Genomic DNA, 57,671 nt, shown 5'->3' with positions numbered 1-57,671 from the left:
CGGCTCTCGGGACCACCGATATTTCACGCTCGTTCCCACGCTCCAGCGCCTGCCTGTGCGTGCCGCACGCAGACAGGTGGGAACGCCGTCTTGTCCGCTCCCGCGGACTCAGCGCCTTTGTGCTGATCGGCGTTGGCGTTAGCCTACCGAGGCGCTTAATCGACGCTGGAGCGTCGGGATTTGCTCTCACGCTGGAGCGTGGGGAGCCAGCCGAATATCAATGGGTTAGGGGACGTTCTCAATTGAGCCAACTCATCACGAAAATCAGGTCCGTAGGTCGGGTCAGGCCAGGGATGGCCGCCACCCGACGGAGGTGGCTGGCAGACGGTGGATGGCGCCAGCTTATCCGCCCTACGCGAGCTCGTAACGGGTTGTTATCCTTAGATAATTTGTTAATTGAGAACACCCCCTAGTTTTTAGACAGCCTCTAAGCGGAAGCCGAATCCTTGGTGCGTAGGTTTTTCAATCCCTTCACCAACAGCCGGCGAATCTCGACCTCGTCACGGCTGGTCAAGAGGGCACGATTTTCAAGCGGGGTCAGGCCGTTACCCGGTGCCTGAGCATCGTTGCCGGTGATGGCGTCGCGCAGTGACCCGACGGCATCACGCAGTGCCTGGTAACGGTCTTCAATGACAAGGTGCGGGTAGGAGGCATAGTGGTCGATGAGTTGCTTGAGTTCCCGTCTGCCTGCGGCAGCCGCTTGCTTCAGTTGGAACTCCAATGTGAGGGGGTCGTCCGCTTGGTCTTGGTCCAAGAGGGCATCGGCGAGCTGTCCCGCGGCGCCACCGAAGGCCCCGATGATGAATACGGGTATCGGCGGTCGGTTGTTCGGCGGCGCCCGTGAGATCAGGAACTCCTCGAACAGGCCGGGCATGAAGGACATATAGCCGCTGGACCTGCCGCCCAGCAAGATGCGCGCCTGCATGGGCGGCGCGAATTCGCCTTCCAGCGTGGGATGACCACCGTAGGTGGAGAGTTCCCGCATACGGGTCAGACACCAGGAGGCGACCAGCGCCCCCGGCGGATCCGTTTGTTGATCCTGAGCGCGATCGTCCGGAATCTTGGGGAAGCCGGCATCCCTGGGTCTTACCCGCATAAAGTGGCAGTCGTTGACCATCTGTGCTTCGTTATGCTTGGCGAGTTTCGAATAGTAGGGCCAGGCCATGTAGTTGTAGATCCGCCGCGGCGGTTCGGGTGCTTTCCCCGATGGTGGTCGATGCTCGCTGAGGGCGATATCGAATAGTCGCCAGGTAAAGCCTTCGGGGCGTAAATCGCCGCCGTAGACGAGACCGATCTCGTCGTCGAGCCGCAGCACGGCACGGGCGATGGATATCATTTGCTCGGCCAGGTGTTCCTTGCCGAGGCCGAGCCGTTCCAGATCCGGGCTCTCGGAGATGGAGATACCGACGAGGAATTGTTGGCTGGGTTTGGTCATGGTATTTGCAGCTCGGCTTCGTCGAAGGTGGTAATGCGGACCGGATCGGCGCCGGTGGAGATCAAACGGCCGATCCGTTCGCGGTCGTCATGAGATATCCCCGGCGGTGGGATCAGGAGTTCGGTCAGCGCGCTCCCGGTCGCGGCAACGGATTTTGCGATCTCGATTGCCGAGTAGACATCCGGCAAACAATTTATAGCGTGCCGGCCGAGATCGGGGTTGGCGTCTTCGGTCTGGAGCAGCGCGAGTCCGCGTAGCTCGTTATAGCGCAACAGCAGGATCTCGCGCAGGAGGAAGTCGATAATCCGTCCTACCCGGTCCGGATCCCAGGCGATAAGGGGTACCTGGCCGGCCTCGCTCAGCATCCGGGTCTCGCTACCGGCCAGGGTCGCCACGATTACCAGCGGCTTGACCCGCCAGCAGCGGGCACCGGCGCCACCTGTGCCGAGTTGGCGTGGCTGGCGGGCGAGTCGGATCTCACGTTGACACCAGGGGCGGCTCGGATAGGTATCGGAGAAGACGACCACCATGGCCTGGGTCTCGGCCCCATGACCTTCAACGGCGGCCTGGTTCAGGAGATGTTCGAAGGCGTAGCCGATGGGTAGATCGCTTTCGTCGTAGAAGGCCTGCAGCTGGCCCCGGTTGAGGATGGCGCTGCGTAATGCCTCGGCCTCCCGCACACCGTCCGCCTTGGCGTGACTGATAAAGACCTTGATTGGGGGCGGCAATGCCGGTTCCTGGTTGTGATTCTTCGGCAGTGCCCCCGGCTCCGACAATGCGGACAGCTCACGTGCGACGACCTGGGTGAGCAGCGAGATCAGGCGTTCGCGCCGCACCCGCGAACGCTGCTCCCAGCCCCAGTGGTCCGGATCCAGGGTCCGGTCCAGGCGCAGATAATTCAGTCGGCTGACCGCAAAGGGCAGCTGATAGGCACTCGCTGCGAGGGCCACAGGTACCAACAGTCCCCCGACACGGTTAATCCCATTGGCCAGATCGGTCAGATAAGCACGGCATGCCGGGTCCACTACCAGGTGCTCGTCCACCAGTGGGACGGCGATGTGAAAGCCAGGCGGCGTTGGGTCAGAACTCCCCCTGGAAACACTGCCGTCGGTGGCGGTAGCTGGCTCCAGCGGCAGACAGCGATAGTGCACCGGCAGGCCGCGACCGACCTCGCCGGGATCGTCCGGATCGCCGCGGAACCAGCGGAAAACGGTGGCCGCCAGGTCCTTGCCCTCGGCACGCTCACGGTGCCAAAGGAGGGTGATGCGGACCGGCTCAGACATCCCCTTTCTCGATGCAGGCATCAATGAGGGCGCTGGTTTCCGCCAGCCATTGTTGCTTGAGCTCAGGAGGCTCGAGCGCCGTCACATCGGGTAGCTTGAACTGCTCGGTCAGCTCCTTGGCCGCGCTGCGGCAAAAGCGGCGCACCACCCGCCAATCCTCGAGCATCTTCTGCAGCTGGGGATACCCCTGCTGGCGCTCGAACGGCGAGGCCTGGGGAAGACGCTCACACTCCCGGCTCCACCAGTGGCGGTAGCTCGCCTGCCATTGCTCCAGAAAGGGGCGAATCACCACCTCCAACAAGGCGGCGATAAAGAACCCGAGATGGTTCTGCGTGCTTTCTGATTTGATCCGTCCGACCGGATAGCGACGCATCAATCCGCGCGCCTCGCGGAAGAAGGCGTAGAGGGAGTCCAGACTCTGGTCGTAAAGCTCGCCGGTGAATACCAGCTCACCGCGGGCGTCTTCCTTGCCCATCAGTGCGACCCGGGAGACCAGCTCGCAGTAAAGCTCCCAGGCGCATTGGCGGTCTTCCTCGCTGATTTCGGTGCTGATGGAGGCGATGCCGAGATTGAGCGTGAAGTTACCTTTGCTAAAGACGGGCATCGGGTTCTCCTGTCATTTCAGCGCAGCGTCCAGTTTTTTATTGATGTCTTTCTCGATGGTGCCTGCCAGCAACGAGAGGGACAGGCCGAGCTCGATGTCCAGCTCGAGGGAATCGACCCCGACCTCAAGGCTACCGGAGGCACCGGTGCGCTTGAATATGAGCCGGTTGCCGTCCCACTCGTAATCGATCTGCAGCTCCTCCTTGAGCGACCGGGCGAACGCCTCCACCTGGACCCGGGCCTTCTCGGTTCCGAGCTTGTGGGTTCTCTGGATGCGGATGTTTGCCATGTGGGGCCTTTATCTTAAAGTGCGATGCGTCCGACTCCGGGTGCCTCGGCGAGGAAATGGGGCGAGGAAATGGACACCTTGATCCTGCCGGGTGTCGGTCCGGATCTGGACTCCGCAAGACCTGAGCATGCCGGCAGTGGCTCAGTTTGAAAAATTTATGCTTGGCCGCTCACTTTCCGGCCCATTTAACGCCAGGACACAATGGCGCCAAGACGCAAAGTTTTTTTGTTCTTTCTTTGCGTCTTGGCGTCCTTGCGTCATTGCGTTTTTTCGCAATTTCCATTTTTTCGCGAACTGAGCCACTACCAGCATGCCCTATAGTTTGAATCCTAAAGATTTGAACCGCAAAATGACATCCTTGTGTCTGCGGATTACGCAGATTTTTGAGATTGTTCCTGTTTTTCATTTGCGGAAATCTGCGTAATCTGCGGATTTTAAAGATGTGGATATTGAGTAGGCCGCACATCCTTCACGTCTTTGCGGCTCACATTCGATTACCATTTAGCTTTATGTTTTGGTCTTAAGTTGGAGGAATTCATGCAAGACATCAATCCTATCGTAGCGAGGATCGGCGATCTTACGGGGCGCGTCCGGTCCCTTAGGGGGTATCTTTGACTATGCGGAGAAGCGGGAGCGCCTGACCGAGGTCCTGCGTGAGCTCGAGGCGCCGGATCTGTGGCAGGACCCCGAGCGCGCGCAGGCTATGGGCAAGGAGCGGGCCGATCTGGAGGCCGTGGTAGTCGGCCTCGACGAGCTGGATGCGGCCCTATCCGATGCCTCCGCTATCCTGGCCATGGCCGCGGAGGAGACGGACACGGAAACGGTCGACGCGGTGGTGGCCGATGTAGCGGATTATGAGCGGCGCATCGCCGAACTGGAATTCCGCCGCATGTTTTCCGGCGAGATGGATGCCAAGAACGCCTTTCTGGACGTCCAGTCCGGCTCCGGTGGAACCGAAGCCCAGGACTGGGCCGAGATGTTGTTGCGCATGTATCTGCGGTGGGGGGAACGGCGCGGCTTCAAGACCGAGCTGATCGAGGTCTCTCCGGGTGAGGTCGCGGGCATCAAGAGCGCGACCGTCAAATTCGACGGCGACTATGCCTTCGGCTGGCTGCGCACCGAGATCGGCGTGCATCGGCTGGTGCGCAAATCCCCCTTCGATTCGGGAAACCGGCGCCACACCTCCTTCGCCGCCGTGTTTGTGGCCCCGGAGGTGGACGACGACGTGGGGGTGGAGATCAACCCGGCGGATCTACGCATCGATGTCTACCGCGCCAGCGGGGCCGGTGGCCAGCATGTCAACCGCACCGAATCGGCGGTACGGATCACCCATCATCCCACTGGGATCGTGGTGCAATGCCAGAATGAACGCAGCCAGCACAAGAACAAGGCCACGGCCATGAAGCAGCTCAAGGCCAAGCTCTACGAGCTGGAGATCCAAAAACGCCGGGCCAACCAGCAAGCGGTGGAAGACACCAAATCCGACATCGGTTGGGGCAGCCAGATCCGTTCCTATGTGCTCGACCAGTCCCGGATCAAGGACCTGCGTACCAACTTGGAGATCGGCAACACCCAAGCGGTGTTGGACGGCAATCTGGATCCCTTTATCGAGGCCAGTCTCAAAGGGGGGCTTTAACCCGCATGTTTTGCCCGCATCTGCCTGTCGGCAAGTGGGAACGGGTATCCGTGACCCCTCTCGTCGCGCGGGGATGCGCGATACCGCCAGGCATATGCCTTGATATATCACGCTCTCTAACATAGACTTTTGGTCTCTATCCAATCCACACGGGAGAGCCGGCGTAGGTCGGGTAAGGTCAGGGACGACCGCCACCCGACATGACGACTATCCACGGGGGAGAGCCAACCATGAATCAGGTCGCCAAACTGTTCACCAACGGGCGCAGCCAGGCGGTGCGCCTACCTGCCGCCTACCGGTTCGAAACCAAAGAGGTGTTCATCCGTCAAGACCCGGCGACCGGCGACGTGATCCTGTCGCGCAAGCCATCGACCTGGGACGATTTTTTTGCCGTGCTTAAGGGTGCCGAGGTGCCGGACGATTTCCTGGATGCAGACGAGCGCCGGCAGGGATTCCAAGCGCGTGATCCCGTTGCGGGATGGACGGAATGAGCCGGTACATGCTCGACACCAACACGGTGAGTCATCTACTCAGGCAACATCCGATGGTGGCAAAGCGGGTGGAAACGGCACCAATGGCAGCCCTCTGCGTGTCTGCGATCACCGCCGGCGAACTCTGGTTCGGCCTGGCAAAGCGGCCGGGTGCGAAGCGGCTCGGCCTTGTTGTAAGGGAGTTTCTACGGCGCGTCGATGCGCTGCCCTGGGACAATACCATCGCGCAACACTATGGGACGGTGCGTGCCGCTATGGAACGTCAGGGCAGGATACTGGCGCCGCTCGACCTGCTGATCGCCGCCCACGCGCTTGGAGTCGGTGCGGTGCTGGTGACCAACGACCAGGCCTTCGGACAAACCCCCGACCTGATGATTGAGGACTGGACAAGGTGACTGTTCTCCGGCTCCCGCGCTCCAGGCTGCCGGATCCGAACAATTCTGAATTCGTTCTCATCCATCCAAGGTCCCATGCCCAACGACATCCCCTTTAATCTTGCCGACGAAGATCTGGAAGACGCCTTTCCCCCGAGCTACCTGGAGCGCGGCACCCGTTACTGGCGCAATGGCAGGGTACTGACTGCCGACTACAACGCCGCCCAGGGCCTGGTGAGCGGGCGCGTGCGGGGTTCCGGGGGACGGGTCTATCAGTGCGTCGTGCACCTCCAGCAGGAAGACGCCGGTGAGCTCACGGTGGTCGGGCAGTGCTCCTGCCCGGTGGGGTACAACTGCAAGCATGTGGTGGCGACGTTGCTGTCGCTGGGCGATCGGTCGGCGCAACGTCAGGAGTCGGATGCATCCCCCGAACTACCGCCGGAGGTGCGCAATTGGCTCAGCCAGGTGGAACAGGCAGCCGCAGCCGGTGCCGCCCGTGAGGATCCGCAGCGGCTGCTTTATCTGCTCCGCTGCGAGGAACGGTTTGGTCTCCAGCGTATCCTGGTGCAGGCCGTCAAGGTGCGACGCCTGGTGGCCGGGGGCTATGGTAAGCCCCAGGACTACAACATCTCGGCTCAGTCCCGGGCCGGCTTCACCACGCCGGAGGATCATCGCATCATGCTGCTGATCGAGGCCGGACGGGACCGGGTCGTCATGCAGCCGGACACGGCGCTGAAAGGGGAGACGAGCGCCGATGTCCTGCGCGCCATTGCGCTCACCGGGCGCGGCCATTGGCAGGCTGTGGACGGCCCGGTTCTCAAGCTCGCCGCCCCCTTGACGGGCAAGCTCCTGTGGCGCCTGGAAGAAGATACCCGTCTGCACCTGAGGTTGGAGGCCGATCGTCCGGGGCTCGCGCTGCTCCCGGCGCTGCCGCCCTGGTATCTGGACCCCGCGACGGGCGAGTGCGGTCCCCTGGAGACCGGACTCGGTGCGCGCGAGGCCAGCCTGCTGGCGATGGCCCCGGCGCTGACGCCCCAGTCCGTGGAGGCCCTGGATGAGGCAGCGCCGGCGCCGTTACGGAGCCTCGCCCTACCCCTGCCATCGCGCACCGAGCGCCGCCGGGTTGCAGCCGAATCTCCCATCCCCTGTCTGCACCTACAGAGCCGGGATCTGAACGCGGACCACGCAGGCCGTTATTGGGGCGTCGAGCTGGAGCCCAGCTGGTCCCACAGCGCCATTCTGACCTTCGGGTACGGCCCGTTCGGGGCCGTGGATCCCCGGGATCGGAAGGAGACACTCGAACGGGTCGAGCAGGGCGTACTGCTGGAGAGCGGGCGTGATCTGGCGGGCGAGTCCGCGGCGATCCAAACCCTGGAAGGGTTGGGACTCATCCGCAGCCTGGGCGATGAGGAGGATACCGGGCTGTGCTTCGAGCTGCCCGACGACAAAGCCTGGCTGGGCTTCATGGGGCGCGATGTGCCGCGCCTGGTGGAGCAGGGCTGGCAGATCCAGGCGGAGGACGGCTTCCACTTTCGGATCGCCCACCTGGGGGACGACTGGCGGATCGAGATCGCCGAGTTCGAGGGGCAGCTTTGGTTCGACCTCGGGTTGGGTGTGGAGGTGGATGGTGAGCGCCTGGATCTGCTGCCGCTCCTGGTGGATCTGATTCAACGTTACCAGGCCGACTTCTCGCTCCCCGCGCTGGCCCGGATGCAGGACGAGGAGACGCTCCAGGTGCGGCTCGACGATGGCCGTCTGATCCTGATGCCGGCGGGGCGACTGCGGTCCATCCTGTCTACCCTGATCGAGCTCTACGACCCCCAGCGGCCCCTGACGGGCGATGGGCGGTTGCGCCTGTCCGGCCTGCAGGCGACCCAGCTGGCGGAGCTCGAGGCGGCGGACCCGCGGCTGATCTTCCGGGGCGGTGAGGCGGCCCGGGAATGGGGGCAGCGGCTCAGGGGATTCCAGGGCCTTACGGAGCTGGCCCCGCCGACGGGACTTACAACCGAGTTACGGCCCTATCAACGCCGAGGTCTGGATTGGCTCCAGTTCCTGCGGGAGTACGACCTGGGCGGTATCCTCGCCGACGATATGGGCTTGGGCAAGACGGTACAGGCCCTGGCGCATCTCTTGGTCGAACAGGAAGGTGGCCGCGCCGACCGCCCCAGCCTGGTGGTGGCGCCCACCAGCCTGATGTTCAACTGGCAGCGAGAGGCCGAGCGGTTTGCCCCCTCCCTTAAGGTGCTGCTGCTCCATGGCCCGGAGCGCCGGCGCCGTTTCACGGCCATCCCGGACCACGACCTGGTGCTGACCACCTATCCACTGCTGTTCCGCGACCACGAGGCATTGGGCGCCCATGCCTATCATCTCCTCATCCTGGACGAGGCCCAGGCAATCAAAAACCCCCGCAGCAAGGCCGCCCAAGCGGCCGGCTCCCTGGAGGCCCGGTACCGCTTGTGTCTCACCGGCACCCCCCTGGAGAATCACCTGGGGGAGCTCTGGTCCCTGTTTGATTTTCTGTTGCCCGAGTTGCTCGGTGACGAACGCCGCTTCCGGCGGCTGTTCCGCACCCCCATCGAGCGCTATGGTGACGCGCACCGCCAGGAACAGCTGCGCCGGCGGGTGACCCCCTTCCTCCTGCGTCGCACCAAGGAGGCAGTGGCCACGGAGCTGCCTGCAAAGACGGAGATCCTGCGCCAGGTGCCCCTGGCGAACGATCAGCGCGACCTCTACGAGACCCTGCGGCTGGCCATGGACGAACGGGTGCGCCGAGAAGTGGCAAGCAAGGGCCTGGCCCGGAGCGGCATCATTATCCTCGACGCCCTGCTCAAGTTGCGCCAGGTATGCTGCGACCCGCGGCTGGTGGCGCTCGCAAGCGCCCGCAAAATCAAAGGCTCCGCCAAGCTGGAGCTACTCATGACCTTGCTGCCGGAGCTGCGCGACGAGGGGCGTCGCGTACTCCTGTTCTCCCAATTCACCAGCATGCTGGCCCTGATCGAGGACGAACTGATGCGCAGTGGCCTGCGCGAGAACCAGGACTTCGTAAAGCTCACCGGCCGCACCCGCAACCGGGCCCTGCCGGTGGATCGCTTCCAGGCCGGGGAGGTCCCCCTGTTTCTCATCAGCCTCAAGGCCGGTGGCAGCGGGCTCAACCTCACGGCGGCGGATACGGTGATCCACTATGATCCCTGGTGGAATCCGGCCGCCGAGCGCCAGGCCACCGACCGCGCCCACCGCATCGGCCAAGACAAGCCGGTGTTCGTCTACAAGCTGCTTACCGAGGGTACGGTGGAGCAGCGGGTGGCGGAGCTGCAGGCGCGCAAGCAGGCGTTGGCGGATGCCATGCTGGCGGGGGGCGGTGCCGCGGCGGGGTCTTTGACCGCCGAGGATCTTGAGCTCCTGTTCGCTCCGATCGCCAAGGAGTAATCTTAGTGGTTAGTGGTTAGTGGTTAGTGGTTAGTGGTTAGTGGTGAGAGGATGTATGAGGGATGAGGTGGTGCAGTATGATTTCGGTTGTCGAATGATTATCTTTCGCGCCCTTGGCTGGCAGGATATACCACTAATGGAGTTGTTCCCGCTGATTTCAAATAGTTTTACAAAGGGAACAACTCTAATCACTAATCACTGCCGACATTTCCCTTGTTTGAGCCGAGCCGACCTACTACACTGCATGCAGTGAATGCACGTTGGGAGTTTGATCGATGGCAATGTTAACGGTGCGAAATCTCGATGATGATCTAAAGGGCCGACTGCGCCTGCGGGCAGGGGGTCACGGACACTCGATGGAAGAGGAAGTTCGGCAGATCCTGCGCGAGGCGCTGGTGGTCGAACGCGAGCAAGACGGGTTGGGCAGCCGTGTTCATACGCGCATACTCGCGCTGACCGGCGGTGGCGAGCTTACACTTCCAGCGCGCTCCGCTCCGCGTCCGGCACCTGATTTCGGAGCAGATGGTCAGTGATCCTGCTCGATACGAACGTGGTCTCCGAGTGGATGAAGGTGGTTCCTGAGCCTGAGGTCATCGCGTGGCTCGACTGCCAGCGCCCGAGCCACCTCCATATATCGGCTGTCACAAAGGCCGAGATCGAGACAGGTATCCTGTTGCTGCCGGATGGTCGGCGACGCGAGGCGTTGCGTTTAGCCGCGCAGGTCGTTTTCTCCGCGCTCCACGGACGTTGTTTGGCGTTCGATTGCGCGGTTGCCCCACACTACGCAAGTATCCTGATCCGCTCCAAGCGCCTGGGACGACCCGTAGCGGTCGAGGATGCCCAGATCGCGGCTATCGCTTACGCCAACAACCTTGAGCTGGCAACCCGCAACAGAAAAGATTTCGACTTTTTGGACGATCTGGATCTGGTTGATCCCTGGAAGGGACCCTGAGGCCTGCGTAGGGCGGATAAGCTTGCGCCATCCGCCGTATGCCAGTTACCTCTTTTTTATCCGCAGATAACGCAGATTTCCGCAGATGAAGAAAGAAATAATCTGTGAAAATCTGCGTAATCTGCGGATTCAAAAAGCGAACACGACTTCGGCTCCTGTACCGAGGTGGTGGGCACAGCCCACCCTACGGGAGGTCAGCCATCCGGCGGGTGACGGCGCGCCCACCGCCGCGGCAATCGCGGCCGCTTGGCGCACGCGCCTGACCCGCCCTACGGGCTCTACGAGGAGGCGCTGGCGGTGTACCTACCCCCTGGTGGTGGGGCGTAGAACGTATTTCTCGTTCCCACGCGCTGCGTGGGAACGTGGAAGCTCCGCGCCGCGGAGAAAAGGCGGGATGCGCTGCGCTTTCCCGCCCTACGCGGGCTGATGGAGATATTCATGAATTTGAAAAAGAAGCAATAGTTGCGGTATATAAGGCGTTTCGACGTACTTAAACACGGCGACTCGCCGTCTACTACCTGTTAGGCGTTCTATAGAGGCTCCGCAATGGAAGTCAAATTAAGCAAGCAACAAAAAGTCACCGTAAACAGTGCGGAAGACATTTATCTGATCATGCGCCAAATTCTCCGTAGAGAAAATAAAATCGGTCAAGGTCAGGAACACTTCTGGATGGTGGGTTTGAATCAAGCCAACAAGATCCTCTATATCGAATTGGTCGCTCTGGGGTCTTCCAACATGGCAAACATCAACCCCAGAGAAGCCTTCCGCATGGCGATTTACAAGCTCGCCGTTCAGGTTATTATGGTCCATAACCACCCCGGTGGAAATGTGACGCCTTCAATCGAAGATCAGGATCTCACCGATCATTTTATCCAGGCAGGCAAATTCCTTAAGGTCGAAGTGATCGATCATCTCATCATCAGCGACGAAACCTATCATAGCTTTGTCGATTCGGGGATCTTCAAGAAACTTCAGGCAAGCGAACGCTGGATTCTGCCTTATAAACTCAAGGAGAGATATAGGAATGAAGGCAAAACGGAAGGTAAAGAAGAAGGATTAAAAGAAGGGATTCAATTTGCGGAAAAGAAAGTTATTGAAATAGCAAAGGCAATGAAGCAAGAAGAAATCAGTATAAAGATCATTGCCAAAACTTCAGGACTTTCAATCGAAGAGATTAAAAAACTATAAGGCCGAGAGAGAAAAGGGGTCAGGCTCAATTAATGGGTCGTTTTTCACGGCTCATTCGCCTAACATTTGGCTGCAGGCGACCCAATGCCGCGGTCCGGCTCCTCAGCAACCTTCAAGCTCAGTGCCACGCGGCATTGGGCGCCTGAGCCCAAGCGTTAGCGGCAAATGTGCAACGAACCAAAATATGGTAAAAACACAGAATCAGAGTCATGTCACAACTAGATATCGTCAAAGAAACAATCGCTTATCTGAAGTTCTGGCTGGGGGTCTTGGTCGTTTCAGATATCTCTCTTATTGGTTGGCTCTTGACAAAATGCTGGGACGAAATCTGACCTGAAAACAGGAGGTGCTATACTTGCGAACTATCATACATTACCGTTGCGGTACTTTTCGTGCACAAGAAAATCAAGCATTTAATATCAACCCTTGAGGACTTATAAATGGATATTCTGTCAACGATTGTCTTGGTTGTTGTTGTAAGTGTTTTCGCTTTCATCGCATATGATGCAGCTCATGGCAAATAGCCGCTAACAAATCGCTCCAGCGGACATCCGAAACTGCGCGACATTTGTGCATTTCGCTACGCTCAATTATTGCACAAAGCCGTTTCGTCTCGGCTATCGCTGAGCTTGGTCGTTAGCCAATTACAGAGAAGAAGAGGTGGTTGAAATATTGACTATTGATTTTTCAGATGAACTGCAAAGGAAGATTACTAACTTTGCAATTCAAGTAGGACAAACTCCAGAACAAGCTGTTTTGGAAATTATTGAAGAACGTATGGATCACCAAAGTGCCTATAATGAAACAGCGTACTTGATGAAATCTGAAAAGAATAAAGAAAGGCTGGATCAAGCGATCAGGGATATTAGGGATGGTATCTTTGAAGAAAAAGAATTAAAAAATGGTTAGTTGGCACCAAAAAGCGTGGGATGATTATTGGGAACGTGGAAGCTCTGCGCCGCGGAGAAAAGGCGGGATGCGCTGCGCTTTCCCGCCCTACGCGGGCTCGGTACCCTTCCCTGCCTCAAGCCAATGCCATTAAGTTAAGTCTTGTAGGTCGGGTTAGGCGCGCCTTTCGATGGTGGGGGATGCAAACACCTTCGAACGCGCCCTAGCCCGACATTCGATGGTGCGCACCGGCTTGCTCGGTAGCAGCACATAACAAGGCCGTCGACTCGGACGCGTTTTTTGTTCGCTGCGCTCACTGCAAATGCGCCGGTTACGGCTGGTGTTAGGCAATCTGCTCTCCGACAACGCCCTCAAAACCCTGGCGGACCGGCTCCTGCTCGAACAGGGGCGGCTGGATCCGTTGGAGCTGTTGCTGGCGGCCGACCTCTTGGCCTACGAGGACTACGAGGCCTGGCGGATGGGGCACGAGCCCACCATCCAGGGCCTCCTCCGTGCCGCGCCGACGGATGTCGCCGAGCTGTTGGAAGCGGTCGGGGCCTACGTCGCGGAACAGGGGCTCGCGGCGATACCCTTGGAGCACCGCGGTTGGGCCGGTGTCGGTATGCCGTTGCGCATCGGCGACCAGGCCCGTCTGGTCCGTGCCTGTGCCCTGGTCTTCGCCCCACCCCCGGACCGGCCCCAACCGGACCTGTTTCAGGACGGCACCGTACCCTTGTTGGAGCAGGAGATCCAACGGGCCCTGGCCGAGCGCCGTATCGATCAGGCCCGGGAGCAGGTCACACGGCTGGTACGGCAAGACCCGCACCATCGCCGCCTGCGCGGCTTCCTGCGCTTGATCCAGGTCATCGACGACCCGGATACCATGGTCCCTGGCGATCGCCTCCGGGAACTGCTGGCCATCGAGCCACTGGCGCGGGAGCTCCTGGGGCATCGGGATCGGGACTTTCTTGCCCCCCTGTGGTCGGATCTCGCGGAGTCCCTCGGCGGACGGGTCTTCGAGCCCGGCGCCCCGAAGCTCCATGCCAGCTTCGCCTGGGCCCGGGCCGGGCGTTGGGATGCGGTTTGTGAGGCGGTGGAGGCAGAGCGCGATTGGCGCGGCGAGCCGTCGCTTCTGCTGGCCCACGCCGAGGCCTGTTGGCACCGGCGCAACCTAGAGGCCAACCTGGGGGCCGCGCGGGCGGACTGGATGTGGCTGTGCTGGGAGCATCCCCTTAAGGCCGAGCAGACCTTCGCCTCGTCCCGGTTCCCCGGTCGCCGTCTCGCCGAGCTTTGGGACGGATTCGGCGACCTGGACCCGCCATTGGATACCGAGGACTTCCCAGCCTGGTTGCTGCTGCAGGAACCCGTTACGGCGGTCTCCTTGGCACCGGATTCGATACCGTCCGACGAACGCGGTACCGCCTATCGGCTGCTATACCGCCTGGTTACCGGCGACGATGACATCGGACTGCGGCGTGAGCTTTCGGAAATCCATCCCCAGCTGCTGCGTCTGTTTCTGGCGCAGCGGCCCTGATGGAAGGACCCTGCTACACGCCGCCTAGCTGCGGGTCCGGCCAAGTGCCCCGTCCGTCATCTGAATTCAGCGCCAAACGGCGGTTTGCATCGAGTTGAAGTGATGGTCATAGGTCCAGACCGGGAGTCTTAATCTGGATGCCAAGGTGGCCAATGTGGCATCGAACAGCGAGATGGACTGGTCGGGAAACCGGCTGACCAGCACTGTAGCGTTGCGGTAATCCTGGGAGGTCGGATTCAGCCCGTAGGATGCGGTGAGCGCGGGAGATCTTTCAGGATGGCACTGCCAGGTAGCGCGAACCGCATCAAGTAGGTGCTTCGCCTCAGACTGGCGAGGCGTGAACCCCTCTCCCTCGGAGGGTGTCGCAAAAGCCTGTCCGTGGGCTGTTGAGGAGCGGGAACGGAATTACGTGATTTCCCGTTTCCTTCATTTTCAATCACTTGCAGCGTCCGGAAATGGTGGTCCATCCCTAAATTGCGTCGAGCGTCACCTTTTACGACACCCTCGGGACGGGGCAGGCAGGCAGCGAACCACATCTTCGGACGGCAACGTACCCAACTTGCTGGGCACGGGCCATCCATTGATGCGGTTCGCGCGGGGAGAACATGCACCGGCCAGCAAGCTAAGAACCACCGCGCTCACCGCATCCTACGGACTGGTCATCGACATCGACCGCAGCGTACAGTGGCCCCATATCGGCGAGAACGGCCCGTGTCACTTGGAAGCAAGATAGCGGTCGTGTGAAATGCTCACGTTTTTTTGACCGCTACTGTGTTTAGCCGGGCGGATGCGAAGTACGGAGGATGCCCGGAGATAGCCGCGCTCACCCGGGTACTCCCCGCCAGCCTCTTGAACGCCCACCGTGGGCTGCATCGGCATCTCCCGCTCCTCGGCGAATCGCTCAAGGGTCTGCTCAGGGTTATCCGAAAAGGTAATGGTTGCTTGTTTCATGCGGCTAGGATCCTTGAGGGACCTGAATCTTTACAAATGAGTCAAGTTTGTGCACGGCACAAAAATCTCACGCCTTGTCGGTCGGTTGAGATCGGGATCGAAGTCGGGATCGCAATCGGAATTCCGACTTCGATCCCGATCCCGATTTCGATATAAAACCCCTCTCCCCCTGGGAGACCCGTCTGCGTGCGGGACGCACAGGTAGGGGGGTTGGGGTGAGGGGCAAAAGGGAGCAGGTCCGCACAGGGGACCCTATCTGCTCGGAAGATCCCTCCCTTCGGTTCGGGACAAGCTTGGCAGGGGGATTGCAAACTATTTGATGGTATCCTTGCCCGCAGATCGAAATTTCATAAACCAAATTGAGGTAAAACCGACCGATGAGCGTTGCAACCGGCACGAAGAAACATGTCTTTGCATTCACCGAGGGGGATGGAAAGAACAAGAAGCTCCTGGGTGGCAAGGGGTCGAATCTGTGTGAGATGACCCAGATCGGGTTGAACGTACCTCCAGGATTTGTGATTTCCACCGTGGCCTGTCTCGAGTATCTGGACTCCCCGTCACGGGAGCTGCCGGCGGGCATCATGGACGAGGTCCGGGCCCACATGCGCAAGCTCGAGACCCAGACCGGCAAGGGCTTCGGCGATGCCAAGAACCCCTTGCTGGTCTCGGTGCGCTCGGGCTCCGCCTTGTCCATGCCGGGCATGATGGACACCATCCTCAACCTGGGCCTCAACGCCACGACCCTGGAGGGCGTGATCGCCCAGACAGGTGATCGCCGTTTCGGCTACGACGCCTATCGGCGCTTTATCCAGCTCTTCGGCAAGGTGGCGCAAGGCGTGCCGGACGAACGCTTCGATCAGCAATTAGAGGCGGTCAAGCAGCAGGTCGGGGTCACGGAAGACGTCGCGCTCAGCGCCGACGACCTCCAGGAGATCAGTGAGCGCTTCCTCCAGGTGGTGGCAGAGACCACCGGCAGGCCCTTCCCCGCAGACCCCTTCGCGCAGCTCGAGCTCGCGATCAAGGCGGTATTCAACTCCTGGATGGGCAAACGGGCCGTAGATTACCGGAAGCAGTTCAATATCACCCCGGACATGGCCAACGGCACGGCGGTGAACATCCAGACCATGGTGTTCGGGAATCGCGGGGAAAACAGCGCCACCGGCGTGGCCTTTACCCGCAATCCGGGGACCGGCGAAAACAAGCTCTTCGGCGAGTATCTGGTCAATGCCCAGGGCGAGGACGTGGTGGCGGGTATCCGCACCCCCAAACCCATCGACCGGATGACGGCCGAGATGCCACAGCTGGCCACAGAGCTCGCCGAGCTGCGCGACAAGCTGGAGACCCATTATCATGAAGTCCAGGACTTCGAGTTTACCATCGAGCGCGGTCGCTTGTTCTGCCTACAAACCCGCAATGGCAAGATGAACGCCACCGCCATGGTGCATACCTCGGTGGAGATGGAACGTGAGGGGCTGATCGACAAGCAAGAGGCCCTGTTGCGTATCCAGCCCGAGTCGCTGGAGCAGATGCTGTTTCCCCGCCTCGACCCCGAGGTGCGTGCCGAGCCGGTGGCCCAGGGCCTACCGGCCTCGCCCGGGGCTGCCTCCGGCATCGCCGTGTTCGACGCGGACCGCGCCGAGCAGATGGGCAAGGAACTGGGCCACAAGGTGATCCTGGTGCGGGAGGAGACCAAGCCCGAGGACATCCACGGCTTCTTCGCCGCCCAGGGTATCCTCACCTCCCGCGGCGGCAAGACCTCCCACGCGGCGGTGGTAGCCCGGGGCATGGGCAAGCCCTGTGTGGCCGGCGCCGAGGGCATCAGTGTCGATGTGGAACGCCGCGAGGCCCAGGTGGGGGCATCCAGCTTCTGCGAGGGAGACGTCATCACTATCGACGGCAGCACGGGCAAGGTCTATCTCGGCGAGATCCCCACCGTGGAGCCGGACTTTACCCAGGAGCTCGACCAAATCCTGGAGTGGGCGGACGAGGTGGCCCGACTCCAGGTGTGGGCCAACGCGGACCTTCCCGACGACGCCCGTCGGGCCGTCAGGTACGGTGCCGTGGGCATCGGGTTGGCCCGCACCGAGCGCATGTTCAACGCCGTGGACCGCTTGCCCATCGTCATCGAGATGATCATGGCCGAGACCCCGGAGGAGCGCCAAGCGGCCCTGGACCGGCTGTTACCCCTACAACGGGCCGACTTCAAGGAGCTGTTCCAGGTCATGGCCCCGAACCCCGTCACTATTCGCCTGTTAGACCCGCCGATCCACGAGTTCCTGCCGGACGAGCGCCAGCTGGAGCGTGACCTGGAGGCCCTGCGCAGCTTGAGCGAGACCATGCGCGGTGTGACGGTCCTCGAGGGTGCCATCGGCCTCATCCAGGCCCCCGACAAACACCGCGCCGAGATCAATAGGGTACGCCGGGTGGTGGACCCGATCCTGGTGGAGGCGGCCATCGCCAAAAAGGAGGCCATGCTGCACAAGGTGCGTGTCCTCTACGAGACCAATCCCATGCTCGGTCACCGCGGCGTGCGGCTGGGTATCAGCTTTCCGGAGATCTACAGGATGCAGATCCGGGCCATCCTGGAGGCGGCCGCCGACTGCGCCAAGGCGGGTATCCGGATTCAACCCCGGATCAAGGTCCCTCAGGTATGCACCCAGGAAGAGCTGCTGTGGGTCAAGGACTATGTGGACGAGATCCACGAAGAGATCAAGCAACGTGACGGGCGTCCGGTAGATTTCCAGTTCGGCACCATGATCGAGGTCGTGCGCGCCTGTATGGAGGCCGGTTCCCTGGCCGAGGTGGCGGAATTTTTCTCCTTTGGCACCAACGACCTCACCCAGGCCGCCTTCTCCTTCTCGCGGGAAGACGCCGAGAACAAATTCCTGCCCCTGTACAGCCAGTCGGGAATCCTACAGAACAACCCCTTCGAGGTGCTGGATATCAAGGGCGTGGGTAAGCTCATGGAGCTTGCTGTGGAGTGGGGCAAGGAGATCCGCCCCGACATGCACGTAGGCATCTGCGGCGAACACGGCGGCCATCCGGATTCCATTGGCTTCTGCCACCGGATCGGCCTGGATTACGTGAGCTGCTCGGCGCCCCGGGTGCCGGTAGCCAGACTGGCCGCGGCCCATGCGGCGCTGCTTGCCGGCTGAGCGCACCCGCCGGTGGATCGGTAAACGGAAACAAAACGCCGATCCACCTTTCCCGACCGATAGGCCCGTAGCGCCTTGGTGCTACGGACCTGTTTGCGAGCGGTAAGCGTAGGGTGGGCTGTGCCCACCAATAGGCTGTACGGACCAATTGCGCTTTCGTATTTTTCGTGGTGAGCCCGTAGGTTGGGTCAGGCCAGGGCGACGGAGGTGGCTGGCAGACGGCGGATGGCGCAAGCTTATCCGCCCTACGCGAGCTCGGCGCCGCGGGTGCCGGTAGCCAGACTGGCCGCGGCCCATGCGGCGCTTCTCGCCGATTAAAGATAGCCCGTAGGATGTGGTGAGCGCCAGGGATGGCGCGAACCGGATCTTTGGGGGCGGGCGTGCCCAATATTCGATGTTTCGTGTCAAGCATGCCGCTTAACTTACGGAGGAGGAGTCAATGTTGACTCACGTACAGATTGCGCGCATGTCATCCACAGATAAGATCGCAGATGCAATGCAACGATCGCTGCCACATGTGCCCGCTCAGGCTCGGGCCATCGTCGAGGCCATGCTTAGGCCGGAAACCCTTGCGATCATAGCTGGTACGCTGGTTGTGTGGGCCGGCTCCCACTTCTTTGGCTTCGGTCGGATTGTCGATGTCATCCTTCTGGGAACCGGCGTATTCATACTCGGTTTCGCTGTGTTCGAAGGCGCAAGCGAGTTCTACGACTTTGTGACTGGCGCGATTAACGCACGCTCCGAGGCCGATTTAGAGCAAGCCGGTCGCCATTTCGCTCGTGCGGTGACCCTGCTCGGGATCTCTACAGTCCAATCGCTCCTGTTGCGCGGACAAGGACGAGCTGTGTCATCGCGCGCGGGCGCCCAAAAATTGATCCACCTCCGAAGGTTGGTACCCCACCTCCTGCCGGGAATGCTCTTCGGATCTCACGGCCACCGCGGATTCCCGGTGGCGGCTCGGGCGGAACGACCGAGTATGGCGTGATTATGATCGCTCGCAACCAATCCCTGACCGAACAACGTCTTGCATTGTTCCACGAACTTGTCCACCGCTACTTCTCTCCGCGCACCGGTCCCCTCCGCCAGATCCGCGCAAGACTCAGGATGTCCGCCTATTCGCGCTCGGCATTTTTGCGCTACCTGGAGGAGGCCCTGGCCGAGGGCTATGCTCAGCTACGCGTCCATGGCCTCGCTCGGGCGCTCGGCATGTACCGATTCCCGGTGCAAAGTGGCTACGTGACTGTCTCCCAGTTAGGCTTTGAAGGTAGCGCAATCGGCACGATCACACTTGGCGGAGTCCTGTTTCGGGTGTCGATCTCTCAGAGACCCATCCCCCAGTCACAACCACCCACCGAGTAGGTAGCTTCCTGCCTGCCGGCAAATAGACGGGAAAGCCCCCGAAAGGAGCTATGAATCATTGATATCCAAGAGGTTCTGCTCATGATCGACAGTGACATTGCAATCGAGATTGCCCGTAAGCATGCCGCCGAGAAGGGCTGGGCATTCCCCGAGCCGGTAGAGATCGTGCCTTTTCACGGTTGGTTCGGTGGTTTAAAGCGCTTCGAGATAGAGACCAACGCAGGCCAGCTAGGCACAAAATCATATTTCGTAATCGACGCCGCGACTGGCGAGATCGTCTCCGCGGGTTATATCCCACGCTGACCGATCCGTGCCGTAAATCTCGGGTAGATAGAGTTAGTAGGCTGGGTTAGGCGCGTGCTGCGATGTCGGTATGGGCCCGACAAGGTCGAACGCGCCCTAACCCGGCATACTTCGGCCGTTTGTGCCGGGTTTCGTTCCTCAACCCAGCCTACGGGCTGATATTGAGCAAACCGGGTTTTCTCGGAAGAGTTGTCCGCAAATCAACGCCAATGGCCGCAAATAAACGGAAGTGGACCAAGAACCCATAGCGAACCGATTGCGGCCGATTTGCGTTCATTCGCGGCAAAAAATTTCCAATCGCAGAACTCAACCGATGTTATCGGTAGTTCGGTACTGCTGTACTAGGGATGGTACGCCGTCTACTTCCGGAGATCTCCGTGACTAAGAGCATGACCGCCTTCGCCCGTGCATCCGCGACCGGGGATGAAGGCGAGCTGACCTGGGAGCTACGCTCCGTCAATCATCGTTATTTGGAAGCCTCCGTGCGCCTCCCGGAGGGGCTGCGGACACTGGAGCCCGCGGTGCGTGAGCGCCTCGCCTCAGGTCTCGGGCGGGGGAAGCTGGACTGTACGCTCCGCCATGTACCGGGTCCAAGTACGGGCTGTAACCTGCATATCAACCGGCATTACCTGGCGCAGCTGCTGGCCGTCGGGGGCGAAGTGGCGGAGCTCATCGGGCACCGGGCGCAACCCGCCCCGTTCGATCTCCTGCGCTGGCCCGGCGTGCTGCAAGAGCAGCCGCCTGATTGGGAGCCGGTTATCCAGCGGTCCCTGGACCTATTGGACCAGGCCCTGGCCTCCCTGGTCGCGACCCGTGAGCGGGAAGGGGCACGGCTGGTCGGTCTTATTCAGGAACGCTGTGACAGGCTCGCCGCCTGTGTGACCCGGATCCGGAAACGCATGCCCCAAGTCATGGCGGAGGTGCGGGAGCGCATCCACGACCGGCTGCAGGAGGTGCGCGCCGAGCTCGATCCGAACCGCTTGGAGCAGGAGCTTGCGCTGCTTGCTCAACGCTTGGATGTGGACGAGGAGCTGGATCGTCTGGCGGCACATATCGATGAGGGCCGATCGGTGTTGAACGGAAGCGGACCCGTTGGTCGCCGCCTGGACTTCCTGATGCAGGAACTCAACCGGGAGGCCAACACCCTGGCTTCGAAATCCTCCGACCTCGAGGTCACCCGCATGGCCGTGGAGATGAAGGTCCTGATCGAGCAGATGCGCGAGCAGGTTCAGAATATAGAGTGAACAAGGGAATTTTGTTTATCCTATCCGCCGCCTCGGGGGCGGGGAAGACAAGTCTTGTCCAGGCGTTGCTCGAGCGCGAATCGAGTCTGCATGTGGCGATATCTTTCACCACCCGGGCCCCCAGGTCCGGCGAGCAGGACGGCGTCCATTATCACTTCGTCGCGCCGGAGCGGTTCCGGCGCATGGTCGCCGCGGGCGAGTTTCTGGAGCATGCGCAGGTCTTTGGCAATTACTATGGGACGGCGGAATCCACCGTGCGCTCGCAGCTGGAGCAAGGACGGGACCTCCTGCTGGAGATCGACTGGCAGGGGGCCAGGCAGGTTCGCATGCGCTTTCCGCAGGCCGTCTCCGTCTTCATCCTGCCGCCCTCGGCGCGGGTGTTGGAGCAGCGTTTGCGTAACCGTGGCTTGGACAGTGACCAAGTTATCGCGAACCGGATGGCCGCGGCGCGCTCGGAGATGTCGCACTACGCGGAGTACGCCTATCTGGTGGTGAACGATCGCTTCGACACCGCGCTGAACGACTTGGCCTGTCTGGTCAGAGCCGAGCGGCTGCGGTGCTCCCACCAGGCGCCGCGACTCGGATCCCTGCTGGCTGGGCTTGCGGAGTAGAACTTAGAGAAGTGCAATCCTGAATGATTCGGCGTTGTCTGGAAGGTTTGACGTGTTGCGTTCGACGCCCCAAGGCTCGCTGATCGTCTGCCAGATCAGTGCCGGCGTCTTAACGCAACTACACCCACATTACCCCCTACGCGGCTTGTCCGCGCGGACCTCGCTTTGTGTGTAGGTTGCGTTAGCCGCGCGGGAAAGCGTTTCGGGGGGCACGGCGTCGAGCGCGGCGTAACGCAACACGACACCTTCTCGGGTAGCACCAAATAATTCCGGACAGCTGTTTGGGGGAAGGGTATATTGCGCTGGTCGGCGCAGGCGCGAGTCGTCGCCGGTACGAGTTTTTGATAGCCTAGTACGGTGGGGATTTGAACGATCACCCGGCATTGCGTGAAGCACACGCCACTGCCGTCCTCGAACCCCCAATTTCCGATCGGAGCACCATCAGATGGCACGCATTACGGTAGAGGATTGTCTCGAGCACGTGGACAATCGATTCGAACTCGTCCTGCTGGCGACAAAACGCGCCCGGCAATTGACCCGCGGCGTCGAGCCTCTGCTGCCCTGGGAGAACGACAGGCCCACGGTCATGGCCCTGCGTGAGATCGCCGCAGGTGCGTTGAGCGCCGAGTCCATCGCCGCCACGGAACCACAGGAAGAAGACACCATCAAATCCGTAGAGCGGGCGCTTGCCGAGGAGCTGACCGCGGATGGGTACAGAGGGGGGTTCGGGTAGGCGCCACAAGTGCCGTTTACGCCGAGAGAAGTCTTTACATCCCGGTCGGTGCCGGTGCTGGGTGTTGCCGTGCGGGATCGTCTTAGATCGGTCCTGACTTCTCTACGGTCGGTTACGTTCCCAGGCAAGACTGCCGTGACGGTGGATAAGCCCCGCTTTCTGATCAGCGATCTGTGCTCTTTTCTCGGTTCCTATCTTTCCGCGGAGCAGATCCGGGAGGTCTACCGCGCCTATCTGTTCGGTGCCGAGGCCCACGAGGGGCAGTGGCGTAAGTCCGGCGAGCCCTACATCCATCACCCCATCGCAGTCGCCCGCCTCTTGGCGGAGATGCGCATGGACTACAAGTGCATCATGGCCGCCCTGCTCCACGACGTGATCGAGGACACGGCCACGGCGAGGGATCAGCTCGCCGCGGTCTTCGATGAGGAGATCGCGGATCTGGTCGACGGCGTCAGCAAGCTCACCCAGATTGATTTCAGGTCGCGGGAGGAGGCCCAGGCGGCCAACTTTCGCAAGATGATGCTGGCCATGACCAAGGACATCCGGGTCATCCTCATCAAGCTCACGGACCGCCTGCACAACATGCGCACCTTGGGGGTTATGGTGCCCGCGACCTGCCGCCGGGTGTCCCGGGAGACCCTGGAAATCTACGCCCCCATCGCCAACCGTCTGGGACTCTACGGCATCCGCGTGGAGCTCGATGATTTGAGCTTTGCTCACTATTGGCCCTGGCGCCACCGCGTCCTGGAGCGGGCCGTGAGCCGTGCGCGCGGTGCCCGCACCGAGCTGATGAAAAACGTGGAAACGGCGCTGCGGGAACGGCTGGAACAGGAAGGTATCACGGGCACCGTGGCCGGCCGCTGTAAGCACATCTACAGCATCTACCGTAAGATGCGGGACAAAAATCGCTCCTTCTCCGAGGTAGCGGATGTCTTCGCCTTTCGGGTGGTCGTCGATAAGGTGGATACCTGTTATCGGGTATTGGGTTTGGTACACAACCTATACAAACCGGTGCCGGGAAGGTTCAAAGACTATATCGCCATCCCCAAGTCAAACGGCTACCAGTCCCTGCATACGGTGTTGATGGGACCCCAGGGGCTGCCGATCGAGGTCCAAATCCGCACTGAGGACATGCAGCATATCGCCGACAGCGGTATCGCCGCTCATTGGATGTACAAGTCGGACCACGACGACGGTGGCAATCCCCAGACCTTGGCGGCGGACTGGCTGCAGAACCTGCTGGAAATGCAACGTGGGTACGGGGATTCGGTGGAGTTTCTCGAACACGTCAAGATCGACCTGTTTCCGGATGAGGTCTATGTCTTCACGCCCCGCGGGCGCATCCTGGTGTTGCCGAAGGGGGCCACGGTGGTGGACTTTGCCTACGCCATCCATTCCGATGTGGGCAACACCTGCGTAGCGGCGCGCATCGAGCGGCACCTGGTGCCCTTACGCACCGTGCTGCACAACGGCCAGACGGTAGAGATCATCAATTCCCCCGAGGCGGCGCCGAACCCGGCCTGGCTCAAGTTCGTGGTTACCGGCAAGGCACGCGCGAATGTGCGCGCCTACCTCAAGAACCTGCAGCGTCAAGAGGCCGAGGCGCTGGGGCAACGCCTGCTCGACGGAGAGCTGAAGGGCTTTGGCCTGGACTGGCAACACCTACCTCAGGAGCGTTTGCAAGCCTATCTGAGCGCTTCCAACTTGACTTCCGCCGCCCAGCTGCTCGTCGATATCGGGCTCGGCAACCGGATGCCGGCCCTGGTGGCACGCCGGCTTGCCGCGGACGGCGGCGATGAGCTTGCCGAGAAGGTGCAACCAGGGCAGGAAGCCGGGCGGCCACATCGGTTTCCCATCAAGGGCACGGAGGGGATCATGGTCAATTTCCCCCGTTGCTGCCGGCCCATTCCGGGTGACGGTATCGTAGGGCTGTTCAGTCCCGGCAAGGGAATCGTGGTCCATCGCCAGGAGTGCGGCAACCTGGGGGATTTCCAAAGCCAGGGGGACAAGTGGCTGGATGTGGAATGGGCGGCCGAGCCCGGCGTCGACTTCTCCACCGGGATCCGGATCGAAGTGAACAACCGCCGCGGCACCTTGGCCACGGTTGCCGCCGCCATCGCCGAGCTGGGCTCTAACATCGAGAACGTCCAGTCCTCCGAAAAAGACGGTATGAGTGCCGCCCTGGATTTCCTGATCACAGTGCATGACCGACAGCATTTGGCTCAGATTATCCGCCGTCTGCGGGCGATTCCACCGGTCATGCGGATCTTTCGAATCCCGCGCTAGTACGTAGTTTCACCCTATTTTACGTTCTCTGACCCGTAGGGTGGGCTGCGCCCACCAGTTAAGCGCGGGAGCGGTGGGCACAGCCTACCCTACAGGCTATATGCAAAATATGCAGAAATGGGGTACTAGGGTTGCAATCCTGGCATTGGGTCGCAACCTTGCATGGTCTAAAGCCAATCGGCAAAAGGTACCGCCAATGAGTGAGATGACCCCTGATGAACGCCTGTTGCTGACGCGTCGGACCATGGAGCTGCTTGAAGGCTGGGGCCTGGGGGCACAGGACATCCTCAGAATCCTCTGCCTGCCGGAGACAGTCAAGGCGCGTGCGGTATCCCGCTTCAGGGAGGACGTACCCTTCCCGGACGACCCGGAGGTCAATCGGCGTGTGGCCTACCTGATGCGTATCGAGGAGGCACTGCACACCTACTTTCCCCGCAATCCCGAGATGCGGTCCATGTGGGTCAAGCGCGGTCACAGGCAGTTCGGAAAACGGACTCCCATCGCCGTCATGGTCGAAGGCGGTGAGCGTGGCCTGATCTCCGTTCTCTCCCACCTCGACTGCACCTTCGCATGGGACCAAACCGGCTCCAAGAGCGAGTACAGTCAAAATCAAGGCAGCACTTGAGAACCCTACCAAGGTTGTAATCCTTGTCATTCCGGCAGGGAGTGCCGGAATCCAGTGTCATGGACGGCAACAACAGTGGTGCTCCGAACCATTCTCAGGGCGACCACAGTCTGTAATCACCGGCAGGAGAGGAGCGGTTTGACCCTGTCAGACCGCGCCCATATACTTACAGGCTTGCGCCAATCCTCGGTAGCTCAGTCGGTAGAGCGGGTGACTGTTAATCACTAGGTCAGAGGTTCGAGTCCTCTCCGGGGAGCCAAACAACCAGCCGCCGATTCCGGCGGTTCAAGGCCCCTTGGGTCGATCCCTAGGGGCCTTATTGTTATTGTCGTCCCTCGCGAGCTAACCGGGTCCGGATTCGGACTTGTCACCAGGTCCGGTAGGTGCCGACGTCGAATCGGTTGGGGGCGCCTTCGCGGCCGGTTTGGTCCCGGCGTCGTCCAGGATGGTCTCTAGCGGATTGCTCCGGGCCTGCTTGTCCAGGATCTCCTGGAGCTCCTGCGCCTTGATTTCCCGGTCGATCTCTTCCTTCATCGAGCTCAGCATGCGGCGACCGCGCCCGACCCACAACCCTGCGGTGCGTGCGACCTTGGGCAGGCGCTCGGGTCCCACCACCAGCAACAGGATCACGCCGATGAGGGCAAGCTCCCAGAATCCGATGTCGAACATGAACCGATCCTAGCTAGTGGGTTATTCCATCTGACTTTGCTGATTGTCATTGCGACTGAAGGGAGAAATCCTGCGTTAAGGAGAAGAACCAAATAGCTGTTATCGGTACTTCGGGATCGCTGTACCAGGTGCTTCAGAGCTTCTCCCGGTCCTTGTCCGCCATCGCGGCGGAAGTGACCTTGTCGCCCTCGGTGCCGCGCTTGGCGGTCTCCTCCCCGAGCTGCTTCGGTTCGGTATCTTCCCGCTCGTGCTCCGTCATAGCACTGCGAAAACCCTTTACCGCATTGCCCAGATCCGAACCGATGCTCTTCAGTCGCTTGGTGCCGAAGAGCAGCAGCACGATCACCAATATGATCAAGAGTTGCCAGATGCTGATGCCACCCATTCCCATGATCTCGGTCTCCTCCGCCATTACCCCGCAGGGATGGTCGGTAGTCTGTTCTTGCCCCCGAGGCATCGGGCGCCTGCTTAACTTTCAATCATAACTCAAAAAACGATTTCCATGCAGTTGTCGGCTCAGCCCGGCAGGGCTACCGAATAATCATCACTGCCGAAACACAACCTTGAGTAATGGTTCAGAGTCCCGCTGTTGTCGCCATCCTTGGCCCTGGATTCCGGCACTCCCTGCCGGAATGACGAGCTGAGGTCATAGTGATGTTCATGCCGAGCTGCGTTCGAGGGGCTGGCCGCACTGCCTGCACCGATAGAGCTGTCCGGATCTGACTCGGTTATGCCTGATGCTGGTCAGCTGGTGGATGCGGCAGGCGCAGCGGTAGTCATACCGGCGCAGGTGCCGGACCTGTAAGCCGTCTACGCGATAGTGGTGGCAGCGCTCGGGCGTTGCGCCGAAGAGCACCATGATCGCGCGCCATTCGCGCCCATGGGGGGGAACCTGAGGTCCGAACAGGCTGAAGGCCACCAGGTGCGCCGTTTCGTGAGGAATCGTTTGGGAAAGAAACGCCCAGGGATGGCGCTCCAGCAGGCGTGCATTGTAGCGGATCAAGCAGTCGCCTCCGTCCGTGACGCGCACCTGTCCGGCGCTCGTCCCGCGCAGATCGAAGCGAACGCTCGGCGTTGCGAGCTCGGCATCGAAATGTCGCGCCGCCAAATCATGCAGCTTGGTGGTTAGCCGCTTGGCCCGGTGCTGTAGGTGGTCGCTGTCTTTGGATTCTGTGCTTGATGGCATGTGTCGTCCGCCGTTTGCTAAGAGATTGGTCTGACGTAGTGAGGAAAGGGCAAGGGACCGAGGTAGGTTTTGCGCTCCGAACGACATCCTTCTATCCGCAGATTACGCAGGTTACACGGATTTTCACAGAGGCAAGATGAAGTAATCTGTAGGAATCTCGTAATCTGCGGATTAATATTTAAAGTTATGTGCACTCGCCACTCGCCCTGGCCAGCGATGCTCGGCCTTGCTCAGGATCGATCGAACGGGTAGACTTAACCGGATCAGGAAACAGCGGTTTTGAAGTTTGGAGCATGGAACCTGAACGCCACTAAGGCCCCGTGATCGGGGTTTTTTTTGGCTTCCAGCCGGGGCGGGGTAGGCACCTCGTCCGCACGGCGGGAGTCCTTCGCTAGAGTGGGCCTTGTGCCCATTTTTTGTTTGTGGCGAGCGTGGATACGGCACTTGGAAGACGAGTTGACGGGTCTGGTGAGGTCGGTAGTGGAACCGATGGGCTATGAGCTCGTGGGGGCCGAATATTTCCAACGCGGCAAGCGGGGTGCGGTGCTGCGCGTTTATATTGACCACCCGAGCGGCGCTCGAAGGCAGGGTATCACGTTGGACGATTGCGGTAGGGTCAGCCATCAGCTAAGTGGAGTGCTCGACGTCGAGGACCCGATTGCCGGCCACTATGACCTGGAGGTCTCTTCCCCGGGCCTGGATCGGCCGCTGTTCACGGCCGCGCATTTTGAACGCTTTCGGGGCCGGAAGGTACGCATCAAGGCGGCGGTCAAGCTCGATGGTCGGCGCAACTTCGAGGGACGGATCGCCAGTCTGGAGCGGGCGCTGGTGCTGCTCAGGGTCGATGGCGAGATCCGGGAGATTCCCCTGGCAATGATCGAATCCGCGCGCTTGGTGCCTGAATTCTGATTCGGGAATGTGGAATGAGCAAAGAAATCCTGTTGGTGATTGAGGCCGTTTCGAACGAGAAGGACGTGCCCAGAGAGGTCATTTTTGAGGCCATGGAAGCGGCGTTGGCCTCCGCCACCCGCAGAAAGGCCAGTGGCGACATCGATGCCAGGGTTGCTATCGATCGCGAAAGTGGGGACTACGCTACCTTCCGCCGGTGGGAGGTGGTGGAAGACCCGGGAGAGGAGGGTCTGGAGGCGCCGGATCGCCAGCTTGCGCTGACGGCGGCTCGGGAGCGGGATTCGTCCGTCGAGGTCGGTGGTTTTATCGAGGAGCCCATAGACTCGGTGCTCTTCGGGCGCATCGCGGCGCAGACGGCGAAGCAGGTGATCGTGCAGAAGGTCCGGGAGGCCGAGCGCGCCAAGGTGGTCGAGGCTTATCAGGACCGCAAAGGAGAGCTGGTTACGGGGGTCGTCAAGAAGGCCGACCGTGGCACCATCCTGCTTGATCTGGGCGGCAACGCGGAGGCCCTGGTACCACGGGAGCACGTCATTCCCCGCGAGTCGGTGCGCCCCGGCGACCGGCTCCGCGCCTATCTCTTCGAGGTCCGCTCCGAGTCCAAGGGACCGCAGCTCTTCGTGAGCCGCACGGCCCCGGAGCTGATGATCGAGCTGTTCAAGCTGGAGGTCCCGGAGGTCGGTGAAGGTCTGATCGAGATTCTGGCCGCGGCCCGGGATCCGGGCTCCCGGGCCAAGATCGCGGTACGCGCATTGGACTCACGCATCGATCCGGTAGGGGCCTGTGTCGGTATGCGCGGCTCGCGCGTGCAAGCGGTATCCAACGAGCTCAATGGCGAGCGGGTCGACATCATCCTGTGGAACAATAATCCGGCGCAGTTCATTATCAATGCCATGTCCCCGGCGGATGTGGTTTCGATCATCGTCGACGAGGAGGCGCGCAGCATGGATGTAGCAGTAAAGGAAGAGAATCTCTCCCAGGCCATCGGCCGCGGCGGTCAGAACGTGCGCCTTGCCAGCCAGCTGACCGGCTGGGAGCTCAACGTGATGAACGAGGAGGAGGCCGCCGTTAAGAGCGAGCAGGAGGCCGGACGCCTGGTGGAGGACTTCATGGAACAGCTCCAGGTGGATGAAGATATAGCGACCGTGCTGGTAGAGGAAGGTTTCTCGACCATCGATGAGGTGGCCTACGTGCCCATGTCGGAACTGATAGCCATCCGGAGGTTCGACGCGGAAACCGTCACCTTGCTGCGGGATCGGGCCAAGGACGTGCTGCTGACCCGCGCCATTGCCAGCGAGGAGAGCCTGGCCCGGGAGCCGGCGCCGGATCTGTTGCAGCTGGAGGGGATGAATAGGACGCTGGCCCTCAGTCTGGCCCGGAACGGTGTGGTTACCATGGAAGACCTGGCCGAGCAGTCACTAGACGAGCTCATGGAGCTGGTGGGTATCGATGCGGAGCAAGCGGCCATGTTGATCATGAAGGCGCGCGAACCCTGGTTTACCGAGGCGGAGAACGAATAGGGCCGGAGGGTATGCGGATGAGTGAAGTAACTGTCAACCAGCTGGCCAACACGGTAGGAATTCCGGTGGGGCGCCTCCTGGCCCAGCTGCATGAGGCGGGCATCTCGGCCGCCGACGGCGAGGCCAGACTGACCGAGCAGGAGAAGGTCCGACTGCTGGGCTATCTTCGCCGTAGTCACGGCAGGGTCGAGAGCGATGCCGGAACGGCACCCAGCCGGGTTACCCTCAAGCGCAAGTCGGTCAGTGAGTTGCGGCAGCCGACAGTGAGCGGCCGTATCGGTGGTAGTGTTCGGGCCGCTACCGCCCCCCGGGCCAGGACGGTCAGCGTTGAGGTGCGGCGTAAACGCACCTACGTCAAGCGTGGCGTGCCAACGGCGGAGCCGGAAGCGCAGGATCGGATAGCCGTCGAGCAGGCGCCTCGGCCCCCCTCGGTCGGGGAGATGGAGCCTGCGGGTGCTCCGACGGATCGGCGCTCCGAGCTGCAGGCACGACGGGTGGAAGAGGATACGAAGCGCCTGGCGGAGCAGGAGGAGCTCGGGCGTAGGGTTAGGGAAGAGGAGGCCCGCCGCCGGGCGGAAGCGGGGACTCACCGCAAGGCTGAAGATGAGGCACGTCGCAAGATGGCGGAACAGAATGAGGCCGGGCTTGCAGCCGTATCTCACGCAGCGCCTGAAGGATCTGTCGGTGGGGACGCCGAGGTCAAGCAGCCGAAGGGCAAAGCGCGCAAGCTCGGGAAACGCAGCAACGAACCTCCCGAAAAGGAAAAATCCCCCAAGAAGGCCGGGCGCAAAGATGTGCCGCGCGCCCGCGAGTTGCCGCCGGAGGTCGAGTACGAAGAGGCCATCAGCGGAGAGGAGGTACCCGCAGCGCCGGAGCGACGTCCGCGCCGCAGGAAGAAGGTCGTCAAGCCCCAGCTTCAGGACAAGCATGGTTTCCAGCGGCCGACCGCCCCCGCGATACGCGAGGTGGAGATCCCCGAGACGATCTCCGTGGCCGACCTTGCGGCCCGCATGTCGGTAAAGTCCGGCGACGTGATCAAGGTCCTGTTCAAGCAGGGCATGCCGGTCACGATCAACCAAGTGCTGGACAGCGATACCGCCATGATTGTCGTCGAGGAGATGGGTCACAAGGCGGTCAGGGCCGAGGTCAGGGATGTCGAAGACACCATGATGCGACAGGTCGAGGAACAAATCGCGCAGCTGGAGCGGACGACGCGGCCGCCGGTGGTCACGGTCATGGGGCACGTCGATCACGGCAAGACCTCGTTGCTCGATCATATTCGTCGGACGCGTGTCGCCGCCGGCGAGGCTGGCGGCATTACCCAGCATATCGGTGCCTATCACGTCAAGACCAGCCGTGGCATGCTCTCTTTCCTGGACACCCCCGGCCATGCCGCCTTCTCGGCGATGCGTGCCCGGGGGGCCCAGGTCACGGATATCATCGTCCTGGTGGTGGCGGCGGACGACGGCGTTATGCCCCAAACGATCGAGTCCATTCAGCATGCGCGCGCGGCCGGCGTTCCCCTGGTGGTTGCGGTCAACAAGATCGACAAGTCGGAGGCGAATCCGGATCGGGTGATGCAGGAGCTTGCCCAGCGAGAGGTGGTGCCCGAGGAGTGGGGAGGGGAGACCATGGTAGTGAAGGTCTCCGCCAAGAGTGGCAAGGGCATCGACGAGCTGCTCGAGGCCTTGCTGCTGCAGGCGGAGGTGTTGGAGCTGACGGCGCCGGAGACAGGACCCGCCCGGGGTGTGATCGTCGAGTCCCGACTTGACCGGGGGCGGGGACCGGTGGCCACGGTCCTGGTCCGGGCCGGCACCCTGCGCCAGGGCGATCTGATCGTCAGCGGTACCGAGTTCGGCCGCGTGCGGGCCATGTTCGACGAGCAGGGGCGGGGCCTGGAGTCCGCCGGTCCCTCGATCCCGGTGCAGGTGCTGGGGCTCTCCGGCACGCCCAACGCCGGCGACGACCTGGTGGCGGTCACCGACGAGAAGCAGGCCCGTGAGGTAGCGGAGCTGCGGTGGGAGCGGGGACGCCGGTCGAAGCTCGAAGAGCAGCGCGGCGCGAGCCTGGATCAGCTCTTCTCCCAATTCAAAGAGGGGGAGACCCGGACGGTCAACATCGTCATCAAGGCAGACGTGCAGGGCAGCCTGGAGGCCTTGCGGGACAGCCTGCTGAAGCTCTCGACCGACGAGGTCAAGGTCGCCATCGTGACTTCGGGGATCGGGGGGCTGACCGAGTCCGACGCCAACCTGGCCGTGACCTCCAATGCCATTTTGCTCGGATTCAATGTCCGGGCCGATGCCGCCGCCCGCCGAATCGTGGAGGAGAAGGGCCTGGACCTGCGCTATTACAGCGTCATCTACGAGTTGATCGACGACGTGAAGAAGGCCCTATCAGGGCTCTTGAGCCCCGAGGTGACGGAGGAGATCATCGGTCTGGCCGAGGTGCGGGATGTCTTCCGCTCCTTGAAGTTCGGTGCCATTGCCGGCTGCATGGTCGTCGAGGGACTAATCAAGCGCAACAATCCCATCCGTGTGTTGCGGGACAACGTGGTCATTTACGAGGGTGCGCTGGAGTCCTTGCGTCGCTTCAAGGAGGATGTGTCCGAGGTCAAGGCAGGTACCGAGTGTGGTGTCGGGGTGAAGAATTACAATGATGTCCAGGTCGGCGATCAGATCGAGGTGTTCGAGCGCACCGAGCGGGCGCGGGAGCTCTAGTACACCAATTCGAAAGTTGTCTAAACCCTTCTTTTGTTCACCACAGAGGCACAGAGGACACAGAGAAAATTCTTTATTCACCACTTAAGACACAGAAAACATGGAGCCCGTAGGCTGGGTTGAGGGACGAAACCCAGCATTAGGATCAGTTCCCACCCATGAGTCATCCGTGGTGTTGGGTTACGGCGCGTTCGACCTGGCCGGAATACGCCGACATCGCAGCACGTGTCAGGTCCCGTGTAATTATGCACCCTCTGTTTCGCGGTTTTTAGGTCTTCCGCGTTTCTTGACTTAAACTCGTCCGAATTTCAAAGTTCACTTCATTCATAACTCGGTACCCAGTCGCATGAAAGAACACGCCCGTACCGAACGCATCGGGACCGAACTCCAACGTGAGCTCGCCCAGGTCCTGCGCGCGGAGGTGAGGGACCCGCGCCTGAAGCTCATCACCTTGCAGGAGGTGCGGGTGAGCCGCGATTTGGCCCATGCCAAGGTCTACTTTACCTGCTTCCCCAGCGACGAGGAAGGTGGCGAGCAGGAGCGCCTGCTCAACGGCAGACTCGCGGGGTTTTTACGCCGGGCGCTGGCCCGGCGCGCCCGGCTGCGGACCATGCCCCAGCTCCGTTTCATCCACGACCAATCGATCGCCCAGGGCGAGCACCTCTCGCACCTGATCGAAACGGCGGTGGCGACGGAAGATGCCGAATCGGGCAGCAGTGAGCCTGGCGCACACTATTGAACCGCAAAGACGCAATCCGCGGATTACGCAGATTTTCGCCGATGAAAAACGAAATAATCGGTGAAAATCTGCGTAATCTGCGGATAAAAACTGTTCGGCGACTGGGCGACTGGCGGCAGGGAAAGTCGATCCGCCAAGGCTATGTTTTCAGGAAGCCCGTAGGGCGGGAAAGCGCAGCGCATCCCGCCGATACTCAGACGGTGGGATGCGGTCGTCCTGACCTGTCCCGCCCTACGAGCTTCATCGACATCTACGCGGCGCTTGACGATAATGAGCGGGCCAAATACCAACGTGATTATCCCGACGAGGCGCAGACCATGAGCCGATTTGCCGAACGCTTTCACGAAGAGGGTTTGCAGCAAGGCAAGCACCAAGGAGAAGCCTTAGTCTTGGAACGCCAGTTGCGCCTGAAATTCGGCGCCTTACCCGACACGGTACAGCGCCGGATCGAGCAGGCCAGCGAACAGACCCTGCTGGCGTGGTCCGATCGGGTCCTCACCGCCGATCGTCTCGAGGAGGTTTTGCATTGAAGGGAGTCGAAATCGTCGGCCCTCCAGTGGGGTCGGTGCCCTTTACCGACCTGTTTGGTTTTCGAGTCCACTTCAGGGCTTCGGATGCCGTCGGTAGTTTAATGAAAACCCAGATGAAGCCAGCCGCCCCGGTGAGATACGCAGGCTAACATGGGACAGCGACGCAGGCCCGGGCGTAATGTCAGCGGTATCCTGCTGCTCGACAAGCCGCGGGGTGTCACCTCCAACGAGGCCCTGCAGCGGGTCAAGCGGTTCTTCAAGGCCGCTAAGGCGGGCCATACCGGGAGTCTGGATCCCCTGGCGACCGGGTTACTTCCGGTTTGTCTGGGGGGGGCTACCAAGTTTTCTACCTTTCTGCTGGATGCGGACAAGCACTATCGGGTCCGGGTGCGGCTGGGGATCACCACGACCACGGCGGATGCCGAGGGCGAGGTCGTCGCCCAGCTACCTGCCGATGGCGTGGGCGAGCAGGATCTGCAGGCGGTGCTCGCCCGCTTCCGTGGCCCTATCGAGCAGTTGCCACCCATGTACTCCGCAGTCAAACACCAGGGGGAACGGCTCTACAAGCTGGCGCGCCGAGGTATCGAGGTGGAACGTACCCCGCGGTCGGTGAATATTCACCGGATCGAGCTAGGTAGCTTCGAGCCGCCGGAATTCGAGATCGACGTGCACTGCTCCAAGGGGACCTATGTCCGTACCTTGGCGGCGGACTTGGGGGAGGCGCTGGGGTGCGGCGGCCATGTGACGGATCTCCGCCGCACGGGCGTCGGGCCCTACCTGGAGTCCGGGGTCCGCTTCGTCGCCTTGGACGAGGTCGAACGGCTCGCCCTGACGGAAGATCGAGATACCCTGGATGCCCTGCTGTTGCCGCTGGAGAGTGCCCTTCATCATTGGCCGTCGGTAGGCCTCTCGGAAGACGCCGCCTTCTACCTGCGTCAGGGACAGGCGGTGCTGGTGCCCCGGGCGCCGACCCAGGGGCTGGTCAGACTTTACGATCCATCACAGAAGTTCATCGGCGTCGGCTGTATCCTGGACGACGGCAAGGTGCAGCCGAAGCGGTTGTTATAAGGGTCAGATCGAGTGGCAGGATGGGTGCAGTTGCCAGTTACCAGTTACTGGCTATTCTTGAACCGCAAAGGCGCAAAGGCGCAAAGGGTAGGATGTGGTGAGCGCAGCGAACCGCATCGAGCAGGGTACGCTGTCGGTCTCCATACTCCGGCACGGGAACGAGAGAAACTAATTTTTAGTCCGCAGATTACACAGATTTTCACAGATAAAGAATGAAATAATCTGCGGAACTCTGTGCAATCTGTGGATAAAAGATGTCGTTTGTTGGACACCCTTTGGGGTGAACGGCATCGGTAGCCGTAACCGGCTAGAATTTTCGACTTATTTACCGGCCCGATCCCCTGAACTCATTGTCGGGGTGGTCGCTATCGCAGATGCGGTTGGAGGCGGTTGACCCAGATCGCCGCCGGGCTTTCCACACGGGAGACGATTCCATGCCAATGAGCGCAGCAGAGAAACAACAGGTCATCGCCGAATACCGGCGCGGAGAGAGCGATACCGGCTCTCCCGAGGTGCAGGTCGCCTTGTTGACCACCCGCATAAAACAGCTCACCGGGCATTTTTCCGAGCACAAGCACGACCATCACTCCCGCCGGGGCCTGGTGCGTATGGTTAACGCCCGTCGCAAGCTGCTCGATTACCTCAAGGGCAAGGACCAGGACCGCTACCGCACCCTGATCTCCCGTCTTGGCCTGCGCCGCTGAGGACTGGGGGCTGTCGACATTCGGCGTTCTTAAGCTCCGGTTGCGGGCCCGTTGCCACGTGACTTGAATTGCGAAAGGGATCGGATCCGCAGACCCCCGGACCCGCTATCGCTGACGGCTGAGCGCTGAAAACACCGCGATAATTACGCCACATTGGGCCTTGAGACTGCCGAGCGCAACCAAGCTTGCCGGCGGACTACCAATGCCCTGATGAACAACCAGCAGGAACAACCAGTGACACCTATACAAAAGACCTTTCAATTCGGCGACCAAAGGGTAACCCTCCAGACCGGTGAGATCGCCCGCCAAGCCGATGGCGCCGTACTCGTCACCATGGACGACACGGTGGTCCTCGTTACCGTCGTGGTGGACAAACGCCCTGGTGCTGAGCGTGACTTTTTTCCCATGACCGTGGACTATCAGGAAAAAACCTACGCCGCCGGCCGCATCCCGGGCGGCTTCTTCCGCCGTGAGGGGCGGCCGAGCGAGACTGAGATTCTCACCGCACGGCTCATGGACCGCCCGCTCCGGCCGCTCTTTCCAAAGGGGTATAACCAGGAGGTCCAGATCATCGCCACCGTCAAGTCCCTCAACCCCGCGGCCACTCCGGAGATCCCGGCCATGCTCGGTGCCTCGGCGGCGTTGGCGATATCCGGCGCACCTTTCAAGGGTCCCATCGGGGCCGCCCGCGTCGGCTACAAGGACGGCGCCTATTTGCTCAATCCGCCCGTTACCGGTCTCGGACCGGACACCGACCTGGACCTGGTGGTGGCCGGCACCGAGCAGGCCGTCCTGATGGTCGAGTCCGAGGCCAGGGGACTCTCCGAAGCGGTCATGCTGGGGGCGGTGCTCTATGGTCACGATCGGATGCAGGTGGCGATCGCTGCCATTAGGGAGCTGGCGGCCGAGGTCGGCAAGGCCCCGCTGCCCTGGGCGCCGGTGCCGGAAGACACCGAGCTCACAGCAAAGGTGGAGTCCAGCTGTGGTGCCGGTCTGGGCGATGCCTACCGCATCGCGGACAAGCTGGAGCGCTATGGCGCCTTGGACCAGGTCCGCGGCGCGGCGGTGGAGGCGCTCGCCGCCAGCGAGGAACCCAAGTGGTCGGAGCAAGCGGTGAGGGACACCATCGAGAGGCTGGAGAAAAAGGTCGTCCGGGGTCGCATTCTGGCCGGAGAGCCGCGTATCGATGGTCGCGATAACCGCACTGTGCGCCCGATCGCCATCCGTACCGGCCTGTTGCCACGCACGCACGGCTCGGCCCTGTTTACCCGCGGCGAAACCCAGGCCCTGGTGGTCACCACTTTAGGGACCGAGCGCGATTCACAGATCGTCGATGCCCTGGAGGGCGAGCGGCGCGAGCCCTTTATGCTCCACTACAACTTTCCCCCCTTCTGCGTCGGCGAGACCGGCCGGGTCGGCAGCCCCAAGCGGCGCGAGATCGGTCATGGTCGCCTGGCCAAGCGCGGGGTGCTGGCAGTCATACCGAGTCCGGAGACCTTCCCCTACTCGGTGCGCGTGGTCTCCGAGATCACCGAGTCCAACGGTTCCAGCTCCATGGCGAGCGTCTGCGGGACCAGCCTGTCCCTGATGGACGCGGGGGTGCCCATCAAGGGCGCGGTGGCCGGCGTGGCTATGGGACTCATCAAGGAAGGCGACGATTTTGCCGTGCTCACCGATATCATGGGCGACGAGGATCACCTCGGTGACATGGATTTCAAGGTTGCGGGTACCGCCGAGGGGATCAACGCCCTGCAGATGGATATCAAGATCGGGGGCATCACCAGAGAGATCATGGAGACCGCCCTGGCGCAAGCCGAAGAGGCTCGGATCCATATCCTGGGGGAAATGAACAAGGTCATCGATGTGCACCGCGCCGAAATGTCCGAGCACGCCCCACGCATCATCGACTTCAAGATCCACCCGGAGAAGATACGCGACGTCATCGGCAAGGGTGGTACCACCATTCGTTCCATCACCGAAGAGACCGGGGCTACCATCGATATCTCCGACGACGGCCTGGTCAAGATCTTCTCCGTAGACAGGGGTGCCGGGGAGGAGGCCAAGAAGCGCATCGAGCTGATTACGGCCGATGTGGAGGTAGGCCGGGTCTACGAAGGCAAGGTTGCCCGCCTCATGGACTTCGGCGCCTTCGTCACCATCCTGCCTGGACGCGACGGCCTGGTGCACATCTCTCAGATCAGCGAGGAGCGTGTGGAGAAAGTCAGCGATAAACTGGCAGAAGGCGACTTGGTCCGCGTCAAGGTCCTGGAAGTGGACAAACAGGGCCGGGTACGTTTGAGCATGAAGGCGGTGGATCGGGACTGATTCGAGGCATTGTGGGCGTCATCGCGTTCATCAGCGGACCAAAAATCAACAATGACCGGCTAGTCGCCATTCCGGTAGACCCGCCGGTATATGGCATCTAGCGCAGCAAGGTCGATGTGATCCGATCCTTCCAGGGTGCCCTGCAGCACCTTTACCGGGGAGTCGGGTTCACCAAGTCCGTCCGTCACCAAGGCCGCGCCGGAGAAATCCTGATCCCGGGTGTAGGCGTTGACCGTCACCAGCAGGGCCTGCAGGTCGGCCCCGAGTGCGGAGCGAACGCCGTGGGCGGAGTCCTCGATGGCGACGCAGGCGCGAGCCGGAAGCCGCAGCTCGTCCAGCGCCAGGCGAAAGATGTCCGGCGCCGGCTTCTTGGCCGGCACCACATCGCCGGCGGCGATGACCTCGAACCAGTCGCCGATATCCGCGCCACCGCTGCACGCCAGTAGGGTGCTGACATTCTCCGGCGTGGTGGTGGTGGCGATGGCGAGGCGCACGCCCGCATCCCGGGCCTGGTGCAACAGGCGCATCACTCCCTCGCGCAGAGGGATCCGGCCTTGGCCCAGGAGCTCGAGGTAGTGTCGGGTCTTGCGCCGATGGAGGTCTGTTATGAATCCATCGAGATCGCCGGGGGCTTCAAATGAGGGCCGCCAATGGTCGATATAGTGGCGAATCCGCTCCTTACCCCCCGTGACTGAGAGCAATTCCCCGTAGAGCGCTGCGGACCAGTCCCAGTCGAGACCGACCTCGGCGAAGGCCGCATTAAACGCACAGCGATGGCCGTCCCGCTCCGTATCGGCAAGGGTCCCATCTACATCCAACAGCAAGGCGTCGAACCCATACATTTATACTTCACCCTCTTTTGAAATCGGGCCCAAAGCCTGATCCACAGTGACTTGAAGACCTGCACCCGCTACATCGCCCCAGCATTGTAACGCGGCGCCGGCTCAGAACATCGTGTACATCATCGGGGCGGTTACCGGATTGCCGGTCAGGAACACGAGCGCCGAGACCAGCAGCAGCAGGAGAACGATCGGTATTAACCACCACTTCTTGTTATGCCGCAGAAAATCCATGGATTCGCGCAATAGGCCTGCCGGCTTACCTGCGGCTTGTTGGGCGAATCGCTCCGCCTGGCCCCTGGGGGATGGCTTGGATTGCTCGGTCATTTTTACGTTCTCCGTCGCCCGGCAGGCGATCACAGCATCCTCTTCTCTTTGGCGGCTGCCCGGCGTTGCTCGATCAGCTCGATTACATCATCCGCTATGGCCGCGGCGACCCGCCGGTTGCCCGCCTCGGAGAGATGATGGAACTGATCCACGTAATAGGGTTCTCCGGAATCGTCGAAGAGTGCGCTGATGTTGCGAAAACGCGGGTGGCTGTTCAAGGATTCGGACTGCCGCACCCGCCGGTAGATGGTGTCGTAGGCCTGCTTGGTCGAGAAGGCAAACCCGGCCAGGATCTCCTCCCAAGGTGAACGGTGCCGCTTGGAAAAGATGATGGGTTGCCAGTAGAACAGCGGATCGAATCCGTAGCCTCGACCCAAGGACTCGACCAGGGTGAGGTTGGTTTGGTACACACGTACCGCTTGCCGGACCACCTCGTCGCTTAGCACAGGGACCTGTGATCCGGTATGGGGTGATGCCTGTGGCCGAATGCGGTGCTGCAGCCCCGTCACCAAACGGTGGAACCCCCAAAGATTTTTGATCAGGAACCCTCGTCCATAGATCCGTGCAAGTTGTTTCGGCCGCCAGCTGAGGCTGAGCCTGAATTCCGCACGCCGGACCACCTCGTTCATCGGGATGCCTGCTGCGCCGTTTTGGTGAGCCGAAAACACATCGTTGATACCGTCGTAAAAGAGCACGATGTCCGGCACGTCACCGCGCTGGATGCAGCGCAGCAGGGCGATCGCTTCCTGGGTGCTGACGTAGCCGAACTGGCCGTGATTCGTCACTTCGGCGCGATATCCCTTCGCGTGCAACAGTTTGCTCAGGTGCGAGGCAATGGTGTAGTCATCGCGTGCGCCCCAGCCCCACATGGTCGAACCGCCGAAGGTGAACACGCGCACCGGCGGCGGGTCGTTGGCGCCGTCCCGGGTTGGCGGGTTCCAGGTTGCCCGCAGGCCGTTTTGGTTCGTATTGATGTACCGGCTCCGGTGTGGGGCACCCTGCCAATAGACGTATGGGGACCAGACGGATCGCCGGGCCTTGTTGCGTTCCTTGAAATACTCGTGGACCCATGCGGCGTCACGATAGGCGTCGGCCTGTACCAACCTGTTTTCGTACTCGCCCTCGGTCGGCGGCTGACGATCCATGAGCCGGTCCCGGGTCGTCAGTGCCAGGCGCAGCCCCAGCTCGCAGACGATGATCAGAATCAGCGTGATGCCCAGGAGCAGCCAGCCCGTGCGGATGCCCGATCCGACCGCCTGCATGGATCGAAGTAGGCTCCTTGCCATACCGTAAGCGATCACCGCACCGTCTTCTGTTTGGCGGCTGCTCGGCGTTGCTCGATCAGCTCGATCACAGCGTCCACCATAGCCGCGGCGATCAGCCGGTTGCCCGCCTCGGATACGTGACAATAGTCCCGATAATAGGGTTCTTCCACGTCGTCGAACAGCGCGCTGAGGTTGTGAAAATGCGGACGGCTGTTCAGGGCTTGGGAGCGTTGTATCCGTCGGTAGATGGCGTCGTACATCTGTTCTATGTCGTGCATCTGCTCTATAAAGAGAAATCGTTCAGCCCAATACTGCTCGTAGGGTGAGCGGTGGCGCTTGGAAAAGATGACCGGTTGCCAGTAGAACAGCGGATCGAATCCGTAGCTTCGCCCCAGCGACTCGACCAGGGTGAGGTTGGCTTCGTACGTGCGTACCGTTTGCCGGACGACCTCGTCGCTCAGCAGAGGGGCCTGCGATCCGGTATGCGGCGGTGCCCGCGGCCGCATGCGGTGCTGCAGCCCCGTCGCCAGACGGTGGAACCCCCACAGGTTTCCGGCCAGGACCTCTCGTCCCCAGCGCCACGCCAGCTGTTTCGGCCGCGAGCTGAGGTTGAATTCCGCCCGCCGGGCCACCTCGTTCCTTGAAATGCCCGCTGCGCCGTTTTGGTGAGCCGAAAACACATCGTTGATACCGTCGTAAAAGAGCACGATGTCCGGCACGTCGCCGCGTTGGATGTGGCGCAGCAGGGCGATCACTTCCTGGGTGCTGACGTAACCGATCTGGCCGTAATTCGTCACCTCGGTGCGATACCCTTTCTCATACAACAGCTTGCTCAGATACGAGGCAATGGTGTGGTCATCACGTGTGCCCCAGCCCCACATGGTCGAACCGCCGAAGGTGAACACCCGCACCGGCGGCGGATCATCGGCGCCATCCCGCACCGGCGGGTTCCAGGTTACCCGCAGGCCGTTTTGGTTTACGTTGGTGTAACGGGCCCGGTGCGGGACACTCCGCCAATAGACGTATGGGGACCAGACGATCTGCCGACCCAATTCCTCGACATACTGGGCCCATTCGGTGCCACGATAGGCGTCGGCCCGTGCCGCCCGGTTTTCATACTTGTCCTCGGTCAGCGGCTGACGATCCAGGAGCCGATCCCTGGTGGTCAGCGCCAGGCGCAGCCCCGCTTCGCAGACGACGATCAGAATCAGCGTGATGCCCAGGATCACCCACCCCGTGCGGATGCTTGATCCGACCGCCTGCACGGATCCAAGTAGGACCTTTGCCATACCGCTAAACGATCACCGCACCGTCTTCTGTTTGGCGGCTGCTCGGCGTTGCTCGATCAGCTCGATCACGTCATCCACCATGGCCGCAGCGATCAACCGGTTGCCCGCCCCGGATACGTGTGCAAAGTCCCAATAATAAGGTTCCTTCAAGTCATCGAACAGCGCGCTGAGGTTGTGAAAATGCGGACGGCTGTTCAGGGCTTGGGAGCGCCGTATCCGTTGGTAGACGGTGTCGTAGGTCTGCTTCAGAAAGGGATTCCCCTTGGCCCGATGCTGCTCGTAGGGTGAGCGGTGGCGCTTGGAAAAGATGACCGGTTGCCAGTAGAACAGCGGATCGAATCCGTAGCTTCGCCCTAGCGACTCGACCAGGGTGAGGTTGGCTTCGTACACGCGTACCATTTGCCGGACCAGCGCGTCGTCGCTCGGTAGCGGTGGTGCTGCCTGCCGCCGCAGGCGGCGTTGCAGCCCCGTCACTAGACGGTGGAACCCCCACAGGTTTCCGGCCAGGACCTCTCGTCCCCAGCGCCACGCCAGCTGTATCGGCCGCTGGCTGAGGTTGAATTCCGCCCGCCGGACCACCTCATGTATCGGGATGCCCGCTGCGCCGTTATGGTAAGACGAAAACACATCGTTGATACCATCGTAAAAGAGCACGATGTCCGGCACGTCGCCGCGCTGGAGGTAGCGCAACAGGGCGATCACTTCCTGGGTGCTGGTGTAACCGAGTTGGCCGTAATTCGTCACCTCGACACGCTGCCCTTTCTCGTACAGCAGCTTGCTCAGGTGCGAGGCGATGGTGTGGTCATCGCGTGCGCCCCAGCACCACATGGTCGAACCGCCGAAGGTGAACACGCGCATCGGCGGCGGGTCATCGGCGCCGTCCCGGGTCGGCGGGTTCCAGGTTGCCCGCAGGCCGTTTTGGTTTACGTTGGTGTAGCGGCCCTGGAAGGAGGCACTCCGCCAATAGGCGTATGGGGACCAGACGGCTCGCAGGGCCTCGTTGAGTTCCTCGAGATACTCGGGGATCCATGCGGCCAGTACCACCCTGTTTTCAGACTTATCCTCGGTCAACGGCTGACGCTCCGTGAGCCAACCCCTGGTGGTCAGCGCCAGGCGCAGCCCCGCCTCGCAGCCGATGGTCAGAATCAGCGTGATACCCAGGAGCAGCCAGCCCGTGCGGATGCCCGATCCGACCACCCGCATGGATCGAAGTAGGACCCTTGCCATACCGCTAAGCAATCACCGCACCCTCTTCTCTTCGGCGCCTGCCCGGCGCTGCTCGATCAGCCCGATCACGTCATTCACCATGGCCGCGGCGATCAGCCGATTGCCCGACCTGGATATGGGTCCGAAGTCCCGATAATGAGGTTCCTTCAAGTCGTGGAACAGCGTGCCGATGTCGTGAAAATGCGGACGGCTGTTCAGGGCTTGGGAGCGTTGTATCCGTCGGTAGATGGCGTCGTACATCTGCTCCATGTTGGGCGTCTGCTCTATAAAGAGCAATCGCTCAGCCCAATACTGCTCGTAGGGTGAGCGGTGGCGCTTGGAAAAGATGACCGGTTGCCAGTAGAACAGCGGGTCGAATCCGTAGCTTCGCCCTAGCGACTCGACCAGGGTGAGGTTGGCTTCGTACATGCGTACCGTTTGCCGGACCAGCGCGTCGTCGCTCGGCGGCGGTGGTGCTGCCTGCGGCCGCGGGCGGCGCTGCAGCCCTGTCGCCAAACGGTGGAATCCCCAAAGATTTTCGATCGGGAACCTTCGTCCATAGATCCGTGCAAGTTGTTTCGGCCGCCAGCTGAGCCTGAATTCCGCACGCCGGACCGCCTCGGTTATCGAGAGACCTGCTTCATCGTTGAAGTAAGAGGACACCACATCGTTGATACCATCGTAAAAGAGCACGATGTCCGGCACCTCACCGCGCTGGATGCAGCGCAGCAGGGCGATCACTTCCTGGGTGCTGACATAGCCGAGCTGGCCGTAATTCGTCACCTCGGCGCGATACCCCTGCTCGTGCAACAGCTTGCTCAGATACGAGGCGATGGTATGGTCATCGCGTGCGCCCCAGCCCCACATAGTCGAGCCGCCGAAGGTGAACACGCGCACCGGCGGCGGATCGTCGGTGCCGTCCCGGGTTGGCGGGTTCCAGGTTGCCCGCAGACCGTTTTGATCCACGTTGAGGTACCCGCTCCGGTATGGGGCATGCCGCCAATAGACATACGGCTGCCAGACGTGTCGCCGGACCTCGTCAAATGCCTTGGAATACTCGCGCTTCCATTCGACGCTGTAATCCGCGTCGCCCAGTGCCGAGTCAACCGGCGCTGACCTATTGATCTTGTGCTCGGTCAACGGCTGACGCTCCACGAGCCAATCCCAGGTTGTCAGCGCCAGGCGCAGCCCCGCCTCACAGACGATGATCAGAATCAGGGTGACGCCCAGGAGCAGCCAGCCCGTGCGGATGCCCGATCCGACCGCCTGCAGTGATCGCAACAGGGTCTTTGCCATATCAAAACTGATGGAAATATTGGGATAATTCCTGCTCCGCCCGATGCGGGACCCAATAGCTGGTCGCATCCGGCTCGAAGCGCCGCTGCATCGGGTCCCGACCCAGTGCCCGCATCAGCAGCCCGATGGGGGTAATGACTAGATAATACATTAGACCTAAGACCAGGTGCGACATGACCCAGCCGATGGGAAACAGCAGATGCATCCAGCCCAGATACAGCGGCCGGCGCAAGGGCCGAAGGGCATAATAGATGAGGGTCAATACCGCGCCGAGGGTCCACACCAGGAGCGGCGCCGTCCACTCCCCCGTGCCTAACTGCACCATCCCGCCGATCAACACGAAGAAGACCAGCATCGTCACGCCGAACCAGGCCAGAACAGACTGCGAGGGGTAGGGATCGATGGAAATCAAGGCCATGTCGGTTCACTCTTTACGCCGGTCCTGCAAACACCGGGATTACTCGCGGTCGTCCTGGAGGATCGTTTCATAGTTCTGACCGCCGTAATAAACCCCTAGGACAGAGACCTGTTCATCGTCTATGGTGAAAGCGATCACTGTCCGCCTCTTGTAGTTTGTGATACGCAAACCGGGCCGAATATCGTCGCGCTTGGTGCCGCGATGGGGAAAGGTTTTCAGGTTCTCGCAGTAGCTGACGATGGCCTCAGTATAACGCCCCGCAACGCTCGGTGAGGCCGCTTTCGTGATGTAGTGATACAGCGCCGCAAGCTGTTCTTCGGCTTCCGGCGAGAAGACAACGCGATAGGTCATTGCGCTTTGGTGTGCTCAGCAGTGAGGCGGGCACGCACATCCTCGACGGTGACGGCGCGCGAAGGGTCGGCTCTTAGCGCATCGTAGGCCGGACCTACCTGCTTGCGCAGCCAGCTTTCCGCTCTATCACGTGCCATCAAGACGCGCAACCCGTCACAAATAACCTCGCTTTCGCTGGCGTATTCGCCTGCCTGCACTTTTGCCTGCACCACGTCGGCTATGTCATTTGGAAGGGTGATGCTGAATTGTTGCGTTGTTCGCATGATGCACCTCCGTTTCGCGGGCTCACAATTTGCTCAGCTCGGTTTGCGACCGATCATGGTAAAGAATCCGCCCTCGGCCTGACCCGGGGCGATGATCTGACTGGCCTGTACGACCAGCCGCTCCAGGGCCGTACCCCGCGGTTGCGGCTCGAACAGGCTCTCGCCGGCCAGGCCATCGTCATCCGGCCGCAGGGCCGGGATACCGCGCACGAGCTCGAGACCCGTCTGCTCGAACCACCGCAACACCTCACCGCAGGTATGTTTCGACTCGTGTGGGTGCAGATATTGATCGGCGAACCAGGCCTGTCGCTTGGCAGCGCTTACGCCGCCCCGGCGCAGGATAGGGTCGATCCACCTGGCGCTGCCGGGCAGCCGCCGTAACAGGTGCCGGCGCAGGTCGGTGGCCAGCCGCCCGTAGCGATTGTAGAGGCCCAGGACCAGATGCCCGCCGGGTTTGAGCAGCGGCACCAAGGCCATAAGTCCGCGGTAGGGGTCGGAGGTATGGTGTAACACGCCATTGCACAGCACCACGTCGAATCGGGCGGGCCGCAACGCCGGGCGGAACAGGTTCATTTGCATGAACCGAACCCGCACCAAACCCTGCTCGCGGCGAAACGCCTCACCTAACCGCAGGGAGTTCAGACACATGTCGGTGCCGATCACCCGTCGGCACGAGCTGCCCAGAAAGTTGGTCAATTGCCCCGTCCCGCAACCGATCTCCAGCACCTCGGCGTTGTAAGGGATCGTCTCATCCAACCGGCGGGCGTAGCGGCCCGCCCGTGCTTTCTCGATCAGCGCCCGCACCGAATCCTGGTCATCGTAGTTGGGGAAGGGCGTCTGCTCATAGAACGCCTTGACGATTTCCGTCCGATCGCGTGAGTCGCCGTACTGCTCGTGCGGCCAGAAGAGCTGCGGAATCTGGTCAGTGACGGCAAACTCATGACCGGTCTCGGCGCAGATGAGCCGGTCGCCGCGGCGCATCAGCGCCGCCGTGCCGCCGGCCACGCACGGGCTGGCCAGCTTGTCCTCGAAGACCTCGTCCGTGGTGCCGGCGCGGACCGCGGTTACCGTCGCCGGCTGCTCGGCCTTGCGCAGCACGTAATGGCCCATCGCCAGCAGGTCGATGTCGCAGGCCATGAACATGCGGTAGGCGTCCTGCGGCGTGCAGACGATCGGATCCCAGCCGAGGTTGAAGCTCGTATTGACCAGCACCGGGCAGCCGGTTTGGGCGTTGAATCGCTCCAGCAGCCGGCGCAGTAGTCCGTGCCGCCGCGGATCGACGGTCTGCACCCGCGCCGAGTAGTCCACATGGGTAACCGCGGGAATGACCGAACGCTGCCGTTGCAGCTCGGCGGTGCCTGCAGGGTCTTGTGGCTCGGGGGGGAGCCCCAACCGCTTATCCGCGCGCACCGGCGCCGTCAGCAGCATGTAGGGGCTTGCCTGCCCCGGCTCCAGCTCGAAATATTTATGGGCGTGTTCCGCTAGTACGATGGGGGCAAAGGGGCGGAAGCCCTCACGAAACTTCACCTTTCTGTTGATCGTCTCCTGCATGGCCGGATCCCGGGCGTCGCCGAGGATGCTGCGACTACCCAGGGCGCGCGGGCCGAACTCCATCCGCCCCTGGTACCAACCGACCACCTGGCCCTGCTCGAGGGCGGCGGCGACCTGCCCGCACAACGCCTCGTCGTCGTCCACGCGCTGGTAGATCGCAGCGACGGACCGGAGGAAGCCTGCGATCTGCCGATCGCCGTACTGCGGGCCGAGGAGTGAACCGCGTTGCGAATCTCCGGCCTCGGCCCGGCGCGGATTGTCCAGCAGCTGGTACCAGATGTACTGGGCCACCCCCAAGGCCCCGCCGGCGTCGCCCGCCGCGGGTTGGACCCAGATCGCCTCGAACGGCCCTTCGCGCAGGAGGCGCCCGTTGCCCACGCAGTTCAGCGCCACGCCGCCGGCCAAGCACAGCCGTTTCATGCCGGTCTGTGCCTGTACGTGGCGGGCTTGCCGCAGCATGATTTCTTCAGTGACTCGTTGGATCGACGCGGCGATGTCCATGTCGCTGCGGGTGATGGGCTGTCCGCCCCGGCGCGGCGGGCGCCCGAACAGTCCCTCGAATTTCCGCGTCGTCATGGTCAGGCCCTGGCAGTAGTTGAAGTACGACATGTCCAGGCGGAACGACCCGTCGGGCTTCAGGTCGAGTAGGTTATCAAGGATCAGGTCGACGTGCTTCGGCTCGCCGTAGGGCGCCAGGCCCATCAGCTTGTATTCATCGCCATTGACGTTGAATCCGACGAAATCGGTAAACGCCGAATAGAGCAACCCGAGGGAGTGGGGAAAGTGCAGCTCGCTGCTAAGCTCGATCCGGTTACCCTGTCCCACGCCGAAGCTGCAGGTGGCCCATTCCCCGACGCCGTCGAGGGTCAGGATCGCCGCCTCGTCATAGGGCGAGGGGTAGAAGGCGCTGGCCGCGTGCGAGACGTGATGCTGGGTGAACACATACTTCTTCCGGTACCGTCCGTGCAGTCCCTTAGCTATCTCGCGCGGCAGGTGCAGCTTCTGATGCAACCACAGGGGCATGGCCCGGAGGAACGACTTAAAGCCGGCCGGGGCGTAGGCGAGATAGGTTTCCAGCAAACGCTCGAATTTGAGCAGGGGCTTGTCGTAGAAGCCGACATAATCCAATTGCTCGGCGCTCAGGCCCGCTTCCCGTAAGCAATAGTCGATGGCCTGACCGGGAAAGCCGGCATCGTGCTTGTTGCGCGTGAAGCGTTCTTCCTGGGCGGCGGCGATGATCCGACCGTCCACGATCAGGGCCGCGGCCGCGTCGTGATAGAAGGCGGAAATGCCCAGGATCGCGGTCATACACTTGCTCCTACAGAAATCTGTTGCCGCACAGGGTCCGATTTGGTATTTAATGATGGTTTGAGATTGGAGGTCCGTGCAACCATGATATCGCCTGATCCGCGGTGTTCCGCCGGATCACCGCCACCATCGGCAGACCATCCGGGAGGATCGCATGGTCGAGTCAGATAACACGGGTGCCCAAGTATTCGGCTTAGCGCCATACGAGGCCGCGGTAGACGAAGAGTACATGAATCCGGATCAGGAGGAGCACTTCAGAGCCATCCTCCTGGCCTGGAAGCGGGAATTGATGGAGGAGGTCGACCGCACGGTGCATCATATGCAGGACGAGGCGACCAACTTCCCCGATCCTAATGACCGCGCCACCCAGGAGTCGGAGTTCAGCCTGGAACTGCGAACCCGCGACCGGGAGCGCAAACTGATCAAAAAGATCGATGAGGCCATCACCCGCCTGGACAATCACGAGTACGGCTTCTGTGAAGGCTGCGGCGTGGAGATCGGAATACGCCGTCTGGAGGCGCGCCCCACCGCGACCCTGTGCATCGACTGCAAGACCCTCGACGAGATCCGCGAGAAGCAGCACGGCTAAGGGCTAGCCGGGAAGAACGGCCCTCCGCTCGCGGTATTTGCCTGCCCGTGGACAGCTTGTCTGGGTTACGGGAAACCACGAAGCACGCGAATTAAGGATTTCGGCTCGTTCCCACGCTCTCGAACCACGGATGGACACGGATCAACACGGATTGGTCTCCATCCGTGTCGATCCGTGTTTATCCGTGGTTCTGTTTCCGGTTGTTATCTGCACTGACCAAGGGTTTTCACAGGCTGGATGGCCGCAACATCCCAGCGGTCTGCTCCGAGACACTCCGCGGCGCGGAGCTTCCGCGTTCCCACGCAGCGCGTGGGAACGAGAGAAATAACCAGGTGGTCAGCGTAGGGTCCGCTGTGCGGACCTTCTGAATGTCAACAATACGTAGGATGGGCAAAGCAAGCGCCCTTCGGAAGGGTTCCAAAGTTTCGGTTATGCTGCAAAGTTTGTGCGCTGCGACGACTGGTCAGGATGCACCGAGCGCAGCGTGCCCATCAATCCAGTCGCCAAGTACCGGCAACCAGGCGCGGGGTTACCCGGCCCAACCGGATCGCTGCTCCTGTTGCCCGATCACTGTATTTGGTGGGCAGCTGCTCCGGCAGCTTCGAAATCAGGCTCCGATGGACGCCCAGCGCCTCCGCCAATGCCTGCTTGCTCCCAAAGAGCTGAATCGCCTCTGCCTTGGTCATGCCTGCTGCCCCCCCGAAATATGAATATATTCACATAGAATATAGCATACGAACCGATTGCTCAAGTAATTTTTGAGTATGAACACATTTGGCGGTCGGGTTGCTAATGCAAGGGGACGGGTAAAGTTGAGACAGACCGAGCTCGCAGAGCGGGTCGGTGTAACGCCGGGCGCGATCAACAAGATCGAGTCTGGCGAAACCAAGGGGGCAAAGCCGAGTACACTGGCAGCCTTGGCGCGCACCCTCGGGGTCAGCATGGAGTGGTTGGCGACCGGCAAGGAAGGCTATGTCCTGGAGCCGCATGGCGACTATGCCGTGGAGCAGGTGAACCGTCTGTTGGCCGCCTGGGAAGGCCTGCCGCTCACGCTGCGGGTGCCCTTGTTGGCACTCATCGAATCCATGGCGGGGGTGGAGGATCCGACCGTCGGATCGGATTGATGCCCACCATTACCCATAGTTTTCTTTTATCCGCAGATTACGCAGATTGGTTCGTTTTTCATCTGTGGAAAGCTGCATAATCTGCGGCTTGAAAAGGCTTGCGGATGGCCTGGACGGAAATGCCCGTTAGCAGCAATCGCTAAGCGTTTGGCCGGGGAGGTCCAGGTTTGGTATTTCCCTTATCGATAAGGAACCCGACCATGGCAGAGCAGACCAGGCAAAACCGGACGGTCGCGGGCGGCCTGGGTGCGCTGCTTGCCAGTGCCCGACACCTGTGGCATCACCGCGTGGGGGATGTGAAGTGCCTGCTCAGGACCAACCAACCGGGTGGCTTCGATTGCCCCGGTTGCGCTTGGCCCGAACCCAGGCAGGCCAGCCGTTTGGAGTTGTGCGAGAACGGCATCAAGGCCATTGTCCATGAAGCGACCCAGCGCCGCATTGGTCGCGAATTCTTTGCCCGCCACACCCTGTCCCAATTGCGCGGCCGGTCCCACTATTGGCTGGAACAACAGGGGCGTCTAACCGAACCCCTGCGCTACAATCGTCACAGCGACCGCTATGAACCCATCGGTTGGGAAGCGGCATTTTCGCTCATCGGACGGCACCTCCGGGGCTTGGACCACCCGGACCAGGCGGTACTCTATACCTCGGGACGCACCAGTAACGAGGCGGCCTTTCTCTTGCAGTTGTTCGGGCGCCTGTTGGGGACCAATAACCTGCCCGATTCCGCCAATCTCTGCCACGAATCCAGCGGGGTAGCCTTAACCGAGGCCATTGGTACCGGCAAGGGAACAGTGACCTTGGAGGACTTCGCGCTGGCGGATGCCATCTTTGTTTTCGGACAGAATCCGGGCAGCAACCACCCACGGATGCTGACGGAGCTGGAAAAGGCCGCCAGACGGGGGTGCAAGATCGTCTCCGTCAACCCGCTCCAGGAAGCAGGGCTCACGCGCTTCATCAACCCCAAACACCTGGGGGCGACCCTGTTCCAGCGGCCCACTTCCATTTCCAGCCTTTACCTGCAACCCCTGGTCGGCGGCGACCTGGCCTTGATCAAGGGCATGATGAAGGTCCTCTTGGAACGGGAGACCCAGCCGGGGGGAGGGGTCTTGGACCAGGATTTCATCGACAACCACACCCAGGGGTTCACGGCCTGCGTCCGGGACCTTGAGGACACGACCTGGACCCAAATCGAAGCGGGAAGCGGCCTGAGTCGTGCCCAAATCACCCAAGCGGCCGAGCTCTACATGCAGGCCGAACGGGTCATTGCCTGCTGGGCCATGGGGCTCACCCAACAAAAACATGCGGTCGCTACCATCCAGACCTTGACCAATTGGATGTTGCTCGGTGGGAATCTGGGCAAACCGGGTGCCGGACTCTGCCCCGTGCGCGGTCACAGCAATGTGCAAGGGGATCGCACCATGGGCATTAGGGTGAAACCCGACCCGACCTTTTTAGAAGCCCTGGGCCGTGAGTTCCGATTCCGGCCCCCGCAAAGTCCGGGTTATGCTACGGTCGATTCCATCAAGGCCATGGCGGAAGCTAAGGTGAAGGCCCTGATCTGTATGGGAGGCAACCTGGCGGCCGCGGCCCCGGACCGGAACTACACCGAGGAGGCCCTGAGCGGGCTGCAACTCACGGTACAGATAAGTACCAAGCTGAATTTCAGTCACCTGGCTTGCGGTAAGGACGCCCTTATCTTGCCCTGTCTGGGTCGAACCGAGCTGGATCTGCAGGCCACGGGGCCACAACAGGTGACGGTGGAGGATTCCATGAGCATGGTCCATACCTCCCGCGGCCATCGTCGGCCGGCCAGTCCCCACCTGCGCTCCGAGCCGGCCATTGTCGCCGGCATGGCCAAGGCCGCCCTTGGTGAGCAGGGCCCCGACTGGGATGAACTGGTCGCCGATTATGATCGCATTCGCACCAGGATTGCGGCGGTGATTCCGGGCTTCAGGGACTACAACCGCAAGCTGCGGCAGGCGGGTGGGTTTTACTTGGGTAACAGCGCCCGCGAACGTCGCTGGCAGACCCCCACCGGCAAGGCCTGTTTTTTGGTGCACCCCCTACCTGGCCCCCAACTGGCCCCGGACCAGTTGCGCCTGATGACCCTGCGTGCCCACGACCAGTACAACACCACCATCCATGGTCTGAACGATCGCTATCGCGGTATCCAGGGGCGGCGCTTGGTCGTCTTCCTCCACCCGGAGGACATGCACGCCCGTGGCCTCAAGGAAGGCACGCGGGTCGATCTCATCAGTGAAGCCGAGGATGGCCTGCCACGCCGCGCGACGGGCTTCGAGGTAGTCCCCTACGCGATACCCAAGGGCTGCGCGGCTGCCTACTTTCCCGAAACCAACGTCCTGGTCCCCATCGACAGCTACGCGGACCGCAGTATCACCCCCACCAGCAAGTTGATTCCCATTCGCCTCCGGCCCGCGGGACTTGCTAAGGAGCTGTCTGGTTAAAAGCAATCCTGAAGGAACAAACCTGGGCCTGCGACCCGGATTTTGATCTAATGGGGCTAACCAGCGAAGATATCTTTCGGCTCAACGTTCTGCTCGCCAACAAGCCCCTGGCCATCCGGATCGACGAATCCAGGATGATCGTCTGGGGCCTGTCCGAAAGGGGCGAGTCCAAGGTCCCGCTCCACCCGGAGGGGCGCCCCGAGCACTATGTGCGCAGCGTCAGGGAGCTCATCTCCGGTCACATCCTCGGCTCCCCCGGTGGCTATCCGGTCTATCTCCGGCGTTGGACGCGTATGGGCCAGATGCGCGACGAGAGCCTGGAGCAACTCCTGATGCTGGGAGAGCCGGAGGCCGTGGTAGCGGCCGTCTGTGCCCCGGGCCTGACCGATGAGCTGGCAAGACGGGCTTGGTGGGCCATGGAAGATGCCGAGAACGCCCGCCACATGCTCGCCAATCCGGCCATCGTCGCCGGCAAGATGGGCCGGGTCCTCGCCCGTTACCTGCTGGAGTTCCTGCCTTTCGAGACCGAAACCGAGAAGATGACGGCGTCGGTCCGGCTTATCCTCCAGCCGGGGCTGATCGACGCCGAGGATCGGTTATCCCTGTGGAAAAAATCCGCCCGCAAGCAGGCCTATCTGGTGGGTTTCCTCCAGGCCCTGCCGGATGACCTGCCGCAACCCGTACCCGCCCGGACCGATGTCGAGGACCATGCGCGGCACCTCCGACCCTTGGCACAGGCCGGCAATCCATGCGCTGCCCTGCTGCTGCGCGTGCGGTCCTCGCCGGGCCAGACCTTTCTTAAAACCCTGGCGACCGTACTCGCCAAGCCCCCGACCCAGGACCTGGTCCAGGCCACCTTCGATCTGGTGCGCGCCTATTTCTCACCACTGCGCCCGGACGGCGATCCGGACTTGCCGCTGGCAGCCCTCGTACAGGATGCGCAGGACTATGCCCATGCCGGCAATAGCCCGGAGGACGTGCGTGCGTGCTGCGATGCGGCACCGGGCCTGGCACCGGAAATATCCGCCATGCGTCTACTTTCGGGTTTGGGCTATGGCGTGCTGAGACCCGTGCTACGAGACTCCACCGCCATCGGCAGCCTCATGCGCCGCAAGCTGCAACCGGTCATCGATCCCCTGTTGGAACAGATCGATAGACTGCGGGGAAAGCAGTAACCGTTGCTTAGGGCTGTAGGTTCCGGTAAGCATCGGGGTGAGGTTGCCGCCGCACTCCAAAACGTCCGGTGGTACCCTTCCATGATCGTTGGCAGTCCGGAATCCATAAAGAGCCTTATGAATTACACTGCCATCGTTGAGGAGCTGTCCGGTTAAAACGAATCCTAGCCCATGGGTAGTTCGATCCCCCAAACAGCGCCGAATCATTCAGGATTCCTTTATGATGCGGTTCGCCGCCTGCCGCTTGTCTGCCGGGCTTTTCCCATCCCTGGGGGTAGGTAGACCAGCCCAGGCAGGCGTGCTTGGGGCGGTGGGCAGGCGCTCACCACATCCTACACCCAAAGTGAGGTCCGCACGGGCAGGCCACGCGGGAGATACGGAACATGGCCTATTTCGACGTCTTCAACGGGGACGCGGACGGTATCTGCGCACTCCAACAGCTCCGGCTGATCGAGCCGCGGGAGGCAACGCTGGTTACGGGTGTCAAGCGCGACATCGGGCTGCTGGCGCGGGTTCAGGCAAACCCCGGCGATGAGGTAACGGTACTGGATATCTCCCTGGACAGGAATCGGGGCGCCCTCCTCGGGTTGCTGGAGCGCAGGGTTCGGGTCCGTTATTTCGATCACCATTTCCCTGGGGCCATCCCTGAGCACCCTGGGCTGGATGTCCACATCGAGACCCTCCCCCATAAAGGAACCAGTCTGCTGGTGGACGATTTCCTCGGGGGGAGATGCCGTGCCTGGGCGGTGGTGGGCACCTTCGGCGACAATTTCGAGGCGGCGGCGCGGCGGGCCGCGGGTCCCCTGGGGCTGGACGAGGCGCAGCTGGCGGCCCTGCGCGAGCTCGGGGTCTGCTTGAATTACAACGCCTACGGGGCCCGGCTCGAGGACCTGTATCTCGCGCCGGACGAGTTGTTCCGACGCCTGCGGCCCTATGCGGAGCCCTTCGCATTCATCGCCGCGGACCCTGCCTTCCGGACCCTCCGCGCCGGTTACACCGATGATATGGCGCGGGCCCAGGTCTTGAAACCGGAGCTCGCGGGCGACCGCCATGCCCTCTATATCCTGCCCGCCGAGCCTTGGGCGCGGCGCGTGAGCGGACTCCTGGCCAATCAGCTCGCCCGGACATCCGCGCAGCGGGCCCATGCCCTGCTGACCCGGCTGCCCACCGGCGGATTCGTGGTCAGCGTGCGTGCGCCGACGGCGATAGGAACGGGCGCCGATGCGTTGTGCCGCCGCTTCCCCACCGGTGGTGGCCGTCGGGCCGCTGCCGGCATCGATTACCTTCCTGACGATAGTTACGGCGAGTTTGTCAGGCAATTTATGGTCGCTTTCTAATTCCGTTTGAAGCCGGGCATTTCCGATCGAGGAAATCGTGGCAAAATCCCGCCCTTAGGATTTTTCAGGACAGCGCTCAGGATGTAGAGTTTTCGCTCCAACGAACCATGGCTTTCCCATAATGACCTGCAGGTGATGCTATGTTGTATACCCTTTTCATCCTGGCCGTCGGAATCCTTATCGGCTGGAATATTCCCCAACCGCCTTGGGCAAGGGATTTGCAGGATCGGGCCGTGCGCTCGGTCAAGGCCATGCTCGATAAAATAAACCGTTGAAGGCGTCCAGCCGAGATTCCCGTGCTCGGGAAGCCAAAGGCCGGTCCCGTTACGATCGAATGGAATAACCAATGCCGACCTTTACCTTGTCCGTCAGTCTCGGAGAGATCCTGTGCGCCGTCGCCGCGATTGTCCTCGCAATTATTCTGTACCGGCGCTGCCGTATTCTCCATCATGCCTCCGGTTACAACCGCGCCGGTGTCCTCTATGAACGGGACGATCTGGTTGCGAAGCTCGCGGTCGCCGTATCTCTGATCGTCAGTCGGGCTGAGCTCGACTCGATCCCTGAGGACGACCAAGGCGCCCAGCTGCTCAATGCCTTGCGGGAAACCTGCCTCGCTATCGTTGAAAGCACCTGGCTCCGCGACCTGGAAAGGGCCTACGAGGACTCCAAGAACAGGCGCATCTCGGCCTACGAGCAAAGCACGTCCATCTCGGAGCTACGGGGAAAAATCGAGCACGAAAACCGCCGGCTGCGCCACGAGATCGAAGCCATCGGCCACCGTCTCGAGCAGATGTTGGATGCCTCTCATGGGCGCTCTGCCAGGGCCTCGGATAAGCTCTCCCAGGTCCTGGATCGGATACTGCGATAAGACTCCGCCTCGGTTCTCCTGGGCGATGCCGGCTTTGCCCTTTGACCCCCTCTCCCCAACCCCTCTCCCGACGGGAGAGGGGCTTTTGCGACACCTTCGGTGGGAGAGGGGCGAAGCTCGTATTCAGGAACGAAATCCTGGAATAACATTGTTTTTCAGTATGTTGTAATTATCGGCATCCCAATAACAACCTATATAATAGTATTAGAGGAGTATAATGGCCTTGGGTTTCAGGTAAAAACACAATGACCCTATATAATAGATATATCACTCATGGAAAGAACGGCGGGGCAATAAACCCGATCCGTTTAAGGGGATCTTAAATAATCCCATGCTTGGGACAATGCCATTAAGTTAAGCGTCACCGGCACCCTTTGTGATTGATTGATCGCTGTTTTTCGTTCGTCCTCTCCCCGGCCCCCTCGCCGCGTTCGGGGCAAACGCTCTCCCGCCGGGAGGGGGGCTTTGCGGCTTGACTTGACGGCATTGGAATGTATTCCAGGAAGGAGATCGCCGTGCATACTTCCAAGTCCCTACCAGGCTACCTGTTCCCCGTCGTGATCGGTTTTATGCTCGGTTCCCTGGCCGGAGGGCCGGCGGTATGGTCTGCGCCGCAGGGAGGCACCATCGAGGGCGGGGAGGCAAGCATCCTCCAGGACGACACCACCACCACCATCATCCGACAGCAGTCGGGCCGGGCCATCGGTAAATTCGACTCCTTCAATGTCTGGGAAGATGAGCGGGTGGAGCTCCGACAACCGGGCCCGGGGGCGATTTTCTGGGCCAAGGATCACCAGAATAAACCGTCCAAAATTCATGGCCGTATACAGGGTAACGGACAGTTTTGGCTGAGCAATCGGAACGGCATCCTGGTCGGTCCCACGAGCAAGATCGATACCGCCGGGACGGTCCTGACGTCGTCCTTCATGCGCAACGAGCGCTTTCTTTCCGGTTCCAACACCTTCGATTTCGATCAACCGGGTAATCCGGATGCCGCCGTTATCAATGAGGGATCTATCTCTGCAGGCGCAGCGGGACTGGTGGGACTGGTGGCACCGGGCGTCGTCAATGACGGGATCATCCAGGCCTGGCTCGGAACGGTCGCGCTGGCCTCCGCGAATCGGTTCACCCTTGATCCACGGGGTGACGGGGTGGTGAGGATCGCGGTCGATGACCGAATCCTGGACCAGGTGATCGACCACCGAACCGGCAAGCCGCTCAGGCACTTGGTCAGCAATCACGGGACGCTCGAGGCCTTCGGCGGACGAGTAGCGCTCTCCGCGGCCGAAACCCGCCTGGCCCTGGATAGTGTGATCGATAGCTCCGGGAAGATCCTGGCGCCCACGGTCGAAAAGCAAATCGGGACCATCACCTTTTCCACCGCCTTTCCCGGCCAACGGGAGACCTCGGGTACGACCAGCCGGCGGCAACAGCCCCGCACTCCAAGACAAAAAATAACGGTCGCCGGCAAGCTCGACGTTTCCGGGAAGAAGAAGGATCAAAGCGGAGGTGATATCTATCTGCTCGGCGAAGAGGTCGAACTCGCCAAGGTCGACATCGACGCCTCGGGCCATGCCGGTGGCGGGCAAGTCTTCGTGGGTGGTGATTTCATGGGAGGCCACGGCAGCCCGGAGCAAACGCAGCGCCACGGCGTGCGTTCTCCCCCGCGGCTGCTTTCCACCGCTCAGTACAGCATCCTCAAAGAGGTTGAGATCAATGCCGATGCCACGCACAGCGGGAGGGCAGGGCAGATCATTATCAGCGCGGACAAGAACACCCTTGGGACGGGACACCTCTCGGCACGGGGAGAACAGGGCCTGATCGCGATTTCAGGGCGAGAGTATCTGGCCGCCGGCTTCACGATCGATGTCAGCAACCCATCCGCCGGGAAGGGTGGGACCTTGTTGTACGATTCGGGCGATATCAGGGTAAGCAATGCCGGCGCCAGGGTCGATTTCGGCAATCCATACGAACCCCTTACGGATACGATTATTGCCTCCGAGCGTATCGAGTCGGTCTTGAACACCGGTGGCGATGTCTTGCTGGTAGCCGATCAGGTCTCTGATCCGGGTTCCGGTCCGTCAGGAGGGAACATTGCGATTGAAGCGGATATTGTCAAAAGGGATGGCGGAGATTCTACGCTTAGTCTTTACGCCGGCGGCGGGGTCGATATCGGTTCCGGCGTTTTGATTGTGTCGTTTCCTTGGTTAGCTTCCGGGGCTTCCGGTGGACTTCAAATTTATGCCGATACGAATGACGACTACGGT

At 61.4% G+C, this 57,671-nt stretch carries 53 protein-coding genes and 1 tRNA gene (1 of these 54 only partly in view); 35 read left to right on the top strand and 19 right to left on the bottom strand.

The annotated features are described in order from the left end of the window. Positions 1-427 precede the first annotated feature (427 nt). Genes E1958_RS07525 through E1958_RS07510 form a run of 4 tightly spaced genes read right to left on the bottom strand, consistent with a single transcriptional unit; the run spans position 428 to position 3,610 of the window. The gene (locus E1958_RS07525) at positions 428-1,435 is read right to left on the bottom strand and encodes a hypothetical protein (RefSeq protein ID WP_133511336.1); all 1,008 of its coding nucleotides are present in this window, start codon (positions 1,433-1,435) and stop codon (positions 428-430) included. Beyond that, positions 1,432-2,718, bottom strand: a complete 1,287-nt coding sequence (locus tag E1958_RS07520) for a toll/interleukin-1 receptor domain-containing protein (RefSeq protein WP_165741735.1) — start codon at positions 2,716-2,718, stop codon at positions 1,432-1,434. The genes E1958_RS07525 and E1958_RS07520 overlap by 4 nt, the downstream gene beginning before the upstream one ends. Continuing rightward, complete coding sequence (locus E1958_RS07515) at positions 2,711-3,322, bottom strand: hypothetical protein (RefSeq protein ID WP_133511334.1); 612 nt, start codon at positions 3,320-3,322, stop codon at positions 2,711-2,713. Before E1958_RS07515 ends, E1958_RS07520 begins: the two co-directional genes overlap by 8 nt. Before the next feature lie 12 nt (positions 3,323-3,334). Then, entirely contained in the window at positions 3,335-3,610 is a 276-nt protein-coding gene (locus E1958_RS07510; RefSeq protein WP_133511333.1) for a polyhydroxyalkanoic acid system family protein, read from the bottom strand. Positions 3,611-4,147: 537 nt separating this feature from the next. Between E1958_RS07510 and prfB the strand changes: the two genes are divergently transcribed. The 9 genes from prfB (at position 4,148) to E1958_RS07465 (ending at position 14,099) form a co-directional block, all read left to right on the top strand. Beyond that, a protein-coding gene (gene prfB / locus E1958_RS07505; RefSeq protein WP_133511332.1) for a peptide chain release factor 2 occupies positions 4,148-5,246 on the top strand; the annotation gives its coding sequence in 2 pieces (ribosomal slippage) (positions 4,148-4,222 and positions 4,224-5,246; 1,098 coding nt in all). Positions 5,247-5,476: 230 nt separating this feature from the next. Then, positions 5,477-5,737 carry an antitoxin gene (locus E1958_RS07500; protein ID WP_133511331.1) on the top strand — a complete coding sequence of 87 codons (261 nt, stop codon included), beginning with the start codon at positions 5,477-5,479 and terminating at the stop codon, positions 5,735-5,737. After that, the gene (locus tag E1958_RS07495) at positions 5,734-6,132 is read left to right on the top strand and encodes a type II toxin-antitoxin system VapC family toxin (RefSeq protein ID WP_133511330.1); all 399 of its coding nucleotides are present in this window, start codon (positions 5,734-5,736) and stop codon (positions 6,130-6,132) included. Before E1958_RS07500 ends, E1958_RS07495 begins: the two co-directional genes overlap by 4 nt. Before the next feature lie 75 nt (positions 6,133-6,207). Next, positions 6,208-9,537 (top strand): DEAD/DEAH box helicase, encoded by a 3,330-nt coding sequence (locus tag E1958_RS07490; protein WP_133511329.1) that lies wholly within the window; start codon positions 6,208-6,210, stop codon positions 9,535-9,537. A gap of 275 nt (positions 9,538-9,812) precedes the next feature. After that, positions 9,813-10,070, top strand: coding sequence for a FitA-like ribbon-helix-helix domain-containing protein (locus tag E1958_RS07485; RefSeq protein ID WP_133511328.1), 258 nt, complete (start codon positions 9,813-9,815; stop codon positions 10,068-10,070). Continuing rightward, a complete protein-coding gene (locus E1958_RS07480; protein ID WP_133511327.1) occupies positions 10,067-10,489 on the top strand; it encodes a type II toxin-antitoxin system VapC family toxin in 423 nt (140 codons plus the stop codon). Before E1958_RS07485 ends, E1958_RS07480 begins: the two co-directional genes overlap by 4 nt. Before the next feature lie 546 nt (positions 10,490-11,035). Beyond that, the gene (locus E1958_RS07475) at positions 11,036-11,677 is read left to right on the top strand and encodes a JAB domain-containing protein (RefSeq protein ID WP_133511326.1); all 642 of its coding nucleotides are present in this window, start codon (positions 11,036-11,038) and stop codon (positions 11,675-11,677) included. A 660-nt stretch (positions 11,678-12,337) separates the two neighbouring features. After that, complete coding sequence (locus tag E1958_RS07470; protein ID WP_243725245.1) at positions 12,338-12,586, top strand: type II toxin-antitoxin system Phd/YefM family antitoxin; 249 nt, start codon at positions 12,338-12,340, stop codon at positions 12,584-12,586. Positions 12,587-12,887: 301 nt separating this feature from the next. Continuing rightward, positions 12,888-14,099 (top strand): hypothetical protein, encoded by a 1,212-nt coding sequence (locus E1958_RS07465; RefSeq protein ID WP_133511325.1) that lies wholly within the window; start codon positions 12,888-12,890, stop codon positions 14,097-14,099. A 714-nt stretch (positions 14,100-14,813) separates the two neighbouring features. Here E1958_RS07465 and E1958_RS07460 read toward each other — a convergent pair. Beyond that, a complete protein-coding gene (locus E1958_RS07460; RefSeq protein WP_133511324.1) occupies positions 14,814-15,050 on the bottom strand; it encodes a hypothetical protein in 237 nt (78 codons plus the stop codon). A gap of 377 nt (positions 15,051-15,427) precedes the next feature. On the opposite strand from E1958_RS07460, the gene ppdK reads away from it, so the two are divergent. The 10 genes from ppdK to E1958_RS07410 all read left to right on the top strand — a co-directional run bounded on the left by ppdK (position 15,428) and on the right by E1958_RS07410 (position 25,625). Beyond that, complete coding sequence (ppdK, locus tag E1958_RS07455) at positions 15,428-18,205, top strand: pyruvate, phosphate dikinase (protein WP_133511323.1); 2,778 nt, start codon at positions 15,428-15,430, stop codon at positions 18,203-18,205. A 496-nt stretch (positions 18,206-18,701) separates the two neighbouring features. Further along, positions 18,702-19,190: a hypothetical protein gene (locus E1958_RS07450; protein ID WP_133511322.1), complete on the top strand. Its 489-nt coding sequence runs from the start codon at positions 18,702-18,704 to the stop codon at positions 19,188-19,190. Beyond that, positions 19,187-19,564 (top strand): hypothetical protein, encoded by a 378-nt coding sequence (locus E1958_RS07445; protein ID WP_133511321.1) that lies wholly within the window; start codon positions 19,187-19,189, stop codon positions 19,562-19,564. The genes E1958_RS07450 and E1958_RS07445 overlap by 4 nt, the downstream gene beginning before the upstream one ends. Before the next feature lie 81 nt (positions 19,565-19,645). Further along, positions 19,646-19,867 (top strand): hypothetical protein, encoded by a 222-nt coding sequence (locus E1958_RS07440; RefSeq protein WP_133511320.1) that lies wholly within the window; start codon positions 19,646-19,648, stop codon positions 19,865-19,867. Positions 19,868-20,244: 377 nt separating this feature from the next. Further along, a complete protein-coding gene (locus E1958_RS07435; RefSeq protein ID WP_133511319.1) occupies positions 20,245-21,111 on the top strand; it encodes a YicC/YloC family endoribonuclease in 867 nt (288 codons plus the stop codon). Next, complete coding sequence (gmk, locus tag E1958_RS07430; RefSeq protein ID WP_133511318.1) at positions 21,108-21,722, top strand: guanylate kinase; 615 nt, start codon at positions 21,108-21,110, stop codon at positions 21,720-21,722. The genes E1958_RS07435 and gmk overlap by 4 nt, the downstream gene beginning before the upstream one ends. 445 nt (positions 21,723-22,167) lie before the next feature. Further along, positions 22,168-22,455 (top strand): DNA-directed RNA polymerase subunit omega, encoded by a 288-nt coding sequence (rpoZ, locus tag E1958_RS07425; RefSeq protein ID WP_133511317.1) that lies wholly within the window; start codon positions 22,168-22,170, stop codon positions 22,453-22,455. Positions 22,456-22,590: 135 nt separating this feature from the next. Continuing rightward, complete coding sequence (locus tag E1958_RS07420) at positions 22,591-24,741, top strand: RelA/SpoT family protein (RefSeq protein ID WP_243725244.1); 2,151 nt, start codon at positions 22,591-22,593, stop codon at positions 24,739-24,741. Positions 24,742-24,937: 196 nt separating this feature from the next. Further along, positions 24,938-25,366 carry a DUF2384 domain-containing protein gene (locus tag E1958_RS07415; protein WP_133511316.1) on the top strand — a complete coding sequence of 143 codons (429 nt, stop codon included), beginning with the start codon at positions 24,938-24,940 and terminating at the stop codon, positions 25,364-25,366. Between the two features lie 183 nt (positions 25,367-25,549). Beyond that, positions 25,550-25,625: transfer RNA gene (locus tag E1958_RS07410), tRNA-Asn, on the top strand. A gap of 83 nt (positions 25,626-25,708) precedes the next feature. Here E1958_RS07410 and tatB read toward each other — a convergent pair. The 3 genes from tatB to E1958_RS07395 all read right to left on the bottom strand — a co-directional run bounded on the left by tatB (position 25,709) and on the right by E1958_RS07395 (position 27,221). Beyond that, positions 25,709-26,035: a Sec-independent protein translocase protein TatB gene (gene tatB / locus E1958_RS07405; protein ID WP_133511315.1), complete on the bottom strand. Its 327-nt coding sequence runs from the start codon at positions 26,033-26,035 to the stop codon at positions 25,709-25,711. Positions 26,036-26,168: 133 nt separating this feature from the next. After that, a complete protein-coding gene (gene tatA, locus E1958_RS07400; protein WP_133511356.1) occupies positions 26,169-26,426 on the bottom strand; it encodes a Sec-independent protein translocase subunit TatA in 258 nt (85 codons plus the stop codon). Between the two features lie 267 nt (positions 26,427-26,693). After that, positions 26,694-27,221, bottom strand: coding sequence for a SprT family zinc-dependent metalloprotease (locus E1958_RS07395; RefSeq protein WP_165741737.1), 528 nt, complete (start codon positions 27,219-27,221; stop codon positions 26,694-26,696). Positions 27,222-27,656: 435 nt separating this feature from the next. Between E1958_RS07395 and rimP the strand changes: the two genes are divergently transcribed. From rimP to pnp, 8 genes are all read left to right on the top strand, one after another. Beyond that, complete coding sequence (rimP, locus tag E1958_RS07390) at positions 27,657-28,130, top strand: ribosome maturation factor RimP (protein WP_133511355.1); 474 nt, start codon at positions 27,657-27,659, stop codon at positions 28,128-28,130. Positions 28,131-28,144: 14 nt separating this feature from the next. Continuing rightward, a complete protein-coding gene (nusA, locus tag E1958_RS07385; RefSeq protein WP_089728775.1) occupies positions 28,145-29,647 on the top strand; it encodes a transcription termination factor NusA in 1,503 nt (500 codons plus the stop codon). A 17-nt stretch (positions 29,648-29,664) separates the two neighbouring features. Then, complete coding sequence (gene infB, locus E1958_RS07380; protein WP_133511313.1) at positions 29,665-32,364, top strand: translation initiation factor IF-2; 2,700 nt, start codon at positions 29,665-29,667, stop codon at positions 32,362-32,364. A gap of 346 nt (positions 32,365-32,710) precedes the next feature. Then, positions 32,711-33,103 (top strand): 30S ribosome-binding factor RbfA, encoded by a 393-nt coding sequence (gene rbfA, locus E1958_RS07375; protein WP_089724232.1) that lies wholly within the window; start codon positions 32,711-32,713, stop codon positions 33,101-33,103. A gap of 41 nt (positions 33,104-33,144) precedes the next feature. Beyond that, the gene (locus tag E1958_RS07370; protein WP_133511312.1) at positions 33,145-33,633 is read left to right on the top strand and encodes an RpnC/YadD family protein; all 489 of its coding nucleotides are present in this window, start codon (positions 33,145-33,147) and stop codon (positions 33,631-33,633) included. A 150-nt stretch (positions 33,634-33,783) separates the two neighbouring features. Then, positions 33,784-34,701 (top strand): tRNA pseudouridine(55) synthase TruB, encoded by a 918-nt coding sequence (gene truB / locus E1958_RS07365; protein ID WP_133511311.1) that lies wholly within the window; start codon positions 33,784-33,786, stop codon positions 34,699-34,701. Between the two features lie 434 nt (positions 34,702-35,135). After that, positions 35,136-35,405, top strand: a complete 270-nt coding sequence (gene rpsO, locus E1958_RS07360) for a 30S ribosomal protein S15 (RefSeq protein ID WP_089726452.1) — start codon at positions 35,136-35,138, stop codon at positions 35,403-35,405. A 210-nt stretch (positions 35,406-35,615) separates the two neighbouring features. Beyond that, positions 35,616-37,730 carry a polyribonucleotide nucleotidyltransferase gene (gene pnp, locus E1958_RS07355; protein WP_133511354.1) on the top strand — a complete coding sequence of 705 codons (2,115 nt, stop codon included), beginning with the start codon at positions 35,616-35,618 and terminating at the stop codon, positions 37,728-37,730. A gap of 59 nt (positions 37,731-37,789) precedes the next feature. On the opposite strand, the gene E1958_RS07350 is transcribed toward pnp, so the two are convergent. From E1958_RS07350 to E1958_RS20210, 10 genes are all read right to left on the bottom strand, one after another. Beyond that, entirely contained in the window at positions 37,790-38,572 is a 783-nt protein-coding gene (locus E1958_RS07350; RefSeq protein ID WP_133511310.1) for an HAD family hydrolase, read from the bottom strand. Between the two features lie 102 nt (positions 38,573-38,674). Further along, positions 38,675-38,896, bottom strand: a complete 222-nt coding sequence (locus E1958_RS07345) for a DUF5989 family protein (RefSeq protein ID WP_133511309.1) — start codon at positions 38,894-38,896, stop codon at positions 38,675-38,677. 29 nt (positions 38,897-38,925) lie between these two features. Beyond that, positions 38,926-40,158 (bottom strand): SGNH/GDSL hydrolase family protein, encoded by a 1,233-nt coding sequence (locus E1958_RS07340; RefSeq protein WP_133511308.1) that lies wholly within the window; start codon positions 40,156-40,158, stop codon positions 38,926-38,928. 35 nt (positions 40,159-40,193) lie between these two features. Then, complete coding sequence (locus tag E1958_RS07335; RefSeq protein ID WP_133511307.1) at positions 40,194-41,450, bottom strand: SGNH/GDSL hydrolase family protein; 1,257 nt, start codon at positions 41,448-41,450, stop codon at positions 40,194-40,196. Between the two features lie 12 nt (positions 41,451-41,462). Next, a complete protein-coding gene (locus E1958_RS07330; protein ID WP_133511306.1) occupies positions 41,463-42,677 on the bottom strand; it encodes an SGNH/GDSL hydrolase family protein in 1,215 nt (404 codons plus the stop codon). Positions 42,678-42,689: 12 nt separating this feature from the next. Beyond that, positions 42,690-43,952 (bottom strand): SGNH/GDSL hydrolase family protein, encoded by a 1,263-nt coding sequence (locus tag E1958_RS07325; RefSeq protein WP_133511305.1) that lies wholly within the window; start codon positions 43,950-43,952, stop codon positions 42,690-42,692. Between the two features lies 1 nt (position 43,953). Beyond that, complete coding sequence (locus E1958_RS07320; RefSeq protein ID WP_133511304.1) at positions 43,954-44,370, bottom strand: SxtJ family membrane protein; 417 nt, start codon at positions 44,368-44,370, stop codon at positions 43,954-43,956. Positions 44,371-44,409: 39 nt separating this feature from the next. Then, positions 44,410-44,721, bottom strand: coding sequence for a type II toxin-antitoxin system RelE/ParE family toxin (locus E1958_RS07315; RefSeq protein ID WP_133511303.1), 312 nt, complete (start codon positions 44,719-44,721; stop codon positions 44,410-44,412). After that, entirely contained in the window at positions 44,718-44,984 is a 267-nt protein-coding gene (locus tag E1958_RS07310; protein WP_089729431.1) for a ribbon-helix-helix domain-containing protein, read from the bottom strand. The genes E1958_RS07315 and E1958_RS07310 overlap by 4 nt, the downstream gene beginning before the upstream one ends. Positions 44,985-45,017: 33 nt before the next feature. Further along, positions 45,018-47,843, bottom strand: a complete 2,826-nt coding sequence (locus tag E1958_RS20210; RefSeq protein WP_165741824.1) for a carbamoyltransferase N-terminal domain-containing protein — start codon at positions 47,841-47,843, stop codon at positions 45,018-45,020. Between the two features lie 154 nt (positions 47,844-47,997). Here E1958_RS20210 and dksA point away from each other — a divergent pair, with 154 nt between their 5' ends. Next, entirely contained in the window at positions 47,998-48,432 is a 435-nt protein-coding gene (gene dksA, locus E1958_RS07300) for an RNA polymerase-binding protein DksA (protein ID WP_089729429.1), read from the top strand. A 491-nt stretch (positions 48,433-48,923) separates the two neighbouring features. On the opposite strand, the gene E1958_RS07295 is transcribed toward dksA, so the two are convergent. Continuing rightward, positions 48,924-49,118 (bottom strand): helix-turn-helix domain-containing protein, encoded by a 195-nt coding sequence (locus E1958_RS07295; RefSeq protein WP_133511302.1) that lies wholly within the window; start codon positions 49,116-49,118, stop codon positions 48,924-48,926. Between the two features lie 78 nt (positions 49,119-49,196). Here E1958_RS07295 and E1958_RS07290 point away from each other — a divergent pair, with 78 nt between their 5' ends. The 7 genes from E1958_RS07290 to E1958_RS07265 all read left to right on the top strand — a co-directional run. Then, positions 49,197-49,556 (top strand): helix-turn-helix domain-containing protein, encoded by a 360-nt coding sequence (locus E1958_RS07290; RefSeq protein WP_133511301.1) that lies wholly within the window; start codon positions 49,197-49,199, stop codon positions 49,554-49,556. A gap of 200 nt (positions 49,557-49,756) precedes the next feature. Then, complete coding sequence (locus E1958_RS07285; protein ID WP_133511300.1) at positions 49,757-52,024, top strand: FdhF/YdeP family oxidoreductase; 2,268 nt, start codon at positions 49,757-49,759, stop codon at positions 52,022-52,024. A gap of 50 nt (positions 52,025-52,074) precedes the next feature. Next, positions 52,075-53,199, top strand: coding sequence for a sulfur reduction protein DsrS (locus tag E1958_RS07280; protein WP_133511299.1), 1,125 nt, complete (start codon positions 52,075-52,077; stop codon positions 53,197-53,199). Between the two features lie 383 nt (positions 53,200-53,582). Continuing rightward, the gene (locus tag E1958_RS07275) at positions 53,583-54,536 is read left to right on the top strand and encodes an acetyltransferase (protein WP_133511298.1); all 954 of its coding nucleotides are present in this window, start codon (positions 53,583-53,585) and stop codon (positions 54,534-54,536) included. A 140-nt stretch (positions 54,537-54,676) separates the two neighbouring features. After that, entirely contained in the window at positions 54,677-54,811 is a 135-nt protein-coding gene (locus E1958_RS21625; protein WP_279381392.1) for a hypothetical protein, read from the top strand. Positions 54,812-54,882: 71 nt separating this feature from the next. Beyond that, the gene (locus tag E1958_RS07270; protein ID WP_133511297.1) at positions 54,883-55,404 is read left to right on the top strand and encodes a hypothetical protein; all 522 of its coding nucleotides are present in this window, start codon (positions 54,883-54,885) and stop codon (positions 55,402-55,404) included. A 515-nt stretch (positions 55,405-55,919) separates the two neighbouring features. Beyond that, positions 55,920-57,671 carry the 5' portion of a two-partner secretion domain-containing protein gene (locus tag E1958_RS07265; protein ID WP_166664614.1) on the top strand. Its footprint extends 264 nt past the window's final position, so 1,752 of the gene's 2,016 nt are visible here — the first part of the coding sequence; the start codon lies at positions 55,920-55,922; its stop codon lies beyond the right edge, outside the window.

Source organism: Candidatus Thiosymbion oneisti (assembly GCF_004359955.1).
Lineage (GTDB): Bacteria > Pseudomonadota > Gammaproteobacteria > Chromatiales > Chromatiaceae > Thiosymbion > Thiosymbion oneisti.
The sequence above is the reverse complement of the archived record's forward strand: the minus strand, read 5'-3'. Positions and strand labels throughout refer to the sequence as shown.

Excerpts from the sequence above, each read along its gene's own strand:
- E1958_RS07525 (WP_133511336.1), bottom strand. The coding sequence starts at position 1,435 with ATGACCAAACCCAGCCAACAATTCCTCGTCGGTATCTCCATCTCCGAG.
- E1958_RS07520 (WP_165741735.1), bottom strand. The coding sequence starts at position 2,718 with ATGTCTGAGCCGGTCCGCATCACCCTCCTTTGGCACCGTGAGCGTGCC.
- E1958_RS07515 (WP_133511334.1), bottom strand. The coding sequence starts at position 3,322 with ATGCCCGTCTTTAGCAAAGGTAACTTCACGCTCAATCTCGGCATCGCC.
- E1958_RS07510 (WP_133511333.1), bottom strand. The coding sequence starts at position 3,610 with ATGGCAAACATCCGCATCCAGAGAACCCACAAGCTCGGAACCGAGAAG.
- E1958_RS07500 (WP_133511331.1), top strand. The coding sequence starts at position 5,477 with ATGAATCAGGTCGCCAAACTGTTCACCAACGGGCGCAGCCAGGCGGTG.
- E1958_RS07495 (WP_133511330.1), top strand. The coding sequence starts at position 5,734 with ATGAGCCGGTACATGCTCGACACCAACACGGTGAGTCATCTACTCAGG.
- E1958_RS07490 (WP_133511329.1), top strand. The coding sequence starts at position 6,208 with ATGCCCAACGACATCCCCTTTAATCTTGCCGACGAAGATCTGGAAGAC.
- E1958_RS07485 (WP_133511328.1), top strand. The coding sequence starts at position 9,813 with ATGGCAATGTTAACGGTGCGAAATCTCGATGATGATCTAAAGGGCCGA.
- E1958_RS07475 (WP_133511326.1), top strand. The coding sequence starts at position 11,036 with ATGGAAGTCAAATTAAGCAAGCAACAAAAAGTCACCGTAAACAGTGCG.
- E1958_RS07465 (WP_133511325.1), top strand. The coding sequence starts at position 12,888 with ATGCGCCGGTTACGGCTGGTGTTAGGCAATCTGCTCTCCGACAACGCC.
- E1958_RS07460 (WP_133511324.1), bottom strand. The coding sequence starts at position 15,050 with ATGAAACAAGCAACCATTACCTTTTCGGATAACCCTGAGCAGACCCTT.
- ppdK (WP_133511323.1), top strand. The coding sequence starts at position 15,428 with ATGAGCGTTGCAACCGGCACGAAGAAACATGTCTTTGCATTCACCGAG.
- E1958_RS07450 (WP_133511322.1), top strand. The coding sequence starts at position 18,702 with ATGCAACGATCGCTGCCACATGTGCCCGCTCAGGCTCGGGCCATCGTC.
- E1958_RS07440 (WP_133511320.1), top strand. The coding sequence starts at position 19,646 with ATGATCGACAGTGACATTGCAATCGAGATTGCCCGTAAGCATGCCGCC.
- rpoZ (WP_133511317.1), top strand. The coding sequence starts at position 22,168 with ATGGCACGCATTACGGTAGAGGATTGTCTCGAGCACGTGGACAATCGA.
- E1958_RS07415 (WP_133511316.1), top strand. The coding sequence starts at position 24,938 with ATGAGTGAGATGACCCCTGATGAACGCCTGTTGCTGACGCGTCGGACC.
- tatB (WP_133511315.1), bottom strand. The coding sequence starts at position 26,035 with ATGTTCGACATCGGATTCTGGGAGCTTGCCCTCATCGGCGTGATCCTG.
- tatA (WP_133511356.1), bottom strand. The coding sequence starts at position 26,426 with ATGGGAATGGGTGGCATCAGCATCTGGCAACTCTTGATCATATTGGTG.
- E1958_RS07395 (WP_165741737.1), bottom strand. The coding sequence starts at position 27,221 with ATGCCATCAAGCACAGAATCCAAAGACAGCGACCACCTACAGCACCGG.
- nusA (WP_089728775.1), top strand. The coding sequence starts at position 28,145 with ATGAGCAAAGAAATCCTGTTGGTGATTGAGGCCGTTTCGAACGAGAAG.
- infB (WP_133511313.1), top strand. The coding sequence starts at position 29,665 with ATGAGTGAAGTAACTGTCAACCAGCTGGCCAACACGGTAGGAATTCCG.
- rbfA (WP_089724232.1), top strand. The coding sequence starts at position 32,711 with ATGAAAGAACACGCCCGTACCGAACGCATCGGGACCGAACTCCAACGT.
- E1958_RS07370 (WP_133511312.1), top strand. The coding sequence starts at position 33,145 with ATGAAAAACGAAATAATCGGTGAAAATCTGCGTAATCTGCGGATAAAA.
- truB (WP_133511311.1), top strand. The coding sequence starts at position 33,784 with ATGGGACAGCGACGCAGGCCCGGGCGTAATGTCAGCGGTATCCTGCTG.
- rpsO (WP_089726452.1), top strand. The coding sequence starts at position 35,136 with ATGCCAATGAGCGCAGCAGAGAAACAACAGGTCATCGCCGAATACCGG.
- pnp (WP_133511354.1), top strand. The coding sequence starts at position 35,616 with ATGAACAACCAGCAGGAACAACCAGTGACACCTATACAAAAGACCTTT.
- E1958_RS07350 (WP_133511310.1), bottom strand. The coding sequence starts at position 38,572 with ATGTATGGGTTCGACGCCTTGCTGTTGGATGTAGATGGGACCCTTGCC.
- E1958_RS07345 (WP_133511309.1), bottom strand. The coding sequence starts at position 38,896 with ATGACCGAGCAATCCAAGCCATCCCCCAGGGGCCAGGCGGAGCGATTC.
- E1958_RS07340 (WP_133511308.1), bottom strand. The coding sequence starts at position 40,158 with ATGCAGGCGGTCGGATCGGGCATCCGCACGGGCTGGCTGCTCCTGGGC.
- E1958_RS07335 (WP_133511307.1), bottom strand. The coding sequence starts at position 41,450 with ATGGCAAAGGTCCTACTTGGATCCGTGCAGGCGGTCGGATCAAGCATC.
- E1958_RS07330 (WP_133511306.1), bottom strand. The coding sequence starts at position 42,677 with ATGGCAAGGGTCCTACTTCGATCCATGCGGGTGGTCGGATCGGGCATC.
- E1958_RS07325 (WP_133511305.1), bottom strand. The coding sequence starts at position 43,952 with ATGGCAAAGACCCTGTTGCGATCACTGCAGGCGGTCGGATCGGGCATC.
- E1958_RS07320 (WP_133511304.1), bottom strand. The coding sequence starts at position 44,370 with ATGGCCTTGATTTCCATCGATCCCTACCCCTCGCAGTCTGTTCTGGCC.
- E1958_RS07315 (WP_133511303.1), bottom strand. The coding sequence starts at position 44,721 with ATGACCTATCGCGTTGTCTTCTCGCCGGAAGCCGAAGAACAGCTTGCG.
- E1958_RS07310 (WP_089729431.1), bottom strand. The coding sequence starts at position 44,984 with ATGCGAACAACGCAACAATTCAGCATCACCCTTCCAAATGACATAGCC.
- E1958_RS20210 (WP_165741824.1), bottom strand. The coding sequence starts at position 47,843 with ATGACCGCGATCCTGGGCATTTCCGCCTTCTATCACGACGCGGCCGCG.
- dksA (WP_089729429.1), top strand. The coding sequence starts at position 47,998 with ATGGTCGAGTCAGATAACACGGGTGCCCAAGTATTCGGCTTAGCGCCA.
- E1958_RS07295 (WP_133511302.1), bottom strand. The coding sequence starts at position 49,118 with ATGACCAAGGCAGAGGCGATTCAGCTCTTTGGGAGCAAGCAGGCATTG.
- E1958_RS07290 (WP_133511301.1), top strand. The coding sequence starts at position 49,197 with ATGAACACATTTGGCGGTCGGGTTGCTAATGCAAGGGGACGGGTAAAG.
- E1958_RS07285 (WP_133511300.1), top strand. The coding sequence starts at position 49,757 with ATGGCAGAGCAGACCAGGCAAAACCGGACGGTCGCGGGCGGCCTGGGT.
- E1958_RS07280 (WP_133511299.1), top strand. The coding sequence starts at position 52,075 with ATGGGGCTAACCAGCGAAGATATCTTTCGGCTCAACGTTCTGCTCGCC.
- E1958_RS07275 (WP_133511298.1), top strand. The coding sequence starts at position 53,583 with ATGGCCTATTTCGACGTCTTCAACGGGGACGCGGACGGTATCTGCGCA.
- E1958_RS21625 (WP_279381392.1), top strand. The coding sequence starts at position 54,677 with ATGTTGTATACCCTTTTCATCCTGGCCGTCGGAATCCTTATCGGCTGG.
- E1958_RS07270 (WP_133511297.1), top strand. The coding sequence starts at position 54,883 with ATGCCGACCTTTACCTTGTCCGTCAGTCTCGGAGAGATCCTGTGCGCC.